This is a genomic window from Vannielia litorea (assembly GCF_019801175.1).
Taxonomy (GTDB): domain Bacteria; phylum Pseudomonadota; class Alphaproteobacteria; order Rhodobacterales; family Rhodobacteraceae; genus Vannielia; species Vannielia litorea_B.
In genome coordinates this window covers 51187-105154 of the sequence record NZ_JAHVJR010000003.1, presented here as the reverse complement: position 1 = coordinate 105154, position 53968 = coordinate 51187, and the positions used below count along the sequence as shown (strand labels likewise).

The window sequence follows — 53968 nt, the reverse complement described above, 5'->3', positions numbered from 1 at the left end:
GCCGAGAACATCTTCATCGGGCACGAACCCACCCGCGCAGGCTTTCACCTCGACACCAGCAGCGAACGCGCGCGCAGTGCCGCGTTACTCACGAGGCTGGAGCAGGTCATCGACCCTGACACGCCGCTTGGTTTCCTCAAGATCGGCCAGCAGCAGATCGTCGAGATCGCCAAGGCGCTGGCCGAAGATGCCCGCATCCTCATTCTCGATGAGCCCACATCGGCGCTCTCGGCTAAGGAGGTCGAGGTGCTGTTCAAGTTGATCGACGAGTTGACCGCGCAGGGCGTGGGCATCGTCTACATCTCGCACCGGCTCGAAGAGCTGATCCGCATCGGCGACTACATCACCGTGCTGCGCGATGGCGAGATCACCGGATCCCGCAGCATGGAAGGCGTCGATATCCGCTGGATCGTCGAGGCCATGATCGGCGGGGCGCAAAAGGACTTCGCCGCGCCGATCAGCCACGAGCTGGGGGCCGAGGTGTTTCGGGCCGAGGAGGTGGTGCTGCCCAAGATGGGCGGCGGTTACCACGTTGATCACGTCTCGCTCTCAGTGAAGGCGGGCGAGATCGTAGGCATCTACGGGCTGATGGGCGCGGGCCGGACCGAGTTGATGGAATGCATCATCGGTCGTCACCCCTCCAGCTCGCTCGGGCGCTACTTCGTGGAGGGCGCGCCGCTGAAGGCCCGCGCCGTGGCCGACCGCATCGCGCGGGGCATCGCTCTGGTGCCCGAAGACCGCAAGCACGACGGGCTGGTGCAGATCATGGCGATCCGCGAGAACCTCACTCTATCGTCGCTTGGCGAGGTGTCGCGCGGGTTTCACATCGACCTCAAGCGCGAGGCCGGGCGGGCGCTGGAGTTCATCAAGCGGCTCACCATCAAGGTCTCCATCGCCGAGAACCCGGTGTCGTCGCTCTCGGGCGGCAACCAGCAGAAGGTGGTGATCGGGAAGGCGCTGATGACCGGCCCGAAGATATTGCTGATGGACGAGCCCACGCGCGGCGTCGACGTGGGCGCAAAAGCCGAGATCTACACGGTCATGCGCCAACTCGCCGCCGAGGGGCTGGGCGTGCTGTTCTGCACCTCCGAGATCGAGGAATGCATGGCGCTGAGTGACCGCATTCTCGTCATGGCCGATGGCCGGATCACCGGCGAGTTCTCACATGATGCCGAGGCCGCCGATGTGCTCGCCGCGGCCACCCCCATGAGCACAGACAGGGAGAGCGCCGCATGAGCGTCACCGCCCAACCGCAACCCGCTGCGCAGGTGAACTGGCTCCTTCTGCTCTTGAAGGCCCGGACCTTCGTGGCGCTGATCCTCGTTTTCACCTACTTTGCCATCGCCGCGCCAAACTTTTTGAGCGTCGCCAACGCGGTGCTGATCTCCAAGCACGTGGCAATCAATGCCTTTCTGGCCATCGGTATGACCTACGTCATCATCACCGGCGGCATCGACCTGTCGGTCGGCTCGGTCGTGGGCCTGACCGCGATGATCGCGGGCTATCTACTCCTGAACGGAATCGACCTCGGCTTGGGCTGGTCGATCCAGTTCAACACGCTGGAGATCGTGGGGATGGTCTGCCTAGTGGGCGTTTTCGTCGGCTGGGTGAACGGGCTGCTGATCACCCGCCTCAACGTGGCGCCCTTCATCGCCACGCTGGGCATGCTCTACATCGCCCGCGGGGCGGCGCTGCTGATGTCGGGCGGGCGGACCTTTCCGAACCTCAACGGCAACCCGGACTACGGCTCCCACACCTTTCCCTTCATCGGCACCGGCAACCTGCTGGGCATTCCGGTGATGATCTGGATCCTGATCGCGGTGGCTCTGGTGGCGACTTACATCGCCCAGCGCACCCCGCTCGGGCGGCACATCTACGCCACCGGCGGCAACGAGCGCGGGGCCGAACTATCGGGCGTGCGGGTACGCCGGGTGAAGATGTTTGTCTACATGTTCTCGGGGCTGATGGCCGCCATCGTCGGCATCATCATCGCCTCCCAGCTCAAGGCCGCGCACCCGGCTACAGGAGAGTTCTTCGAGCTGAACGCCATCGCTGCGGCGGTGCTGGGCGGCACCTCGATGTCGGGCGGGCGCGGGCGGATCTGGGGCACGATTGTCGGAGCTTTTGTCATTGGTATCCTCTCGGACGGGCTGGTGATGATGGGCGTCTCGTCGTTCTGGCAGATGGTCATCAAGGGGCTGGTGATCGTCGCAGCCGTGGTGATCGATCAGGCCCAGAGCCGATTGCAGGCGCGGGTGGCGCTGGCGCAGGAGGCGGCGGGCTGATCTGGGTTCGCTGCGATCTTGCCCCCCGGCTTGGCGGGGCACACTTGTTAGCTGAGCGTAACGATCTGCCCGTTGGGGCTGGCGGCAGAGTTACCATCTCTGGAGGGCACGCTGCCTTCAGCCTTGGCCGAGGAGACGGAGCACGAATGGGATGGTCACAACGGCGGCGAGGGTTTGGGAGGTCACCAGACCTGCCATAAGCGTGCCGTCACCCCCGAGTTGGCGAGTCAGCACGTAGGCGGTTGGGGCCACGGGGATCGCTGAAAAGACCACCAGCACCAGCGCCTCCGTGCCGCTCAGCCCCGCTGCGCGGGCGATGAGAGCTGCGGCGAAAGGCATGGCAACGAGGCGCAGCGCCCCGATCACCGCGAGGGGAGCAAGGTCTTGCCGCAGTGCCGCCGGGCGCAGCGCCGCGCCGACGCAGAGCAGGCCGAGCGGCAGGCTGGCACGGCCCATCAGGTCGAGAAAGCGGTCGGTGCCCCAAGGCAGGCCGATGCCGGTGAGGGAAAGCGCGATACCCGCGAGGCAGGCGAGGATCAAAGGATTGGCGAGGATGCTGCGGGCCATGCGCGGCACGGCCGTGAGGCCGGTGGACTCCGAGAGCGCCATGATCGAGAGCACGTTGACGAAGGGCACCGCGATGGCGAGATACACCGCCGCCTGCCCCAGCCCTGCCGTTCCGGTAAGCCCGGCAGTGACGGCAAGGCCAACATAGGTGTTGAACCGGATCACCCCTTGCAGGGCCGGACCAAAGCGGGCCGGCCGCGCGGGCACCACGAAGCGCCGCACCGCCCACATCGCCAGCGCTGCAAGCGAGATCGTCACCAGCCCGGCCCCGCCCATCCGCAGGATCGCCGGGTCGCGCAACGGCGCGTCGGCGAGGCTTGAGACGAGAAGCGCTGGAAACAGGATGAAGTAGTTGAGCCGCTCTGCGGCGGGCCAGAAGGCGGCATCGGGCCAGTTCCGGCGCGAGAGCAGGTAGCCAAGGCAGATCAGCGCGAAAAGCGGCCAGATGGTGAGGACGAGCATAGTGGTTCCGGGCTTGCTTGGTCCCGGTTACGGTGCCGTCTCTCCGGGGGCAAGGGGGGTGGACATGCGGCGGTTGCGCAGAACCGTGGCAATGAAGGCCGCGATGAAGCAGAGGGTCATGGCCAGCACGATGGTTGGCGCAGGCGCCGAGTCGAGCCAGAAGCTGGCGTAGGTGCCGGCGAGGGCGCAGAAGAGCGCGATGGCCACCGAAGCGGCCAGCATGGCGTGGAAGCGCCGGGTCAGCAGGAATGCCGTGGCACCGGGCGCGATGAGGAGCGCGATGGCGAGGATGATCCCCACCGCCTTCAGTGCCGCAACGATGGTGAGGGAGAGGGCAACCAGCAGGCCGTAGTGCAGCCAGCCGACGGGGAGGCCGGAGGCCTTGGCCTGTGTCGGGTCGAAGGCATGCAGGAGCAGGTCTTTCCACTTGGCGAGGAGCGCGAGGGTGACTGCGCCGCCGATGATGCCTGCCTCCCAGAGATCGGCCGCGCCGATGCCGAGGATGTCGCCGAAGAGGATGTGGTCGAGGTGCACGTCGGAGGCGATGGCGGTGTAGATCACGAGGCCCAGCGCGAACATGCCTGAGAATACCACGCCCATCACCGTGTCCTGCTTGATACGGGAGTTCTCTTGCAGGTAGCCCGTGGCAAGCGCGCAGCCCATCCCGGCGAGGAAGGCGCCGATGCCCAGCGGGATGCCGACGATATAGGCCAGCACGACGCCGGGCAGGACGGCGTGGGAGACGGCATCGCCCATCAGCGACCAGCCCTTCAGCACGAGGTAGCACGACAGCAGCGCGGCGGGCACCGAGATGAGGGCGGCAACGGCCAGCGCGTTCTGCATGAAAGGCAGCTGGAACGGCAGCAGCAGTTCTTCGATCATTCCAGCGCCTCCCGGGCCCGGCGGCGGGCCGCGAGCAGCCCGTGGGTGGGGGCGAGGAAGAAGGCCGCGAGAAAGAGGGCGACTTGCAGCAGCACGATCACCCCGCCGGTCGCGCCGTTGAGGAAGTAGCTGATGTAGGCGCCGAAAAAGCCGGTGCCCGCACCGATCAGGACCGAAAGCCAGATCAGGCGGTGAAAGCGGTCGGTCAACAGGTAGGCAGTGGCGCCGGGCGTGACGACCATGGAGATCACGAGGAAAGCGCCGACGGTTTGCAACGCGGCCACGGTGGAGGCGGCGAGAAGGGTGAAGAAGAGGATGCGCAGGCCGTTGGTGTTGAGGCCTATGGAGCGGGCGTGGTTTTCATCGAAGAAGGTGACCATCAGATCGCGCCACTTGGCGGTGAGGATCGCCAGTGTGACCACGCCGATGATGACGAGCTGCAGCGTGTCGGCCGGTGTGATGGCAAGGATGTTGCCGAGCGTGATGGTCTGGATATCGACCGGGACGGGCGAGACCGAGACCATGAAGAGGCCGAGGCCAAAGAAGCTGGTGAAAATCAGGCCGATGATCGCGTCTTCCTTCAGGCCGGTGCGCTGGTTGAGGAAGAGCATCGCCGCGGCCGCCAGCCCGCCGGAAAGAAAGGCACCCAGCGCGAAGGGCAGGCCGAGCATGTAGGCCCCTGCGACTCCCGGCACGATGGCGTGGGAGAGCGCGTCGCCGATCAGCGACCAGCCCTTCAGCATCAGGAAGGCGGAGAGAAAGGCGCAGACGCAGCCGACCAGCGCCGACACCCACATGGCGTTGGTCATGTAGGCGTAGGAAAAGGGTTCGAGCAGGCTCATTCCCAATCCTCGTCGTCGCCCTCTTCCGACGGCTCCTTGTGCTCGTGATACATGACGAAGGGGCGCTCATCGTCGGTGATGACGGTCACGCGGCGCGGGTCTTCATCGTCATGCAGATCGGTCCCGCCGAGCACGAAGTGGCGAAGCACGCCGCCGAAGGCCTCTTCGAGGTTCTCGCGGGTGAAGGTCTCGGACGTGGGACCGAAGCCGAGCACGGTGCCTTTCACCAGCACGGTGCGGTCACAGAATTCCGGCACCGAGCCGAGGTTGTGGGTGGAGACGAGCATCACCCGGCCCTCGTCGCGCAACTCGCGCAGGAGCTTGATGATCTCCCCCTCGGTAGTCACATCGACGCCGGTGAACGGCTCGTCGAGCAGGATCACCTGGCCCTCCTGTGCCAGCGCCCGGGCGAGAAACACCCGCTTGCGCTGCCCGCCAGAGAGCTCGCCGATCTGGCGGTGGCGGAAGCCCTCCATGCCGACGCGGGCTAGCGCCTCTGTCACCGCCTTGCGATCGGCGGCGCGGGGGCGGCGCAAGAAGCCCATGTGGCCGTAGCGGCCCATCATCACCACATCTTCCACCAGCACCGGAAAGGCCCAATCGACCTCTTCGGCTTGGGGGACATAGGCGACGAGGTTGCGCTTCAGGGCCTCCCGCACCGGCAGGCCCAGCACGCGGATGTCGCCTGACGCGAGAGAGAGGAACCCCATGATCGCCTTGAAGAGAGTGGACTTGCCCGCCCCGTTCACGCCCACCAGTGCGGTGATCGTACCTTTGGGAATCTCGAAGCTGGCCGAACGCAGGGCGGTGTGGCCGTTGCGGTATGTGACCGTGATGTCGTCCACCCTGAGCCCGCCGCCCGCCTCTGGCGTGCCGGGCTCGAAAACCTCGTGCGGCTCGGTGGCAAGGCTCATTGCGGTGCCAGCCCGTCCAGAATGGTCTGCGAGGTCACGCGCAGAAGGTCCAGGTAGGTAGGCACCGGGCCGTCGGCCTCTGTGAGACTGTCGACGTAGAGCACCCCACCGTAACGCGCGCCGGTTTCTCGGGCGACCTGCTGGGCGGGTTTGTCGGAAATGGTGCTTTCCGAGAAGACCACGGTGATCTCGTTCTCACGGATCGCGTCGATCACAGCGCGCACCTGCTGCGGCGTGCCCTGCTGGTCGGCGTTGATCGGCCAGAGGTACAGTTCTTTCAGGCCGTAGTCGCGAGCAAGGTAGGAGAACGCACCTTCGGAGGTGACCAGCCAGCGTTCCTCTTCGGGCAGGGCGGCAATGGCTTCACGGATCGGGGCGATGGTGGCGGCAATCTCGTCCTTGTAGGCCTCGGCATTGGTGGCATAGGTCGCGGCATTGTCCGGGTCGTGCTCGGAGAGTGCGGCGGCGATGTTGTCGACGTAGATCAGCGCCGAGCTGAGCGCCATCCAGGCATGGGGGTTTGGCTTTCCGTCGTAGGGGCCGGAGGTGATGGAGATGGGCTCCACTCCTTCGCTTACCACAGCAGAGGGCACGCCGCCGAGGTTGCGGAAGAACTTCTCGAACCAGAGCTCGAGGTTGAGCCCGTTCCAGAGGATCAGGTCGGCATCGCGCGCATCAAGGATGTCGCGCGGTGAGGGCGCGTAGTTGTGGATCTCGGCGCCCGGGGGCGTGACGGAGACCACCTCGGCAGCATCCCCTGCCACGTTTCGTGCCATGTCTGCGATGACGGTGAAGGTGGTTGCGACCTTGAACTTCTCGGCCCAGCTGGCGGCAGGCCAGAGGGTGAGGGTCAAGAGGGTGACGGCGGCGATGCGGCGCATGGGGCGCTCCTGCGTTGCTGTTTGGGGGGAGGATATGCCGCGCTTGGGACGAGTCAATGCAAATGCGAATGAGTTGCAATTAAATGTGCAGGCGCAGCATCGCCCGTGCGGTCAGAAAAGCCTTCACATCCGTAATGGCCTGCTTCTAGGATGGCTGCGATCTGTGGCCACGCGGCGGAACTGAATTCCGCCAAGCGAACGAGCCGCTGACAACAGGGAGAGAGATATGCAGATGATGACGAAGGTGGCCGTGGCCGCCCTGATGACTGCCGGGATCGCCAGCGAAGCTGCGGCGACCGAGTGGAACGTATCGGTCTGGGGCAAACGCCGGGCATTTACCGAGCACGTCGAGAAGATGGCCGAGCTGGTGAGCGAAAAGACCGGCGGCGAGTTCACCATGAACATCAGCTACGGTGGCCTGTCGAAGAACACCGAAAACCTCGACGGCATCGAGATCGGCGCTTTCGAGATGGCGCAGATCTGCGCCGGCTACCACCCCGACAAGAACCCCTCGCTGACCGTGCTCGAGCTGCCGTTCCTTGGCGTTGACACGCTCGACAAGGAAGTTGAGGTGAGCTTTGCGCTCTACGAGCACCCGGCGGTGAAGGCAGACCTCGCCCGCTGGAACGCCACCCTGCTGATGCCCTCGCCGATGCCGCAGTATAACATTGCCGGTGTGGGCGATGCCCCGCAATCGCTCGAAGACTATGCCGGTCTGACCGTGCGCGCGACCGGCGGGATCGGCAAGGCGATGGAGACCGTCGGCGCCGTGCCGACCTCGGTGACCTCTTCGGAGGCCCGTCAGGCGCTGGACTCCGGCGTTGTGAAAGGAGTGGCTTTCGCGCCGCACGCCCACATGAGCTTTGGCACCATCGAGGGCGCCAACTGGTGGACGACCAACCTCAACCCCGGCACCGTGCAGTGCCCGATCGTGGTGAATACCGATGCGCTGAACGCGCTCACAGACGCCGAGCGTGAGGCGCTAATGGGGTCGGTAGACGAGGCGATTGCGCACTACGTCGACAACTACAACGGCGCGACCATGTCCAAGTGGGGGCCGCTGCTGGAGGAAAAGGGCATCGAGCAGGTGACCTACTCCGACGATGCGCTCGCCGCCTTCCGCGAGCAGGCCGCTGGCCCGATTGCAGCCGCCTGGGTGGAAGAGAACAATGCAAAGGGCCTTCCGGCGCAGGAGCTGCTGGACCTGGTGCAGGGTGTGATCGGCGGCGACAGCTGATCCGCAGCCACGCATGATACAGCGGCGGGCCGGGGCATCTCCCCGGCCCGCCGTTCTGCAAGAGGGGGCAAGCCATGGCAGGGGCATCCAACGTTATCGAAGACGGCAGCACGCTGAGCCGGATCGACAGGGCACTGTTCAGGGTGGAGACGCTGTTGGCGCTGATCGGCGGCATCGTGGTGTTTTCGCTGATGCTGCTGGCGGTGGCCTCGGTTGGTGGGCGCAAGCTCTTCAACCAACCGCTGCCGGGTTACGTGGACTGGATCCAGTTCCTGATGCCCTTCATCGCGATTCTGGGCGTGAGCTATTGCCACCGACTGGGCGGACACATTCGCATGGATATTCTGGTGGGTCGCCTGCGCGGCCGGGCGCTGTGGCTCTTCGAATTGCTCTCCACCCTGCTTGTCTTGGCGCTGATGGTGCTGCTGCTCTGGGGGGCATGGTCACACTTCGGGCGCTCGTTCGACTTTGGCCGCCCGCTCTGGAGCGCCGACAGTTCCATCGACATAGGCCTGCCGCTCTGGCCCGCCAAGCTGGTGGTTCCGGTGGCCTTTGCCGTGCTCTGCCTGCGGCTTTGCCTGCATGCCTTTGCCTACGGCAAGGCGTTGATCGAGGGGGCCGAGGCCCCGGTGGCCGTGCCGCTGATCGAAGACGCCGCGACACAAGCCGCCCATGAGGCGGAGACGGTCTCAGGCTTCGAGGAGGATGCGCGATGACTTCCATCGAGATCGGCCTCTGGGTCACCGCCGGGCTGCTGGTGATGGTGCTGATCGGCACCCGCGTTGCCTTTGCCGCCGCCATTGCCGGGCTGGTCGGCCTGCTTTGGATCTTCTGGTCGAAGAAGGGGTATGACCCCGAGCAATTCGGTTGGGCACTGGGCGTTGCAGTCAAAACCGCCGGGCAGGTGCCGCATTCCAAGGTGTCGAGCCATGCGCTCTCGTTGATCCCAACCTTCATCCTGATTGGCTACCTAGCCTATTACGCTGGGCTCACCAAGGCGCTCTTCACCGCCGCCAAACGCTGGGTGGGCTGGCTACCGGGCGGCCTTGGGGTTTCGACCGTATTTGCCACGGCGGGCTTTGCCGCCGTTTCGGGCGCCTCGGTCGCGACCTCTGCCGTTTTCGCCCGCATTGCCATCCCCGAAATGCTAGCCGTGGGCTATGACAAGCGCTTTGCTGCTGGCGTGGTGGCCGCGGCGGGCACGCTGGCCTCGTTGATCCCGCCCTCGGCAATCCTCGTGATCTACGCGATAATCGTAGAGCAAGACGTGGGCGCGCTGCTGCTCGCGGGCTTCATCCCCGGCGCCTTCTCGGCGCTGATCTACGGCGGCATGGTCGTGGGCATGGCGATGGCGTGGAAGAAGCTCGGACCGCCCGTCACCGGTTTCACATGGGGCGAGCGGTTTGCCGCCCTGCCCGGCGCGCTGCCGATCCTCTTCGTGGTGCTGATCATCATCTTCTTCATTTACAACCCCTTCGGCGGCGACGCTTGGGGCACGCCCACCGAGGGCGGGGCACTTGGAGCCTTCGTGGTCTTCCTGATCGCGCTTTACCGGGGCATGCGCTGGCCTGAGTTGAAGAACGCGCTGCTGGAGACCGCCAAGCTCTCGGTGATGATCTTCACCATCATCTGGGGCGTGCTGATCTACGTGCGTTTCCTCGGCTTTGCCGACCTTCCGGGCGCCTTTGCCGACTGGATCTCGTCGCTCGACCAGTCGCCGATGATCACCTTGTTGATGATCCTTGCGGCATATGCGGTGCTCGGCATGTTCATGGATGCCATCGGGATGCTGCTACTCACCCTGCCCATCGTCTATCCGGCGGTGATTGCCCTGAACGGCGGTGAAGCGGTGACGGCGGCAGACTCGGCCTTTGGGATGAACGCCACGGGCTGCGCGATCTGGTTTGGGATCATCGTGGTGAAAATGGCGGAGCTCTGCCTGATCACCCCGCCCATCGGGCTCAACTGCTTCGTGGTTGCGGGCGTGCGCCCGGAACTCTCGGTGCAGGACGTATTCCGGGGCGCGGCGCCCTTCTTCGTGGCCGATGCGCTGACCATCGCCGGGCTGGTCGCCTTTCCGGCAATTGTGCTCTACCTGCCAGGGCTCCTGTTGGGGCCCTGAGGTGACGCAGCGTCATCAAGGGCGGGTGTGAACAAACTGAAGATGCGGCATTGCATTTATGCAGTGCGGCGGCGCAGCGGAGCGCTGCTTAGCCCGAGTCGGTCCGGAGTATTAGCGGGCTCAAGCCTGAAAATGCGCAGTTTGCAGTTATTTTATTGCGCCCGCAGGTTGAGCAAATGCCCTGCCGTAAGGGTAAAGTAAAAAGGCGCGACCCGGGGAAACCGGGCCGCGCCTGTGGATAAAATGGTGGATTGTCAGGCGACGTCGTCCAGCCCACGGCCTTTCAACAGCGCGTCGACACCGGGCAGACGGCCCCGGAAGGCCGTGTAGAGCGCCTCCGGTTCTTCGCTGCCACCGGTTGACAGAATGTTGGCCTCGAGGCTCTTGGCCATCTCCGGATCAAATGGCCCGCCCGCCTCTTCAAAGGCGGCGAAGGCATCGGCATCCATCACCTCGGACCACATGTAGCTGTAGTAGGCCGAAGCGTAGCCGCCCGAGAAAATGTGCGCGAAATGCGGGGTGGCGTGGCGCATGCGGATGGCGCGGGGCATGCCGATGGATTCCAGCACCTCGGCCTGCTTTTGCATTGGGTCGGCGGGCGGCGGGCCGGCGTGAAACTCGAGATCCACCAGAGCGGAGCCGATGAACTCGCAGGTCGAAAAGCCCATGTCGTAAGTTGCCGCGTTCAGCACCCGCTCCAGAAGCTCCTCGGGCATCGCCTTGCCGGTCTCGGCGTGGGTGGCGAACTCCTGAAGTACCTCGGGCACCTCCATCCAGTGTTCATAAAGCTGGGAGGGCAGCTCGACGAAGTCGCGGCTCACCGAGGTGCCCGAGATCGAGCCGTAGGTGACGTTCGAGAGCATCTGGTGCAGCGCATGGCCGAACTCGTGGAAGAGCGTGCGAGAGTCGTCATAACTCAGCAGCGCGGGCTGGCCTGCGGGCGGCTTGGCGAAATTGCAGACGTTCATCACATGGGGTGCGGTCTCGCCACCGAGTTTCTTCTGCGAGCGCAGGGCGGAGCACCATGCACCAGAACGCTTGCCGGGGCGGGCGAAGTAATCGCCGATGAATACGGCAATGTGCTGGCCGTCGCGCGTGACCTCCCATGCGCGAGCGTCCGGGTGGTGAAGGGCCACGTCGAGCGGGGTGAACTCCAGCCCGAAGAGCCGGTTGGCGCAGGCAAAGACGGCCTCGATCATGCGGTCGAGCTGGAAATAGCTCTTCAGCTCGGCCTCATCCAGCGCGTGCTCTTCCTTGCGGCGAGCCTCGGAATAGTAGTGCCAATCCCACGGCTCGAGCGGGCCATCGAAGCCGTCGGCGTGGAGACGACGCTCCAGCACCTTGGCATCGGCCTCGGCTTTTGCGCGGGCGGGGGACCAGACGGCTTGCAGCAGTTTGCGCACATTGTCGGGCGTCTTCGCCATTTCGGTCTCGAGCCGATAGTCGGCGAAACTCTCGTAGCCCAGCAGCTTGGCCCGCTCGGCGCGGAGCGAGAGCATTTCGGCGGCGAGCGCCCGGTTGTCGGTGTCGCCGCCATTGGCGCCACGCGATGTCCACGCTTCGTAGGCCTTCTTGCGCGCCTCCCTGTCGGGGCAGAACTGGAGGAAGGGGACCACAAGCGATCGGGAGAGCGTAACGATCGGCTTGTCGCTGCCAGCCGCCTCGGCGGCGGATTTCATTGCATCGACAAGGAAAGACGGCAGGCCGGTGAGATCATCGACCTGCATCGACCACTCGCGCTCATCGGCGAGCAGGTTGAGGCCGAAGGCGGTGGATTTCTCGGAGAGGGCGGCGTTGATCTCGCGCAGACGGGCGCGGCCTGTGTCATCGAGGCCTGCTCCGGCGCGGCGGAAATAGCGGTGGTGGAGGTAGAGCACGCGGGCCTGCTCCTCGGTGAGGTCCAGACTGTCACGCTGCTGCCAGAGTGTATCGACCCGTTCGAACAGGGCCTCATCCAGCGCGATATCGCTGGAGAGCGCCGAGAGGCGGGGCGAGAAGGCACGTTGCAGCTTTTCGCGCGCGGGCGTCGACGAGACGGCGGCGAGCAGGAAGAAGGGGCCGAGCACATCGTTCAGCGGCTCGTCCGAAAGCTCCAGCGGCTCGATCGTGTTCTCGAACGTGGGGGCATCGGGGTTGGCGGTGATTTCGGCAATGGCGGCACGGGTCTCTGCCTCGGCGGCATCGAGCGCGGGGGTGAAGTGCTCATCGGTGATGGCGGCGAAGTCGGGCAGGTCGAATGGCTGCTCGGAAGGGGTGAGAAGCGGGTTGTTCATGGATCGCGGTCTCCTTTGGGAGGGAAGATAGGGGCCGCCGGAGAGATTGCGAAGGGGGGTGCGCTCATCCGCCCTGCGGCGCAACTCCGCCGCAGGTCGGACAGCCCTCGCGGCGCCTGAGGCGTATCTTGCGTGTCTCCGACCAGAGCGCATCGTAGATCTGCATTTCGCCGCGCAGTGGGCTGCCTGCACCGGTGATGAGCTTCACCGCTTCCGCCGCCATCATGGCCCCCACCACGCCCGGCAGCGGCCCCATCACGCCTGCCTCTGCGCAGGACGGTGCGAGACCGGGGGCGGGCTCTTCGGGGAAGATGCAGCGGTAGCAGGGGGCGCCGTGGGCCGGGTCGAAGACCGAGAGCTGGCCTTCCCATTGCGAGAGGGCGCCCGAAATGAGGGGGATGCCGGCGGCCACGGCGAGATCGTTGGCGAGGTAGCGCGTGGCGAAATTGTCGGTGCCGTCGAGGATCATATCGGCCCACGCAACCAGTTCCGGACCGTTCTCATCCGTCAGCCGGTGGGCGAGCGGGGTGACATGGATGTGGGGATTGAGCGCCAGCATCGCCTCGGCCGCGCTTTGCGCCTTGTTCCGGCCCTGCCCCTCGGTGCGGTGGATGACCTGTCGCTGGAGGTTGGAGGCGTCTACCTCGTCATCGTCAAGCACGGTGACATGGCCCACCCCTGAGGCGGCGAGATAGAGCAGCGCGGGCGAGCCAAGGCCCCCTGCCCCGATCACCAGCACGCGGGCGGCCTTGAGCTTCTTCTGCCCCGGCCCGCCGATCTCGCGCAGCACGATGTGGCGGGCGTAGCGGTTGATTTCATCGGTGGTGAGTTTGGAGGGGTCTTGGGGCGTGGCGGCGGGGGCAGGCTCAGCAGAAGCCCCTTCAGGCGGGGTGGCCTCTGCCTCCCGCGCCATGGCGATGGAGCGAAGCCAGCCCACCCCGGAGCCATAGAGCACGCCGATGGCGCCGAGGACGAAAACAATCAGCCAGAGCTGCGGATGGCGCCCGGTGATCTCGCGGATCGGGTGGCCGAAGGGCAGGATGAGGTTGAGGGCGAGCGCGAGGGCGATGACGCCGATTACGGCAGCCTGCCGCTCGACGGTACGCCAGCCCAACCACTCGCCGCCCCACCAGGCCAGCGCCATGAGCGCGAAGACGAGGAGCATCAGCCACGGCCCGTGGAGCCGAAGCCGCCGGCGCCACGATCTGTATCTGTCAGGGTCTCCGCAGCGGAGAAGGAGGCCTGTACCACGGGGGCTACGACCAACTGCGCGATGCGGTCGCCGTGGGTTATGGTGAAGGGCTCATGCCCGAGGTTTATCATCAGGATGCCGAGCGGGCCGCGATAATCGCTGTCGATGGTGCCAGGGGTGTTTACGAGGGTCACGCCGTGTTTTGCCGCGAGGCCGGAGCGAGGGCGCACCTGAATCTCAAAGCCCGCCGGGATCTCGACTCGCAGGCCGGAGGGCACGATGGCGCGGCTGCCGGGGGTGAGCACGATGCCTTCGGCGCGCAGATCTTCGGGGAGGTTCGCCCGCACGTCGGCCCCGGCTGCACCTGCGGTTTCATAGTTCGGCAGAGGAACCTCGGGGTCGGCTCCCTCATCGCGGATGCAGCGAATGTCGGGCGTCATGCGAGAGCCTCGGCGATGCGGGCGGCGAGCTGTTGGGCGACCTGATCCTTGGACATGCGCGGCAGGGCATCGGCCCCATTGGCGGTAAGGATCGTCACCGCGTTCTCGGTGCCGCCCATGATCCCGGTCTCGGGAGAGACATCGTTGGCGATGATCCAGTCGCAACCCTTGCGCTTCAGCTTGGCCTCGGCGTGGGCGATCAGGTCGTTGGTCTCGGCAGCAAAGCCGATGACGAGGCCGGGGCGGTTGGGGGTCTTGGAGACTTCGGCGAGAATGTCTGGGTTCTCGGCGAACTCCAGCGGAGCGATCTTGCCGGAGCCGTCCTTCTTGATCTTCTTTATGGAGGCGTCGACCACGCGCCAATCGGCAACCGCGGCGGCAAAGATGGCCGCATCGGCGGGGAGCGCGTGGAACACCGCTTCATGCATCTGTGCGGCGGTCTCGACGTTCACCACATTTGCCCCCTGCGGCGGAGGCACCGTGGCCGGGCCGGTAACGAAGGTAACGGAGGCACCGAGGCCCATCAGCGAGCGGGCGAGGGCGGTGCCTTGTGCGCCAGACGAGCGATTGGCGATGTAGCGCACAGGGTCGATCGGCTCATGCGTCGGGCCGGAGGTGATGAGGATGTGCTTGCCCTTCAGCGGCCCATCGGCCAGTGCCTCGCCCACGGCGGCGACGATCTCAGGCACCTCGGCCATGCGGCCCGGCCCGTATTCACCGCAGGCCATCTCGCCCTCGGCGGGGCCGGTGAAGCGGACGCCATCGGCGCGCAGCGTGGCCACGTTGCGCTGGTTGGCGGGGTGGAGCCACATCCGCACGTTCATCGCAGGGGCGCAAAGCACCGGCTTGTCGGTGGCCATCAGCAGGGTGGAGGCGAGGTCATTCGCGTGGCCGTTTGCCATTTTAGCCAGAAGATCGGCGGTGGCCGGGGCGACGACCACGAGGTCGGCGGCGCGGGAAAGCTCGATGTGGCCCATCTCGCGCTCGTCGGTCAGATCGAAGAGCTCGCGATAGACCTTCTCGGCGGCCAGCGCGGAAACGGAGAGCGGAGTGACGAACTCCTCGGCGGCCTTGGTCAGGACCGGGGTCACATGGGCGCCCTGCTCACGCAGGCGGCGGATCAGGTCGAGCGACTTGAAGGCCGCGATACCGCCCGCGATGACGAGTAGGATTTTCTTGCCTGCCAGCATGGGTTTGGCCCTCCGCTAGGCTCTGTTGTAGGGCGCGGCGGTACGGGCGGCAAGCATGGGAGCGAGGGGCCAGCCCCTCGCTCCCCGGAGATAATTGAAGCAAGAAAATGGAATCAAGGGGCTTTGGGATACCAAGTGCCGAAGCACCAGAGATTGCCATCCGGGTCGCGGGCGATGAACTCACGGGACGGATAGTCGCGGTCGGTGGGCGGCTCGACGATCTCGGTGCCGGAGGTAACGACCGCTGCATGGAGCGCGTCGGGGTCGTCGACGGCGATATAGGTAACGGAGCCTCCGGGGGGCGGGGATTTGGCGGCGAAGGCATCGTCGCGGGCTTGGCCGATCATGATGATGGAGGAGCCGAAGGCGAGTTCCGCGTGTTCGATGGTGCCAGTTTCAGGCGTGCGCATCAGCTCGGTGAAACCCAGAGTTTCAGTGAACCATCGGTGCATAGCGTCAGCGTCGGTGAAGCGGAACGTGGGGTAGATGCGGGGGGCTTCCATGGTGGGTCTCCTTTTGAGGGAGCCTGCCACGGGGCACGGGCCGGGTCTTGAAGGAATGGGACTCAGGCGAAGTTTTGCGGGCTCATGCCGGACAGGGCGCGAAATTCACGGGTGAGGTGAGCCTGGTCAGCATATCCAGCAACGGCGGCGATCTCGGCCCAACTCGCGGTGCCAGCGCGGGCGGAGGCGGCAGTGAAGCGGGCAACACGTGCAGCTGCTTTTGGCGAGAGGCCGAAGGGGCGGAACTGGCGAGACAACGTGCGCCGGGTCAAGCCGAGGTGATCTGCGATGCGGGCAATGGGCGCACGACCCTCGGTGCCCTCAATGATCCGCCAGGCGCGGGTGAGTGCGGGCGGGAGGGCGGTGGCGGCGAGGCGGTGGGCGAGGAAGCTCTCGGCCAGGGCGAGCCGGGTGGCCCAGCACTCGGCCTCGCCCATGCTGGTGTGCAGCTCGGAGATGTCACGGTCGCCGTAATCGGGCAGCGCATGCACACCTTCTGCGGCCTCGCCCAGGGCGGGGCCAAGGAGGCGCATGGCTCCCAGTGGCGTCAGGTCGATTTGCAAGACTTGGACTGCCTCCGGTGACGCGATGCGGGCGGGGGTGAGCGAAAGGCCCGCCATGAAACTGGCGATGCCGTCCGATGGCGCGGGATTGCGGCCCAAGCCGACCTCGAACCTACCCTCGAACACGAATATCAATGGTACGACGAGGGCGGCGGGCTCAACCATGAGGCCGGGAAGCGGGCCCTCGGAGCGGTAAAGTGTGATGCGGCGGACGAGGCCGCGGAAAGCGGGGCGGAGTGGCGCGCGCCAGAGCGAAAACGAAGGGCCGCGGATTACCGCGGCCCCATCTATTCCTGCAAAGGGTGCTTCCACCTCAGGAGATCAGTGCAAGCACTTCATCGGACTGTTGCTCAAGCGAGCGGCGCATCTTCTGGAAGGCCGCTGCCTCGAGCTGGCGCACGCGCTCCTTGGATAGGCCCAACTCTTCGCCAAGGCTCTCCAAAGTGCGCTTATCGCGGGCAAGTCGGCGCTCGCGGATGATGAACTGCTCGCGCTCGTTCAGCGCACCCATCGCCTCGGCCAGCCAGTCGCGAAGTTGTGCCTTGTCATGCTCCACCTCCACCTGCTCGGCGGCCTGCGGGCCTTCATCTTCCAGCGCATCAATCCACTGGCGGCCATCGTCTTCGACCGACTGGGTCACATTGAGCGAGAAGTCGGAGCCCGAGAGCCGGCCTTCCATCATTTCCACATCGGCCAATGGCACGCCGACCTCGGTGGCGATCTTCTGGCGCAGCTGCTGGCTGTCGAGCGTTTCGCCCGCCGCAGCCGCCTCGCGCTCCAACTGCGCCTGCACGCGGCGCATGTTGAAGAAGAGCGACTTCTGCGACGAGGTCGAGCCGGTGCGGACCATCGACCAGTTGCGCATCACGAATTCTTGCACGGAGGCCTTGATCCACCACATGGCATAGGTCGAAAACCGAACGCCGCGCTCGGGGTCGAACTTGTCGGCGGCCTTCATAAGACCAAGTGATGCCTCCTGAATGAGGTCGTTCATCGGTGCGCCGTAGCGCTTGTATTTGGCCGCCATCGAGATCGCGAGGCGCATGTAGGCCGAGATCAGGCGGTGCAGTGCCTGCTCATCCCGGTCATCGCGCCAAGCGCGGGCCAGTTGCTGTTCGGTTTCGGCGTCAAGCAGTTCGGCTTGGCGCGCGTGGCGGGACATGGAGGTATCGATATCGCCGTCCAAAGGCATGGGGGAACTCCTTCTCGCGGGCAAGACATGCCGAGCACCGGCAGGCCTTGTCTTATGCTAAACGAAGATTAGGACCGATCGGTTCAAAAGAAAGTGTGAAAAATGCATAGAAGGGTTTCCATCACAAATCTTGATGGACTTCTGCGCAATTATGCGTTGGTCGAGCGCCCATGTCTGTGCGTAGCGTCACAGGTATGACCAGTACACTCTACATAGGCGATCCCGCCTACTCTTCGTGGTCCCTTCGGGGCTGGCTCCTGTTCGAGAGATTCGGGTTGGAGCGGCGCACCGTCTGGGTCGATTTTGCCAATCGTGACGTGGCCGACCAACTGGCCGAGATCGCCCCTGCCAAGACGGTGCCAGCGGTTCTGTTCGAGGATGGTGCCATTCTGGGCGAGAGCCTTGCGATTGCCGAGGAGCTGGCCACGCGGTTCCCCTCGGCAGGGATCTGGCCGAATGACAGCCGCGCCCGCGCCACCGCACGCGCGCTGGCGAGCGAGATGCACGCGGGCTTCGGCGCGCTGCGCGAAGCCTGCCCGATGGCGCTGCGGGTGGCCTACGAGGGGTTCGAACCCTCAGATGGGGTGATGGCCGATCTGGCGCGGCTGGAGGTGATCTGGGATCACGCCAAGCGCACGGTGGGCGGTAACGGCCCTTGGCTCTGCGGTGCCTACTCGGCGGCGGACGCCTTCTTTGCCCCGGTGGCAGCACGGATCGCCACCTATGGGCTGCCGATCTCAGAGGCGGCGACCGACTATGTGGCCGCCCATCTGGCGGACCCGGCTTTCCGGCGCTGGCGCGGCATGGGGTTTGCGCGGGGAGAAGACCTGCCTTGGTATTCCAAGGATCTGCCCACGCGCGACTGGCCCGGCCCCACGCCGCTGGAGGCCCGGGCGGTAGAGGACGGCCCTTCGGTGAACGAGGCATGCCCCTACTCCGGCAAGCCGGTGACCCATTTCATGGAAGCGGGCGGCAAGGTCTGGGGCTTTTGCAATGCCTTCTGCCGCGACAAGACCGTGCCCGACCCGCTCGCATGGCCTGCCTTCGCGGCGCTCTACGAGGGGCGTTAACGTTTCACTAACCATCCCGGTCTAGCGTTAACCACGGTTTCACAGCCGGGGTTTGGCAGATGTTAGACGGGAGCGGAGGGATGTTGGCGGCGGCCTATACGGTCGCGTTCGATGGCATCGAGGCGCGGCCTGTGGAGGTGCAATGCGCCGTGTCAACCGGCATGCCGAACTTCGCCATCGTCGGCCTGCCCGACAAGGCGGTGAGCGAGGCGCGCGAGCGGGTGCGGGCGGCGCTCGGCGCGATGGCGATTGCGCTGCCGTCGAAAAAGATCACCGTCAATCTCTCCCCCGCCGACCTACCAAAGGAAGGCTCGCACTTCGACCTGCCTATCGCGCTGGCCTTGCTGGCGGCCATCGAGATCCTGCCGCGCGAGGAGGTGTCGCAGGTGGTCGCACTGGGCGAGCTATCGCTCGATGGCAAGCTGGTTGCGGTCAACGGCGCCCTGCCCGCCGCGATGGCTGCCGCCGAGCAAGAGCGGCGGTTGCTCTGCCCGCGCGCCTGCGGGGCGGAGGCCGCGTGGGTCGGTGCGGCAGAAGTGATTGCCGCCGCCAGCCTCGGCGCGGTGATCCGGCATTATACCGGGGAGGCACCGATAGAGCCCTCAACCCCCGGCGAGGTGCAGGGCCATGTCGGCGGCAAGGACTTGCGCGACGTGAAAGGGCAGGAGCGGGCCAAGCGGGCGTTGGAGGTGGCGGCGGCGGGGCGGCACCACTTGCTGATGGTCGGCCCGCCCGGCTCCGGCAAATCCATGCTCGCCGCCCGCCTCCCCGGCATTCTGCCGCCGCTCACCCCGCGCGAAGCCCTCGCAACATCGACTGTGCATTCGCTCGCCGGCCTGCTGAAGGAAGGCGGCATCAGCCGTGAGGCGCCGTATCGCGCGCCCCATCACACCGCCTCAATGGCCGCCGTGGTGGGCGGTGGGCGGCAGGCGAGGCCGGGGGAGGTGTCGCTGGCGCATAACGGCGTGCTGTTCATGGATGAGTTTCCGGAGTTTCCTCGCACCGTGCTGGAAACCCTGCGCCAGCCCATCGAGACCGGCGAAATCATGGTAAGCCGCGCCAATGCCCATGTCGCCTACCCCTGCAAGTTCATGCTGGTGGCCGCCGCAAACCCATGCAAATGCGGCCACCTGACCGATCCGGGCCGCGCCTGTTCCCGCGCGCCCAATTGCGGGGAGGATTATCTGGGCCGCATTTCAGGACCGCTGCTCGACCGGTTCGACATTCGGCTCGAAGTGCCGCCCGTTGCCTACACAGATCTCGATCTGCCCCCCGCAGAGGAAGGCTCGGCAGAGGTGGCAGCGCGGGTGGCGCAGGCGCGGGGCGTGCAGCGCGCGCGGTTCGAGGCGCTCGGCGCCGAGGCCACGACCAATGCGGACATCGAAGGCGAGTTACTCGATGAGGTCGCCCGGCCGGATGATGCAGGCATGGAGCTTCTGCAAAAGGTCGCCCAGCGCTTTGGCCTTTCGGCGCGTGGTTACCACCGGGTCATGCGCGTGGCCCGGACCATCGCCGACCTTGACGGCAGCGATGGCGTGACCAAGGCCCACGTGGCCGAGGCGGTAGGCTATCGTCTGATAAAAAGCGCTTAGGCTGCTGGGGCCGGGCGAGCTTCGACCTGAAGCGCGAATTCGGCCATCCGGCGGCGCAGGCCTTGAGTCAGGCTGGAGCGGCGCAGGCGGAGTGATTGCACCAGCACGCGAGAGGTGATGGTGCGCGGCATCAGCTCGATATCGAGGCTCATCCGGGTGCGCATCTTGGACAGTTCGATCAGGTCGATCTTAACCACTGCATCGAGGCCACCGATGTTGAGATCCAGCGCGACATGCTCGGGCTTGTCATAGGCGGAGACGGTGGCATTGAGATCGCGCATCTGGCCACGGATGGGGAACCGCATCTTCCAGCTCATGCCGACCCCGGATGCATCGAGTGCATCCGTCCGGGTGATCTCGTGTCCGCGCCGCAACACCTGCTTTTCGAAGGCCTCATGGTCGGTGACCGCTGCGAAGACCTCTTCGATCGGCTTTTCAATATCTTCCTTGCCGGTGAAGTTCATCCAGCCGCTGCCCTTTTACTATCCTCACCCCGACTTCGGTTTTACGCGTCAATCCAGCGTATCCGCAAGCCAGTTGGCGAGCAGGAACTGCGCGATTGCTCCGCGCCGGGCGGGCTTCATCGCCGGGTTCCGGCCTGCGAAGGTTTCGAGCATATCCTCGCGGCTGACCCAGCAGGCATCTTCCAGCTCGTTCCGGTCCAGCGTGATCTCGGTGCCCAGCGCCTCCCCGTGGCAGCCGATCATCAGTGAAGCCGGAAAGGGCCAGGGCTGAGACGACAGATAATGCACCGGGCCAACGCGCACGCCCGCCTCCTCGGCCACTTCGCGGCGCACGGCGGCCTCGATGGTTTCTCCCGGCTCCATGAACCCAGCGAGCAGAGAATACATGCCCTCAGGCCAGCCCGGCGAGCGGCCCATCAGGACGTTGTTGCCGTAGGTGATGAGCATGATCACCACCGGGTCGGTGCGCGGAAAGTGATGCACCCCGCAGGCCGGGCAGCGCCGTTCCCACCCGCCACAGGCAACCTCGCTCGCGGCACCGCATTTGGCGCAGAAGCCGTGCGTGCCGTGCCAGCCGGTGATTGCCCGTGCCGTGGCAGCAATTTCGGCATCAAGCGGGGTGATCCGGGCCATGGTCGCGCGAAGCTCGACAAAGCGCGCACCCTCCAGCCCCGGGTAGATCTGCTCGGACCGGTCGAGGAAACTGTCGGGCGCTTCGAGTATCTCGTTGGGCTCCCAGCCCGAGATATCGTGGGCAAACCATGCGGTCCCGTCCGGCGCCTGGCCCAGAAAGACCCGCAGCGCGGAATGGGCCAGCACCTCGGCCCCGGCGGGCTGCGGGGCCAGCACGGGAGCCTCTTCCTCCCCCTGCATCAGCGGCTTGCCGCGCCAGAGCGGCAGGTGCCGGGCGGCTTCACTTTCTGCCAGAGCATCGAGCGCGGCGGCATCGCTGCGCAGATCGGCGCGCCGGTCGAGCCCGCCACCGCCAAATGTGACCTGTTCCGCGTGGCGCATCGGCGCGCCCTCCCTGCCCTGCCTCTCACTGACCGATGTTCTGGCATGCGCGGCACCGGGGCGCAAACCCACGCAACGAGAGGTTGCGTATCTGTTTGACATTCACGCCGGAGGTGCGGCAGGTGGCGCCTTGTCGTATCTGCCCTGTATCGGGCCAAACCCAAACAGCTGAGCGCCACAGCTTCCGCCCGACCGCCTATGCCCGAACCCCACCACAATCGACCTTTGCAGGGCAACGAAGTGAAGCTGAGGCTTCTGGCGACATCCGATCTACACATGCATTTGCTGGCATACGACTACCACGCAGATGCCCCGAACAACGCTGTAGGACTGGCCCGGGTGGCCAGCCTGATCAAGACCGCTCGGGCTGAGGTGCCGGGGGCCGTGCTCTTCGACAATGGGGACTTTCTGCAAGGCAACCCGCTGGGCGACTTTGTCGCCGCCGAGCGGCCCGCCGGGGCGCCGCACCCGATGATCGCTGCGATGAACGTGCTGGGGTATGACGCTGTGGGTCTGGGCAATCACGAGTTCGACTACGGGCTGGAGGTGCTAGAGCATGCGCTCGCGGATGCGAGGTTCCCGGTGATTTCGGCAAACGCCCTGCGGCAGCGCGGGGCGCAGGTTTCTCAGGACGTTCCGCTTGTTCGCCCTTGGGTCATGCTGGAGCGAAAGCTGACTGACGCCGGCGGCAAGGCACATGACCTGCGCATCGGCGTCTTGAGCGTTTTGCCGCCGCAAACCACGCTTTGGGCGGGTGCGCAGCTCGAGAGCCGGCTGCAGACACGCTGCATGATCGAGACCGCCCGCAACCACGTGCCAGCCCTCCGCGCGGCGGGGGCAGATATTGTGGTGATGCTGGCGCATTGTGGCCCCAGTTCGCAGCCAGAGGAGGCTGGCATGGAGGATGCCCTGCTACCGCTCGCCCGGATTGACGGCGTTGACGCACTGATCGCGGGCCATATGCACCGCCTTCTGCCCGGCCCGGATTATGCCGGGCTAGAGGGGGTCGAGGCCGAAACGGGGAGGGTCTGCGGCAAGCCGGCTGTGATGCCAGGCATCGGCGGCAGCCACCTCGGGGTAGTTGACCTCACTCTGAGCCACGGCCCGGCGGGCTGGGAGGTGGTGGCGAGCCAGGCGGAGCTGCGCCCGATCGCGCGGCGCGGAGCGTCGGGACCAAAGGCTCTGGTGGCGGACCACGCGCCCGTGGTTGCTGCCGTGGCCGCCGATCACGCTGCGACGCTGGAGAGCATCCGCCGCCCCATAGGGGAGACCGCAATTGCGTTGCAAAGCTACACCAGCTTTCTCGGCCTGTGCCCGGTCACTCATGCGATCAATACCGCGCAGGTATGGTACGTAAGGCAGGCGCTGGGCGATGTGTCCGCGCCGGTGCTCTCGGCAGCGGCCCCTTTCAAGGCCGGCGGGCCAGCGGGCGCGGAGAACTACATTGACATTCCGCCCGGCCCGCTCAGCCTTCGCGATCTCTCGGCGATATACCCTTTCCCCAACGCCATTCGAGCCATCCGGATCACCGGCGCGGACCTGCGTTGCTGGCTCGAGCGGTCTGCGGCGGCGTTCAATATGCTCACGCGCGACACGCCAGACCAGGCTCTGCTGGACCCGGACTTCCCCGCCTATGATTTCGATGTGATCTCAGGCCTCGAGTGGGCGCTCGATCTCTCCCGCCATGCCCTCGCGCAAACCGGCGGTCGGGTCAAAGACCTCACGCACAACGGCGAACGAGTGGCGGACGACCAGCGGTTCATTGTCGCGACGAACAGCTACCGTCTGGGCGGCGCTGGCTTGCACGCTCCGCTCGCGGGGGCGGAGGTGGTGCTTTCGGAGCCGTTCGGCAGCCGAGAGGTGCTGGTCCGTTTTCTTGAGTCCGAAGGCCCGCTGGAAGGGCCGGTGCCGCGCGGCTGGCGTTTCGAAGGGATGGAGGGTTACGAAGCCCTGTTTGAGACCGGCCCCGGCGTCGCCAGCTATCTGGAGGCGCTGCGCGAGACCTGCGCTCTCCCGATATCTCCAGAGGGCCAATCGCCGGAAGGGTTCGCCAGACTGCGCGTGCGCTTCTGACCGCACCTTTCGAGCCTCTGGCCCCCACCCGCGACACGCGCTAGGGAGTGGGCGCAGGTAACGGGAGACCCCAAATGCGCAAGATCGTCTGGCTCATCGCTCTTCTGGCCATCGCGGCCCTTGCCGCAGCCTTCACCAAACCGAGCCAAGCCGCGGTTGAGGCCGAGCTGAAATCGCTTTTCCTGCAACGCCTTGCCAGCACAAACCCGAGCGCCCAGCAGAATGGCGGCGCCTTTGCCCTGACGATGATGTGCAAAGCCGATCACGACGCCTGCTACGAGATCGTCCGCGCCGGGCTGGATGTAAGCTACGACGACCGCACGCTGTATGCGGCGATCGACGTTTCGGGCTTTGGCGAGAGCATTCGCTGCTACGGGGCCTTCACCCGGTTCTTCTGCAACGGCGAGATCCCGGTTCAGAACGGCTGATCTTGCGAATCCCGCCTTGCCGCCCTACATAGCGCTCTGAGAGGTTGGCGCGGGCGAGCGCCTCGCCAACCCGGTCAGGTCCGGAAGGAAGCAGCCGTAACGAGCCCCGCTTGGGTCGTTGTCCAGCCTCTCACCTGAGTATATGCGAGAAACGCATATGCGAACCGCGGCAGGCGTATCGCGCAGCGATATGCCGAGAGTGCCGCAACGCATCCGCCAGCCCCGGTCTAAAGATTGTCCACCACCCTCTCCGGGTGCGCCTCGGCATAATCTGCCAGAACGCCCGCAATCTCTTCACTCCCAGTGAAAAGCAGATATCCACGATAAAGCGGCAGGCCCGCCTCCAGCGCCAGCCGAACGCAGCCCAAATGGTCGCGCACGGCGCGGTCGGGCGCATTGGCGGTACCGTGAAGCGTGGTGCCGAGCAGGTCACCGCCATATTGGTTTTTGTGCTCAAGGTCCGGGCCGAGGGAGAGCAGGAAGGCCATGATCTCGGATAGCCCCTCCCACCCTGCGATCTGCACCGGCGGAACGCCCATGTCATCGGAGCGGTCCCATTCCATCCCCGCGGCCACGAGCGCCTTCACCCGTGGGAGGGCGCCGGGCAGGTGGATGATGCCGCGCAGCAAGGTACGCGTCTCGGGTGAAAGCTCTTCGGGCACCAGCCGCCCGGTCGGCACCCGACCCTCGGCGGCTTCTGCGATGATCCCATCCGACCCGCTCAGCGGCGTCTCGCCGCCCGCCTCGGCGATGATCTGCGCCACCTCGGCATTGCCGAACACCCGTGCCGTCGCATAGGGGCTGCGCCCGTCCCACGGGGCGGTGAGAGATGCACCGGCTTCGATCAGCAGCCGCGCCACCGCGCCGGAGCGCATCCGCCGTGCCGCCTGGTGCAGGGCAGAGGCCTTCATCGGCGGCTCCCCGGATGGGTGTGCGGCAACACCTTCGTTCGGGTCCGCCCCCGCGGCGAGGAGCATACGCACCGGCTCGATATCCTCGAAATCCAGCGCCCGCAGCAGTGCGTTGGTGCCTTCGTTCTTCGCCCCGGCCTCCAGCAGCATCGTCAGCCCATCGGTGTGGCCCAGCTCTGTTGCGTGATAGAGCGACTCGCCGTCGTTCGGGTCGGCCCCGTGGTCCAGAAGCCAGCGACCGAGCGCCATGTTGTTGCCGTGGCCGATAGCCCCGTAGAGCGGTGACAGCATGTGGCCGGAGCCACCGGGCTCGGGCTTTCCGGCATTCACATCGGCCCCATGAGCCAGCAAAAGTTCGGCAAGGGCGCGCATATTCTCCACCGTGCCGTCGCCATGCACCCAGCGCGAGAACGCGAGATGGCATAGCGGCGGCGCGCCTTCGATCTCGCGGGTGGCCGCCTCCCGGTCTGCCGCCAAAGCCGCCTGCCAATAGGACAGATCGTAGAGCGCTGCGGCCACGCCCGGATCGGCTCGCGCCAGATCCGGCGCAACCGCAAGTACCTCACGCACCGCCCAGTGAAAGCCGTTCTCCAGCGCCTCCCGCAGCCGCCTCAACCGTTGCTCGGGCGTGGCGGCGTGGAGCTCAATCCGCAGCTTCAGCCGTGGCCAGCTTTCGGCGCCCTCCTCGCGAGCGATGACGTGGAGCGCATCCACGTGGCGGAGCGGGGCCAGCCGTTCGGGCGGAAGCACCGCAGCGGCACGGGCCAGCGCTTCGGCCTCGCCAGCGGCATGGGCCTTCTTCAGCCGTTTGGCGGCACGGCGACAGCGATCAATCTCAGAAGTCATGAATCAGGTTTCCCTTGTTCAGGGCCCGATGGTCCGCCCGGGCTGGGCCACAAGAAAAACCGGTATCGGTCTTGTCGCTTCAGGGGGCCTTACAGCTTTCCGCGGACCGGGGATGCCGCCCTGCGCGGCCCGGTCAGGCTAGCGGGTGTCGCGGGACATAGGCAAGCCCCGGGCGCCGCGCTAGATTGCCTCCATGCAGGATGGATGCCCGGAAAACCCCGATACGAAGACCGAATGGGCCGAGAACCGCACCGACTGGGCGGAAGATCGCACGCTGCAGGCCAACGAACGCACCTTTGCCGGGTGGATGCGTACCGGCCTCGGCTCGGTTGCAGTTGCGATCGGGCTCAAGGCGGTTTTCGGCGATTTTGACCCGACATGGGCCGCCAAGGCCGTGGCCAGCCTGTTCATCATCGCTGCGCTGGTGATCTTTTTCTTCGCCCAGCGCAATGCACGGCGCACCCACGCGCGGCTGGAGGACCATGCCGCCGAGCCGCTGACCCATACCCATTTTGCCACCATCGCCGCGATCTTTTCCGTGGCGACGCTCGCAGTCGGTTTCGTGCTCTGGTCGCTCTGAGGCATGGACCTTGCCGGGGCCAGCCCCTAGATTGAGCCCGGTCCACCGCAACGAGGCGACATGAGCGAAACTCCGAAATCCGGCTATCAGGTTCTGGCGCGCAAATACCGCCCGCAGACCTTTGCCGACCTTGTCGGGCAGGAGGCGATGGTGCGCACGCTGCGCAACGCTTTCGAGGCCGACCGGATTGCCCAGGCCTTCATCATGACCGGCATTCGCGGCACCGGGAAGACGACAACTGCCCGGATCATCGCCAAGGGGCTGAACTGCGAGCAGGGGCCAACCACCGACCCCTGCGGAGCGTGCGATGCCTGCGTGGCCATCGCCGAAGGGCGGCACGTAGACGTAATCGAGATGGACGCGGCCTCGAACACCGGGATCGACGACATTCGCGCCGAAGTGCTTGATACGGTTCACTATGCGCCGGCCAATGCGCGCTACAAGGTCTACATCATCGACGAGGTTCACATGCTGTCGAAGAGCGCGTTCAACGCGCTGCTGAAGACGCTGGAGGAGCCGCCCGCCCACGCCAAGTTCATTTTCGCGACGACCGAGATTCGCAAGGTGCCGGTGACGGTTCTGAGCCGTTGCCAGCGGTTCGATCTGCGACGGATCGAGCCGGAAGACATGATCGCCCTTATGCGCCGGATCTCCGAAGCCGAGGGCGGCAAGATCACCGATGACGCGCTGGCCCTGCTGGCACGGGCCTCGGAAGGCTCGGCGCGGGATGCGACCTCGCTGCTCGATCAGGCGCTTGGGCAAGGCGGTGAGGAGGCTTCGGCCGAAACCGTCCGCGCCATGCTGGGTCTGGCAGACCGGGGCCGGGTGCTGGACCTTTTCGAGATGGTGCTGCGCGGCGATGCCAGCGGGGCGCTGGGCGAGCTGGCGCAGCAATATGCCGAGGGCGCGGACCCGATGGCGGTGCTGCGGGACTTGGCAGAAGTTACCCATTGGGTCTCTGTCACGCAGATCACTCCCGATGCGGGCGATGACCCTACGATCTCGCCCGACGAGCGGGATCGCGGGCGGGCGCTAGCTGAGAGCATCTCGATGCGGGTGCTGTCGCGGATGTGGCAGATGCTGCTGAAATCACTGGAAGAAGTGAGCCAGGCACCGAATGCTATGATGGCCGCCGAGATGGCGATCATCCGGCTGACGCATGTGTCGGAACTGCCCACGCCCGACGAGCTCATTCGCAAACTGAAGGACATGCCCCCTCCCCCGCCTCCCGGCCCGGGCGGGGGTGGCGGCAATGGTGTGGCTGCGCCCTCGGCGCAGGCTCCCGCCGTCAGCCATAGCGCTGCGCCGCCCATCTCGGCCCCCGCCGGAACACCTCATGGCACCGCTACCGCGCTGGCGGTGGAGCCGGAGGTGGCATTGGCACGCTACGGGCGGTTCGAGGACGTGGTGGAACTGATCCGTTACCATCGCGATGTGAAGCTGCTTGTGGAGGTGGAAACCACTCTGCGGCTCGCCCGCTACCAGCCCGGCCGGATCGAGTTTGAGCCCACCGATGATGCCGCCCCCGACCTTGCCGCGCGGCTGGGCGGACGGCTGCAGACATGGACGGGCGTGCGCTGGGGCGTTTCTGTTGTGGGGTCCGGCGGTGGTGAGACCATTGCCGAGGTTCGTGATGCCGAGCGGATGGCGCTGGAGACGGAGGTGCGCGAGCACCCGCTGGTGCAATCGGTTCTGGCGGAGTTTCCGGGTGCGAAGATCCGCGAGATCCGCACTGTGAAAGAGATCGAGGCGGAGGCCGCCGCGGAGGCGCTTCCGGAAGTGGACGACGAATGGGACCCCTTCGAAGAGGACTGATCCCTTCTATACGCGAAAGGTTACGAGATGCTTAAAGGACTGGGCCAACTCGGCGATATGGCCAAGATGATGAAGGCCGCGCAGGAGATGCAGGGCAAGATGGCCAAGCTGCAGGAAGAACTGGCGGAAATGACTGTTGAGGGCGAAAGCGGCGCCGGGTTGGTCAAGGCCCGCTGCACCGCCAAAGGCGTGCTCAACGGGCTGGATATCGACCCCTCGATCTTCAACCCCGAAGAGAAGGAAGTGGTCGAAGACCTGATCCTCGCCGCGATCAAGGACGCTCAGGCCAAGGCCCAAGTGAAGGCGCGTCAGGAGATGGAGAAGATCACCCGCGAGATGGGCCTGCCCGAGGGCATGGACCTGCCGCTCTGAACTCTGCCAGCAAAGAGTTAACAGGCGGGTAACGGCATGGCCGGAGACCAGGAAGAGATCGAAGGGCTGATCGCCCTGATGGCCCGACTGCCCGGCCTTGGGCCGCGCTCGGCCCGGCGGGCGGTGCTTCAGCTCATCAAGAAGCGCGGCCAGTTGCTGGTTCCGCTGGCCGACTCCATGCGCCGGGTCGCCGAAACCGCACGGGAATGCCTGCGCTGCGGCAACGTGGGCACGGCCGACGTGTGCTCGATCTGCCTGAGCGAGAAGCGGGCGACCGGCGAGCTGTGCGTGGTCGAAGACGTGGCCGACCTCTGGGCGATGGAGCGGGCGGGCGTGTTCAAGGGGCGCTATCACGTACTGGGCGGCGTGCTGAGCGCGCTCGACGCCGTGGGGCCGGAAGAGCTGCGCATTCCGCGGCTTGCGGAGCGTGTACGCGAGGAGGGCATCAGCGAGGTGATCCTTGCGCTGAACGCCACGGTCGATGGCCAGACCACGGCCCACTACATCGCCGACCAGCTTGAGGATATGGGGCTGACGATCACTTCCCTCGCCCAAGGCGTGCCGGTGGGCGGCGAGTTGGACTACCTCGACGACGGCACCATAGGCGCGGCGCTTCGCGCGAGAAAAAGCCTTTAGAACTGAGTCTTGCCAGATTTTTGACTGAGCACGAATTTGCGCCGTTGACTTACCTGACTATTTTTGTCAGATACACGCCAACAGCGCGCCAGAGGCCACTCCAGCAAGACGCTAACGGAATTTAAGGGTTCCGGAGTGGCCTGTGGGTAGGATCGGGCAAGGATGCCGCGCTCCCGCCGCCACTTCGGAAACGAGGGCGCAGGCGATGGACAGGTTTTTTCGTGAACTCTTGACGATGGACCACGCTGCCAAACCGCATGGAGTGGGGCTGAACCCCGCCCTGCGACGCGCGCTCGAGCAGGCGGCGGGCGAAGGGCCCGCCGGGACGGAGGCCAATATCGTTTCCCTCGGCCTTCCTTCCCGATTTGCCGGGTCACAGCCTGCCGCGAGCGAGGCACGGCTGGCACAGGATGGCGATCTCCTTCGTTTTCCCAGGCAGGCAGCCGCTAAAGCTGCTTCGCCGAAGGAGATCGCCAGCTCCGGCAAGGCCTAGCCTGCAAGGCCATCGCACACCTCCGGCCCCCAGTCGATTACCGCCCAGCCCGCCTTGCGGAAGACGCCGTTATCGTAGACCTGAACGTAGTCCCAGACTTCACCCCCGGCCTGCTCACTCTCGTGCGAGAAGAGCACCACGTCATCCGGCTCCAATGTAAAAAGCGTTTCGGCAGAATGGCTTGTGCCGGTGCGCAGGCTGAACGGCCCACCCTTCCAGCCGATGCACCCGGACTCGCTCTCGGAGCGGATAGGCAGCACGGTGAGGCGGCGACGAATGGCAAGGTCGGGGATGTCGAGCGAGGTGCGGCTCAGTTCGACCACGCAGCCCTCTTCGGCGGCTTTCACACGGTCCAGCCGGGCTGTTTGGGCGGCCGTCAGATCGGGCGACTTGGTCGTGCAAGCTTCGTTGCCGAAGATGGCCTGCCCGAGCGGTGAGCCAAAGCAATAGCCCGCCTCGTGGAAGATAGCGTTGCGGGTAAACCAGAGTTCATCGCAGGTGCCATCGCCGGCAAAGGCGGGGGATGCAGAAAGGAAAACAAAGGCATAGAGGCGCATGGCAAAGAAAATCCCGGCAGAATGACTGCCGGGATGGTCGGCCTGTATGGCCTTCAATTCAAGGGTGTTTGGCCGGGTCAGGGCTGCTCGTCGTCGGAGCCACTCTCGTCGTCGGGGAGGTTGAAGAAGCTGTCGGCGTCGAGCACGGTCTCTTCCTTCTTGTCTTCCTCCTCGTCGTTTCCGGTGAGGGTGAAGGTCTCGAGGCCCGAGATCGCCGAGGGGATCTTGGGCTCCGGCTCGGCGGTCAGGCTCTGCTCGGTGGAGAGCAGCTTGCGGCGCTCATCGTCCGAGATCGCCTCGCCTTCGCGGGCTTTCTTGGCGGCGGCCTTCTGCACGGCGGCGTCCAGTTCGGTCTGCTTGCAGAGGCCGAGGGCGACCGGATCAATCGGTTGAATATTCTGGATATTCCAGTGGGTGCGCTCGCGGATCGCTTGAATGGTCGGCTTGGTCGTGCCGACCAGTTTGCCGATCTGGCCGTCGGTCAGCTCGGGGTGGAACTTGACCAGCCAGAGGATCGAGGCCGGACGGTCCTGCCGCTTGGAAAGCGGAGTGTAGCGCGGGCCGCGGCGCTTTTCTTCGCCCACGGCGGCCTGGTTGAACTTGAGCTTCAGCTTGTGGCGCGGGTCTTTTTCACCCGCGTCGATCTCGTCCTGGGTCAGCTGGTTGTTGGCGATCGGGTCAAAGCCCTTCACGCCCTGCGCCACGTCGCCATCGGCGATGCCCTGAACTTCCAGCTCATGCAGCCCGCAGAACTCGGCGATCTGGGTGAAGCTGAGTGTGGTGTTGTCCACCAGCCAGACGGCGGTGGCCTTTGCCATAAGGGGTTTGTTCATCGGTAGGGACTCCTTGAGCACGACTTTCCCGACGCCGGAAAGGCGACCCCGGGTTTTGGCGGGGTGAGTTCACGTTGTCGGGGAACTTGGGGGGCTGTATAGGGAAAACCGATCAGGAAAGGAAGGGCGAATGCGGGCTTGGATCGCGGCGATACTGCTTGGGCTGGCCGGGCCGGCATGGGCCGAGGGCGAGCGGGCCGGTGACTTTGACTACTACGTGATGAGCCTGTCGTGGTCGCCGAACTGGTGTGCGCTGGAGGGCCGGGCCAAGGGTTCGCCGCAGTGCGACCGGGGCCGCGGATATGGCTGGGTGCTGCACGGGCTCTGGCCGCAATACGAGCGGGGCTGGCCGAGTTTCTGCCGCACCGCCGAGCGGGACCCAAGCAGAAGCGATACCGCCCAGATGGCTGATATCATGGGAACTTCCGGCCTTGCCTGGTATCAGTGGAAGAAGCATGGGCGCTGTGCCGGCCTCTCTTCGGCTGCCTATTTCGCCGCCGCCCGAGAGGCCTATGGCAGCGTGACCCGGCCCGAGGTGTTCCGGAAGCTGAAAGACCCGATCACCCTGCCCGCCTCAGTGGTCGAAGAGGCGTGGTTGAAGGACAATCCCGACCTCGGCGCCGACATGCTGACGGTGACCTGCAAGGCGGGGCGGATTCAGGAAGTGCGGATCTGCCTCACCAAGGATCTGGAGCCGCGCGACTGCGGGCGTGACGTGGTGCGGGACTGCACGATGCGGGATGCCGGGTTCGAGCCGATCCGCTGATTTGGCGGCAGGGTTAACGGGCCCCATCGATTCGGCTTTTGGCCATACACAATTGATGCACAACTGATGCACATCCCATGCATACGCAAAACGCCTGTCTTGTGTTCGGGCGATCCGTAACAACAAGGCACGCCCGCTCAACGCGATACTAACCTCGCCATGCAGGCACCGTGTTCAGACCGGAAACGACTCACCCAATGGCGGGTCCGCGTCGGCCTCGGCGGAGGGGTCGGACTCTGACACCCAAGCCTCTGCCTCGCGACGGCGAGAGAGCGGGAAGCAGCGGAGCGGCGCCGGAATGAGCGGCGCGAAGAGGCGCACGGCGTGATTCACCCATTCGGCATCCGTCACCAGAGCAATACGGGAGAAATCGTGCAGGTGGCTCAGGCCGAGCCGGGCGTCGCTTATGGCAGCCCCGGTGGTGAAGCCTTCGAAGTCGTCCTCCAGCACGTAGAGCAGGCGGATGTGCGCGTGTCGGGCGAGCCGAGCCTCGAGTTCGGGGCGCAGAACCTCCTCATAGGCGGCTGCGTCAATCGTGCCGTGGCCGGATACGGCGAGCACCTCGGGCGGGGTATCGGGCAGGATGGTGAAACCGTCGGGCATGGGGCCTCCTTTCGGTGGGTCAACGCGCGTTGCTCGCAATCAGTTTGCCCCAATGCGAAAACCGGCGCGACCCCCCTTGCAATGGTCGGACGGGGCGGTTAGATGACGGCTCCACGCGCTGGTAGCTCAGTTGGATAGAGTACTTGACTACGAATCAAGGGGTCGGGGGTTCGAATCCTCCCCAGCGCGCCACTTCCCCCTGAAATCCGACTGAGTGTGTGCCGACCGGCGTGTGTGCCGGAGTGCCTTTCATGCGCTTGGGTTGGTCGGCTTCTTGCCCCCCTACCCCGCCCGCAGCATCATCTCTGCCGCTTTCTCTGCGATCATCGTCACCGGTGCATGTGTGTTGCCGGAGGGGATAGTGGGCATGATGGAGGCGTCGGCTATGCGCAGGCCGGTGAGGCCGTTGAGGCGCAGCTCGGGGTCGACCACGGCGCCCGGGTCGTTGCCCATGCGGGCGGTGCCGACCGGGTGGAAGATGGTGGTGCCAAGGTCGCCTGCAGCTTTCAGCATCTCTTCCTCACTCTGCACCTCCGGGCCGGGTTTGATTTCGCGCGGTTGAAGGTCTTGCAGCCCGGCGGTGGCCATCAGGCGGCGGGCGTGGCGCAGGCTGTCGACGGCGACGATCTGGTCGGCGCGGGCGGAGAGGTAATTGGGGCGGATCTCGGGGGCCGTGTCGGCGGTGGGCGCCGTGGCGTGGATGGTGCCGCGGCTCTCGGGGCGCAGGTTGCAGACCGAGATGGTCACGCCCGGGTCACGGTCCAGCGGCTGGCCGAAGGCCTCCAGCGTGAGCGGCTGGATGTGATATTCGATATTGGCGCGGTCGAACTCCGGCCCCGAGCGGGTGAAGATGCCGAGCTGGCTGGGGGCCATCGACATCGGGCCGGAGCGGCGCAGGGCGTATTCCAGCGCGATCTGCGCCTTGCCGAAGAGGCTGCGCATCCGGTCGTTCAGGGTGAGCGCGCCGGTGATGCGGTAGACGGTGCGGATTTGCAGGTGGTCCTGCAGGTTCTCGCCGACGCCGGGAGCCTCCAGCGCCACGGGGATGCCGAGCGATTGGAGCAGGTCGGGCTGGCCGATGCCGGAGAGTTCGAGCAGTTGGGGGGTGTTCACCGCCCCTGCCGCCAGCACGATCTCGCCCTTCGCGCGGGCTTGCATCAGGCGCCCGTTCTGGCGGTAGATCACGCCATCGGCGCGGCCTTCGGAGAGGGTCAGGCGCTGTGCGTGGGCGTGGGTTTCGATGCGGAGGTTAGGGCGGGTGCGGACCGGCTTGAGGAAGGCCTTGCGGGCGTTCCATCGCCAGCCGCCGCGCTGGTTGACCGGGAAGTACCCGACGCCCTCGTTGTCGCCATCGTTGAAATCGTGGCTCTCCGGGATGCCCATCTCCTGCGCCGCCTCGGCCACCGCATCGAGCACCGGCCAGTGCAGGCGCTGCTCGGTCACGTCCAGCTCGCCGCCGGTGCCGTGGGCCGGGCTGGCGCCGGCGAGGTGGTTCTCTGACTTGCGGAAGAGCGGCAGCACATCGTCCCAGCCCCAGCCGGTGCAGCCCGCTTGGCGCCACTGGTCGTAATCGGCTGCCTGCCCGCGCATGTAGATCATGCCGTTGATCGAGGAACAGCCGCCCAGCACCTTGCCGCGCGGATAGGCGAGCGAGCGGCCATTGAGGCCGGGCTCTTCGGCGGTGCGATAGCACCAGTCGAGCCGCGGGTTGCCCATGGCGTAGAGGTAGCCCACGGGAATGTGCACCCAGTGGTGATGATCTGACCCGCCGGCCTCGAGCAGCAGCACGCGGTTGGCCGGGTTGGCGGAGAGGCGGTTGGCCAGCACGCAGCCCGCAGAGCCCGCGCCCACGACGATGTAGTCGTATTCGCCTGCGTCGGTTGTCTCGGTCATCTGGCCTCCCCGGTATTCAAGGGCATTACGGCAGAACCGGGCGCGTTTGGCTAGTCGGGGTGGTGGGCTTAGTCCCGGCCAAGGGCGGCGAGGATGGCATCGAGCCCATCGGTCAGCGCGGCGGGGCCGGGCTGGAGGATGATGGGCGATTTGATCTCGTGGATGCGGGCGTTGGCGACGGCGGGGATGGTGTGCCAGCCGGGCCGGGCGGTGATGCGCTCAGGGCGGACCTTCTTGCCGCACCATGAGGCGAGGATCACGTCGGGGGCGGCCTTGATGACCTGCTCGGGCGTGATGATGCGGTTCTTGGCGGCCTGTTCGCGGGCGAGATGGGCGAAGCAGTCGGTCGCGCCGGTGGCCTCGATCAGCTCGGAGACCCAGCCGATGCCGGAGATCATCGGCTCGTCCCACTCCTCGAAATAGACCTTGAGACCTTGCGCGGGGGCCTCGGCGCGCAGGATATCGAGCCGGGCGCGGTAGCTGCGCGTCAAAGCCTGCGCCTTTTCCTCGCAGCGGGTTAGGGCGCCGAGGGTTTCGATCATGTCGAAAATGCCTGCGAGGCCGCGCTGGTTGAAACCATAGACGGCGACGCCTTCGCGCAGGAGGGCGGCGGCGATATCGGCCTGAAGGTCGGAGAAGGTCAGCACGAGGTCGGGGCGCAGGGCCATGACCTTGGGGATATCGGCAGAGGTGAAGGCGGAGACGCGGGGCTTTTGCTGGCGCACGCCGGGCGGGCGGACGGCGTAGCCGGAGACGCCGACGATGCGGTCCTGCTGGCCGAGGAGGTAGAGGGTTTCGACCGTTTCCTCGGTCAGGCAGACGATGCGCTCGGGCGGGAAGGGCATCAGGTGAGTCCCGTGGGAGTGAAGAGCGCACCGTGGTCGGTGAAGACGAAGCTGCCGGTGATGTGGAAGACCTCTGACAGCAGCTGCGGGGTGAGCACCTGCTCGGGCGGGCCGTCGGCGGCGATGCGGCCCTCGTGCAGCACCACGAGGCGGGTGCAGTGGCGGGCGGCGAGGGAGAGATCGTGCAGCGAGGCGAGCACGGCGCGACCCTCGGTGGCGAGCTGGGCGAAGAGCTGCATGGTGGCGATCTGGGCGGCCGGGTCGAGGCCGGCGATGGGCTCGTCGGCCAGCAGCAGCGGGGTTTCCTGCGCCAGCGCGCGGGCGATGAGGGCGCGGGCCTGTTCGCCGCCGGAGAGGCGAGTGGCGCGGCGCTGGGCGTGGGGCGTGAGGGCCATCTGGGTGATGGCCTTGGTGACGGCTGTGGCGTCGGCCTCGGAGGGGGCGTGGGGGGTGCGGCCGAGGGTGACGAGGGTTTCGACCGTCAGATCCCAGGCGATCTCGCGGGACTGTGGGAGAAAGGCGGCCGCGCGGGCGCGCTGGGTGGGCGTGAGGGCCGCGAGGGAGGAGGTGCCGGTGGCGGGCAGCAGGCCCTGGGCGGCGCGCAGGAGCGTGGTCTTGCCCGCGCCGTTGGGGCCGATCAGGCCGATGAACTCGCCGGGGGTGACGGTGAGGGAGACCTCGCGCAAGGTTTCGCGGCCGTTCTGGCGGGTGACGGAGAGGCTCTGGAGGGTCAGGGTCATAGCCGGCCTCGCAGGCGCCAGACGAGGTGGAAGAAGAAAGGCGCGCCGATGAGGGCGGTGACGACGCCGAGCTTGAGGTCGCGCTCGGGGAAGACGAGGCGGGTGGCGGTATCTGCCGCCAGCAGGAGGGCCGCGCCGCCGAGGGCGGAGCCGATGAGGAGGGTCGAGGGGCGGTGGCCAGTGAGCGGGCGCAGCAGGTGCGGCACGACGAGGCCGACGAAGCCGATGGCCCCGGCGACGGCGGTGCCCGCGCCGACGGAGGCCGCGACGCCGAGGACGAGGGCGAGGCGCAGGCGGTGCAGGCGGGTGCCCATGGAGGCGGCGGCGTCCTCGCCGAGGGTCAGGGCATCAAGGCCTCGCCCGAGGGGTAGGATCAGGGCCATGCCCGCGAGGATGAAGGGGGCGGCGAGGGCGACGTGGGTCATCGAGCGGTCGGCGACGGAGCCCATCATCCAGAAGACGATCTCTGCCGCTGCATAGGGCGAGGGGGAGAGGTTGAGGACGAGGCTGGTAAGGGCGGCGGCGAGGGCCGAGAGGGCGACGCCGGCAAGGATCAGGGTGAGCGCGGTGCCGCGCGGGCCCGCGAGGGCGAGGAGCGCGAGGGTGGCGATTGCCGCGCCGGAGAGGGCAGCGGCAGGGAGCGCGAAGGCGTAGGCGGCGGCGAGGCCGGTCTGGATGGCTATGACGGCGCCGAGGGCGGCGGTCGCGGAGACGCCGATGAGGCCGGGCTCGGCCAGCGGGTTGCGCAGGTAGCCCTGCATCGCGGCGCCGGAGAGACCGAGGGAGGCACCGATGAGCGCGGCGAGCAGAGCACGGGGCAGGCGGATTTCGCGCATGACCATGGTGGCCGGACCATCGGATTGGGTGACGAGCGCGGAGAGCGCTTCTGGGATGGGCAGGGAGGCCGGGCCGGTGGTGAGGGAGGCGAGGAAGAGGACAACGGTGAGGGCACCGAGGGCGGTGTAGAGGCGCGCGGGGGTCATGGGTGGGCCTCAGGGTCGAGCCATTGGTTGGTGGCCTGACACGCATGGCGGGCGCGCTTGGACGCAGTTCGCGAAGCGCGGGGGAGGCGGGACACATCCCGACCTATAGTCATTTCATCGTCTCCCGGATCGCGGCCAGCCGCTCGACGGTATCGAGCACGGAGGGGGTGCCGCAGGTCCAGTCGCTGTCGTGGAGGGTGTCGGTGGGGACCTGATCGCGCAGGGCGGCGACAACCGGGTGAGCGAGAATCTCTTCGGCGCGGCTCTTGGGTGCGCCGGGACGGGCGGCGATGAGCAAGTCGGGCGAGGAGGTGGCGAGGGTTTCGAGCGGCACGACGCCACCGTAGGGCAGGCCCATCTCCTCGGCCAGCAGCGCAAAGCCCGCCGCCTTGACCATCTGGCCCGGCAGGGTGGCATCGCCGGCGGAATAGCCGTTGGCGGCATAGAGAGCGGCGAGGGGCGCGGGGCCGGTGGGCGCGGGAATGGCGGCGAGGCGGGCGTCGAAAGCGGCGACTTCAGCCTGCGCCTCGGCCTCGCGGCCCAGCAGGGTGCCCATGCGGAGGATATTGGCGCGGATGTCGGAGAGAGTTTCGGCGGGGGTGAATACCTCGACCGTCAGGCCGAGGCGCTGGAGCATGCGAAGGGTATCGGGCGCGGTGAAGCTGCCTGCCAGCACCAGATCGGGCGCGAGCAGGTAGACCTCTTCGGCGCGGGCGGAATTGCCCGGCAGGGCGCGGGCGGCCTCGGCCATTGCCTCCTCATCGCGCTGGAGCATGCGGGTGACCGACACGAGTTGGCCCGGCGCGGCGAGGGCGAGGGCCAACTGGTCGGTGCAGAGGTTGATCGACACCACCCGCTCGGGCGGTGCGGCGAGGGCCATGACGGCCCCCGCCAGCCAGAGCGCGAGCGCACTGGCGAGGTGCTTAGAACTTGGCACGGAGGCCGAGGTAGAAGGCGCGGTCGGACTGGCCGTAACCGTTGACGGTTTGGTATTCGACATCGCCGATGTTCTCGATCCGGAAGTAGGCTTCGGCACTGTCGCTCACGTCGTAGGTGACCATCGCATTGACGACCGTGTAGTCATCGCCCTCGATGGTGGCGAAGGTCTGCGCGTCGACGTCGAGCGTGTCGGCAACGTGCTGGAGTTCACCGATGACGTTCCAGCGCGGTGCGATCTCGGCCTCGAGACCGAGGACGAGGTTGTGACGCGGCACGCGCAATTCGCGCAGGTCGTTCTCATCCACACTTTCGGTGTAGGTGTAGTTTCCGAAGAGCGACACCTTGTCGGACAGAGCCTTGCGGCCCGACAGCTCGATCCCCTTGCTCACAGAGGTGCCGGGCACCTGCGTGTAGACGAAGAATGCATCGGAGCCGATCATGTCATCGACCTCTGTGTAGAACAGCGTGGCCTTGACGAAATCGTCGCCGCCAAGCCGCTTTTCGATGCCCAGCTCGGCGCTGCGCGAGGTTTCGGGCGTCAGGGTGTCGTTACCGTAGATCGGTGCGTAGAGCTCATAAAGCGAGGGGGCGCGGAAGCCGGTTGCCAGTGCGGCCCGCACGATCAGATCCTCCTGCGGGCGCCAGGCCAGTGCCAGACGACCGGTGGTGTGCCCACCAAAGCGGTTGTGGGCATCGTGGCGCAGGGCGGCCGACACATCGAGCTCGCTGGATGCGGCCCAGTTGACCTCGGCAAAGACGCCTGTGGTGTTCTGCTTGCCGGTGGCGGTGATGAAGGTGGCGGAGGTGAAGTCTTCTTCCGTGTAGTCGGCACCGAAGTTCAGCTGGACCGAGGGCGACAGCGTGGCTTGGCCGAGGTAGCGCAGCCCGTGGCGCTCGCCTTCGTAGCGGTTGCCCGACACGGCATAGTCGCGCTCAATGTCGTAATAGGTGGCCTCGAACTGATGGGTGATGGCCCCGGCGTCGTAGCGGGCGAAGGCGCGCAAGCCGTTCGAGGTGCCATCTGTCTCTTCGGCGGTATCACCGAAGGGAAAGCCGCCGTCGATGGCGACGGTGCTCTTTTCGGTAAAGCCGGACAGCCCGATGGAGAGGGCGTCGGTCAGGGCGTATTCGCCGTTGAACGAGAGCCGGACCGACGAGAAACCATCGGCTTCAGTGTTGCCGTCCTCTTCATCGGCAGACGAGAACCCGCCGAACTCGAGGCGTTCAAGCGTGACGGCGAAGTTGTGCCGCTCGCCGAGGCTTGTGACGGTAGCGGCGAGGCCGAAGCTGTCGTAGCTGCCGATTTCACCGGACAGATAGACGTGGGTGCCCTCTTCGGTGGCGCGGCGGCTTTGGAGCGAGATCACCCCGGCCACGGCGGAGGAGCCGTATTGGGCCGATTGCGAGCCCTTCAGCACCTCGATGCGGCCGAGGCCGGAGACGCCCATCAGGCCGAAGTCGTAGGAGGGGGAGGGAGAGGACGGATCGAGCACATCGATGCCGTCGATCTGCACCTTCACGTATTTCTGGTGCAGGCCGCGCATCCGGATGTCTGCGAGGCTGCCCGGCCCGCCCGATGCGGCCAGCGAAAGGCCCGGCTGGCGGGAGAGGTAGGTGGCAAGGTCATCATCGCCTGCCGCTTCCAACTCCTCCCGCGTGCTCACCTCGACGGTGGCGCCGGTGCGGTCGGTTTCGGTGCCGTCGGAGAGGTCGGCGGTGACGGTGATGGTTTCGAGGTCGTAGCTCTCCTGCGCGGAGAGCGCGGAGGTGGAGAGCGCGAGGGCTGCGGTGGTGGCGAGGAGGCGGTTCATCTCCAAAGTCCTTCTGCGTCGGGCCGGAGCCCGCTGTGGCGTGGTGTCTTTGGAATGCGAGGCGTTCCGCGGACGGTGCTTTCGTCACCGCTACGGACTGACCGCTCACGCCGTGCGCCCCGCACGGGTTCAGGGTGATCGCCTCGGCAGGTCTCCTGACTTGCGGGTCATCGCGAGTTGGCCGGCCTTCCCGGGGGATGCTCCCCCAGTGGCGCACAGGCCTCGCTCTCCGCTTACAGTTGCGGGGGCAGTCGTGGCCTTGGGGCTTCTGCCCCGCACCACGTTCCCTTTTGCTCCGGGCTTGCGCCCGAACCGAAGCAGAGGCGGGTTAGCGCGGCTCGGGGGAGTCGCGCAAGGGATTTGTTAACGGTTTTGGGTGGCTGGGGCCGTGCTGCGCCACCGTGCGGGGCGGCGCGGCACGGCTTGAGCGCGGGTTACTCCGCCGCGGCCTCGGCCCGCTCTGCCGCGCCCGGCTGGTTCAGCGCTTCGACCTTTTCGCCGCTGCCGGCATTGGTTGCCGCGCGCAGGACGAGGAAGCCCACCACCGCCGAGACGGCAGAGCCCAGCAGCACGCCGAGGCGCACCTCGTTCATCAGGGCGGCATCCGAGAAGGATAGCGAGCCGATAAAGAGCGACATGGTGAAGCCGATCCCGGCGAGGCAGGCGAGGCCGTAGATGTGCATCCAGTTGACCCCGAAGGGCAGCTTGGCGAGCCCGGTCTTGACCATCAGCCATGTGGTGCCGAAGACGCCCACCTGCTTGCCGACGATCAGGCCGAGCGCAACGCCGAGCGGCACAGGGTCGAGCAGCGACGAGAGCGACATGCCCTGCAGCACCACGCCAGCATTTGCGAAGGCGAAGAGCGGCACGATGACGTAGAGGACGTAGGGCGCGAGGCCGTGCTCGATGGAGTGCAGGGGCGACTTGTTCCACTTGTCCTTCAGCGGGATGCAGAAGGCGGTGATCACCCCGGCGAGTGTGGCGTGCACGCCGGACTTGAGCACGAAGACCCACATCACCACGCCGAGCAACAGGATCGGGGCCACGCGGTGCGCCCCGCGCAGGTTGCGCCAGATCATCAGCGCCAGCGGGATGCAGGCGAGGAAGAGGTAATCAACCTGAAGGTTGGCGGTGTAGAACAGGGCGATGATGAGGATGGCGCCCATGTCATCGAGGATCGCCAGCGTCAGCAGGAAGATCTTGAGGGAGGAGGGCACGCGGGAGCCAAGCAGGGCCAGAACGCCCAGCGCAAAGGCGATGTCGGTGGCCGCCGGAATGGCCCAGCCGCCGATGGTGGCCGGGTTGCCCCAGTTGAAGAACACGTAGACTGCCGCAGGCACCACCATGCCGCCGACCGCTGCCATGCCGGGCAGCACCACGTCGGCGGGGTTCTTCAGCTTGCCTTCCATCAGCTCGCGCTTCAGCTCGAGACCGATGAGGAAGAAGAAAATGGCCATGAGGCCATCGTTGATCCACAGGAGCGCCGGTTTCTCGATGCCCTCGCCGTTCACCGTGACGCCGATGTAGGCGCCCAGAAATTCCTGGTATTCAGGGTTGAGCGAGGAGTTGGCCACCATGAGAGCGGCCACGGCGGAGAGCATCAGCACCACACCGCCGGCGGCATCGGAGCTGAAAAATTCATCGAGTGTTCTGCGGAGCATTCCCTGTCCCTGTTGCGCGTTTAGCTTCCCTACGTAACGAGATGGCAACCCTGCCGGATCAGATCAACCGTGTGAGGCGCGGTGTCGCAGTTTTTTTCTCATGTTTTCTGGAAGATCGCGCAGGCCAGCTCGGCGCGGATGGCGAAACCGAGGCTCTCGTAGAGTTTGATTGCCGCCGGATTGGCCGCGAAGGCGTGGAGGAAGGGCGTGTTGCCGGTCACCGCAATGGCATGTGCGACATGGGCCGAGAGCAGGCGGGCGAGGCCCTGCCCGCGCGCCGAGGGGTCGGTGCAGACGCCGGAGATTTCGGTGAAGCCGGGTGCGGCCATGCGGGTGCCGGCCATGGCAATGAGGCGGCCCTCGTGGCGGATGCCCCAGAACGGCCCCAGCTCCAGCGCGCGCAGGGTGAAGGGGCCGGGCTTGGTGGCCCCGGCGAGGGCCAGCATATCAGCAGCATCGGCCTGGCCGAGCGGGATGATGCGCGGGTCGTCCGGCGCGGGCGGCAGGGTTTGGCTGGTGAGCTGGACGGCATCGGCGCGCAGGGCTTCGGTGAAACCGGGGAGGGCGGCGACCGGGGCGGTTTGCAGGAAGACGGCCAGCTCGCCGGGGGCGGCGAGGGTGGTGAGGTCTTCGGGGTGGGCCGGGTCGATGGCGGCGAAGGGGATGAGGCCGGGATCGTAGCGCAGGGCGGTGCCGTGGCGCTGGGCGAGATGGGCGTGGGGGCCGGTAAGCGCGGCGCGGGCGGGGGTGTCGAGCGGGTGGTCGGGCATTCTGGAGCTTCCTGCGGGATTGTGGAGACCGTTTGAGCGGAGCACCCGCATGGAATCAAGCCGAAGGCGCCGTGCAGCGCCGACCCGCCCCCCGGGGCGGCGATGCACGGCTTGTGGTGGATCGGGGGGTGCGGTCGCATCCTGACCCCAAAAAACAACAAACCCCCGGGCGGAGCCGCGGGGGTCGTCGTAGGCGGGGGCCGGAGCCCTCGCCGTTCGTGTGCCGATGGGTGCTTAGAGCATCCCCTCGCGCTGGGCCTTTTTCCGAGCCAGCTTCCGCGCACGGCGGATCGCTTCGGCCTTTTCACGGGCTTTCTTCTCGGACGGCTTCTCGAAGTGTTGCTTGAGTTTCATCTCACGAAACACACCCTCGCGCTGAAGTTTCTTCTTCAGAGCACGAAGCGCCTGATCGACGTTGTTGTCACGAACGCTTACCTGCATGTGGTTGTCACCACCTTTCTGATTAGAGTTGCAAGAATTTGCAGGAGGGCGCCGTATAGCAAAGGGCCGGGCATCTGTCTACACTCCTTGAGAAATCGCCCTAAGTAGCCGTGACATGATGGATCACACGCAAGAAACCCCCGCAAAAGCAGCCATTCTCGATGCCGCCCTGCCCCATGTGGCCTTTGACGGATGGTCCGACGAGGCGCTGACCCGCGCGGCCGAGGAGGCCGGGGTGAGTCTGGCGGAGGCGCGGGCGCTGTTTCCGAAAGGGGCGGTCGATCTGGCGCTGGCGTTTCATGCGCGGGGCGATGCGAAAATGCAGGCCGCGCTGGCCGAGGCCGAGCTTGAGGAGATGCGCTATTCGGACCGGATCGCCCATGCGGTGCGGCTCAGGCTGGAAGCCATCGAGGGCGACCGGGAGGCTGTGCGCCGCGCGGCCTCGCTCTTTGCCCTGCCGCAGAATGCAGCCGCGGGCGCAGGCGCGGTTTGGGGCACCGCCGATGCAATCTGGCGGGCGATGGGCGACACCAGCGAAGACCTCAACTGGTATTCAAAGCGGGCGACGCTCTCGGCCGTATACTCCGCCACCCTGCTCTACTGGCTGGGCGACGAGAGCGCGGGCCATGAGGCGACATGGGCTTTTCTGGACCGGCGGATCGCCGATGTGATGCGGGTGGAGAAGCTGAAGGCAGGCCTGCGGAAGAACCCGCTGACCAAGGGGCTGATGGCCGGGCCGGAGTGGCTGGCCAGCCGGGTGCGCGCCCCGCGCAGCACCCCGCCCGCCGACATGCCCGGCCATGTGAGCAAACCCTAGGGCGGGGCTTGCCCTGCCAATCTGACAGACCACCAGAGGACACTTCATGACCCTTCCAGAGACGATGAACGCCGTGGAGATCAACAAGCCCGGCGCGCCGGAGGTGCTGCAACTGGCGCAGGTCCCGGTGCCTGCACCGGGCGCGGGGGAGATCGTGATCAAGGTGGCCTGGGCCGGGGTGAACCGGCCCGACGCGCTGCAACGCGCCGGGGCCTATGATCCGCCGCCCGATGCCTCCCCCCTGCCCGGCCTCGAGTGCTCGGGCGAGGTGGTGGCCGCAGGCGAGGGCGCGCGCTGGGCGGTGGGCGACAAGGTGTGCGCCCTGCTGCCGGGCGGGGGCTACGCGGAATACGTGAAATGCCCCGCCGCCCATGCGCTGCCGGTGCCCGAGGGCATGGGGATGAAGGAGGCGGCCTGCCTGCCGGAGACGTTCTATACGGTTTACTCCAACGTCTTCATGCGAGGCGGGCTGAAGGCGGGGGAGGTGTTTTTGATCCACGGCGGCTCGTCGGGGATTGGCACCACGGCGATTCAGCTAGCCACGGCCTTTGGCGCGCGGGTCTTTGCCACGGCGGGCTCGAAGGAAAAGTGCGACGCCTGTCTTGAGCTCGGCGCGGAGCGGGCAATCAATTACCGCGAAGAGGACTTCGTGGAGGTGCTGAAGGCCGAGGGCGGGGCGAACCTCGTGCTCGACATGGTGGGCGGCAGCTACATTCCGCGCAACGTGCAGGCCTTGGCGATGGACGGGCGGATGGTGCATATCGCCTTCCTTTCCGGGCCGAAGGCGGAGTTGAACTTTGCGCAGGTGATGGCGCGGCGGCTGACCATCACCGGCTCGACCCTGCGGCCACAGTCGGTGGCGGCGAAGGCGGAGATCGCGGCGGAGCTGGAAGCGAAGGTCTGGCCGTTGCTGGCCTCGGGCCGGGTCGCACCGGTGATGGATTCGACCTTTCCGCTGGCCGATGCCGCCAAGGCCCATGCGCGGATGGAAAGCTCGGAGCACATCGGCAAGATCGTTCTGGAGGTCGCTGGCGGGTGAGCCCATACCGCCCCGCTCCGCCTGACAGTCCACCGCAGACGCTCACCGCGCTGCGGGACTGGATGGTGGCGGAGGGGGCGAACTTTGGCAGCTATGCGCTGGACGGGCGGGCGATTGGCGAGGGCCATGCGGTGCGCCATGACGGGACGGAGTGGCTCTGGGGCTACGAGCAGCGCGGCGCGTGGCGAGAGCTTGCGCGGTTTGGCTCTGAGGCGGAGCTTGTTGCCCATGCCTATGCCCAGATTGCGGGCGATGCCTGGGCCTGGAAGCACCCGCTGATCATGACGCCGGACCGGGACGAGGCGCGGCGGGTGGAGTTGGCCTGCCGGGAGCGGGGCGAGCCGGTGTTTCGCGACAGCATTCCCTATGGCGGTCCGCAGGACTTGCGGCACCGGGTGTTCGTGTTCGGGCGCGCGATCGAGCGGTTGCAGGATTTGAAGTCGAAGGTGTGGTTTTGGCGCAGGGCGCGGGCGAGGCTTGATTAGAGGGTCGGTGCTTTCAACGGACCGATCGCCTGTTCGATGCAGACGCGCAGGGCAGCATAGGAGCCTTCAGTGCGTCCGTAGGCTGTGCACTCGCGGCGGAGGTCGGGTGGCAGAGTTGGCCACAGGCTGCGCAGAACGCCGAAGGAGAGCGCCTGACCCTGCATGCACATCTCGAAAGCCACCTCGGCATCTTCCAGCCCCTCGGCGCTGCGCTGGCACTGCGGGGCCACGTCGATCTGCGGAAAATCCTCGTCGGCGGAAAGGGGCGAGGCGGCGAGAAGGGCGATTGCGGTGACGCGGGCTGTGGCTCTCATCGCGGCTTCCCTCCCTCTCATCGCCAGCCCTACTCGGCGGCTTTTTGTGGCTCTGACGTTTGCAGCTCGGAGAACTCGCGGGGCAGGACCACGGCGAACTCGGTGCCTTCAGGGCCGGTGCTGAGCAGATCGAGCCGGCCGCCGTGGCCGCGGATCAGCTCGGCGGAGATGGCCAGCCCGAGGCCGGAGCCGCCTTTGCGGAAACCGCCTTGGAACGGCTGGAACAGGTGCTCCTGCGCCTTGGGCGGCAGGCCGGGGCCGGTGTCGGTGACGGTGATGGTCCAGCCGTCATCCTCCTCGCGGGCGGAGATGCAGATTTCACCGGGTTTGCCAGTGGCGACGATGGCCTGACGGGCGTTGCGGATGAGGTTGGTCAGCACCCGGAAGATCTGCTCGCTGTCGGCGCGGAGGGTCAGGCCGGCGGGGACATCCTCGGCGTAGGAAATGTCATGCTCGCCCGCCGCGAGGCGCTCGCTGTCGATCACGTCGTTCACCACTGGGGCGAGGGTGAAGCGGGACAGCTTGGGCGGTGCCTCTTCGGCGCGGCCGAAGGTGAGCGTGCTTTCGCAGAGGTTCACGGCACGGCTGATCGAGTTCACCAGCTTGGGCGCAGCGCGTGCGACGGCGGGATCCTTGGAGGTTTCCATCCGGTCGGCGAAGAGCTGGGCCGTCGTTAGAATGTTGCGCAGATCGTGGCTGATGCGGGCGACGGCCCCGCCGAGCTGGGCCAGACGCTCCTTTTGCTTCAGCGCCCCGGTGAGCTGGGTTTGCAGGGCGTTCAGCCCCTCCTCGGCCTCGCGCAGCTCCAGCGCCCCGGCGGAGGGTTCGATGATGCGGCGGGCATCCTCGGGGGCCTTGGCATAGCTCGCCATTGCGTCGACCACCCGGTGAATCGGGCCGACGATGAAGACCCGCACCGCCAGAAACAGCAGCAGCGCGGTGAGTGCGGAGATCACGGCGGAGAGCCAGAGGATGCGCACGCCATAGTCGATCATCGCCTCACGCAGATCGCCAGTGTCGAGCGTGACCTCGATCAGCAGCCCGGCCTCCTTGACCGGGTCGCCGATGACGCGGATCAGCTCGGGGTCGCGCTTCCACAGACGGGCGACGGCATCCATCATCAGGGTCCAGGGGCCGGGGTCGCGCAGGTCGTAGGTTTGGGTCACGGGGGCGATGATGGGCGAGGAGAGGATCAGCTCGCGCATCTCGTCGCGCCGGAGCACCACGTTCTTGACGCCCGCGTTCTGGAGCAGCTCGGCCTCGAGGTTGGCGTCGATCACCTCCTCCGTGGCCAGCAGGGCCAGCGAGGCGATTTGCGCCCGCTCCAGCCGCGACAGCAGAAAGTCTTCGCGGAAACGCGCGATGGAGGGCACGAAGATCAGCACTTCGGCCAGCATGACGAAGGCGATCGTCAGCATCAGGAAGCGGCCGGAGAGCGTATTCAGGAACATTTCTCGCGCGTTATACCATTTTCGCGCCGGGGCTGCGACTAGGGCAGAAAGCGTTGCACCAGTCCGACGACGCGTTTGACCATCGGGCTCTCGAAGAGCTTCGGAGAGAAATAGGCACCTGCGGCGCGTTTGTTAAGCTCTTGCAGCGTCGGGTAGGGCAGGACGGTGTTTGCCAGCGTGGTCAGCTTGTGGCCGTTGGCGATGGCGGTGGCCCATGCGGCAATGAGTTCGCCCGCCTGCGGCCCGGCGATGGAGGCGCCCACCGGCTTGCCGCCGGAGACCATCAGCTTGAGCTTGCCATCCAGCCGCATGGCGCGGGCGCGGTCGCTGTCATTGTAGGTGATGTTGATCACATCGAGATTGCCACCGAATTTTTCGCGGGCCTGCGCCTCGGTGAGGCCGACCTGCGCAAGCTCGGGATCGGTGTAGGTGACCCATGGGATATGGTCGGTTTTCGCCTTGGCGGGCAGGCCGAACATGGCGGAGCGGATCACCACACCGGCGTGGTAGCCGGCAACGTGGGTGAATTGCAGGCCGCCCGCCGCGTCGCCGATGGCGTAGACGCGCTTGTTGGAGGTGGAGCGGAGGCGGGCATCGACCTTTACCGCACGGTCGTGGTCGACGTTGGCGACGTTCAGGTTGAGCTTGTCGATGTTCACCTGCCGCCCTACGGCGACCAGAAGATGCGAGCCGGTGACGGGGCCTTTTGGCGTTTCGACGGTGACGCCGCCCTCTGCCGTGACCTTCTCGGCGGCGGTTTCTTCCATGATCTCGATGCCCTCGGCGCGGAGCTTTTCGAGCACGAAGGCGGCCATCTCCGGGTCATCCTTGCCCAGCGCCTTTTGCGCCTCGATCACGGTGACTTTGCAGCCGAGGCGGGCGTGGGCCTGGGCCATCTCAAGCCCGATGGGGCCGCCGCCGATGATGATGAGGTGCGAGGGGCGCTCGCGCAGGTCGAAGATGGTTTCGTTGGTGTGGTAGTCCACGCCGTCCAGCCCGTCGATGGGCGGGACGAAGGGGCGGGAGCCGGTGGCGATGACGAAGCGGCGGGCAGTGATAGTGTGATCGCCTGCGCGAAGTTCGGTGGGGGAGATGAAGCTGCCCCATTCGCGGATGACCTGCACGCCGAGGCCTTCGAATCGCTCCTGACTGTCATGCGGCTCGATGGCGGCGATGACTTCGGCCACGTGGTCCTTGGCCTTTGCATAGTCGATCTCGGGCGTGACGGGGGTGATTCCGAAAGGGGCGCCGGTGGTCAGCGCGTGGGCGTGGTGGGCCGCCGAAAGCAGCGCCTTGGAAGGCACGCAGCCGTAGTTGAGGCAATCGCCGCCCATCTTGTGGCCCTCGACCAGCACGGTCTTTGCCCCCATCTGGGCCGCGCCCGAGGCCACGGAGAGCCCGCCCGAGCCGGCGCCGATGATGCAGATGTCTGCCTTGATCGTGGACATGTCAGAGGCCTTTCTTGCCGCGCAGGGCTTTGAGGACGATAGGGAGGGCGGCGAGGGCGCAGAGGCCGAGGATGGGCAGCAGGATATGCGGCTCGAAGATTATGCCGAGGTTCGGGGTTTCGCCGCGGGCGAAGACCTCTCCCAGCCCGGCGCCGACGGAGGTGTAGACCACCGCGCCGGGGATGATGCCAAGGAAGGTGCTGATTGCGAAGCGGTGCAGCGGCACGCCGACGAAGGCAGGCACGAGGTTGGCGACGAAGAAGGGGACGGCGGGCACGAGGCGGATCAGAAAGAGCATCTCCCACTGGTTTGCGTCTATCCCGGCCTTGATCTTTTGCACCACGCCGCCGGAGCCTTCGAGCTTTTCGGAGAGCTTGTCGCCAAGGCCGAGGCGAGCGGCCTGAAAGATCAGGCAGGCCCCGATGGTGGCTGCGGTCACGTTGAAGAGCGCGCCGGGGAAGGTGGCGAAGAGAAAGCCGCCGGTCAGCGTAGCCACGGTGGCGCCGGGCAGGGAGAAGGCGACGATCACGACGTAGATCGCGATGAAGGCCAGCACGGTGAGCAGGTAGTTGGCATCCCGGAAGGCCAGCAGGGCCTCACGGTGCTCGGCCAGCGTTTCGAAGCTGAGGTAATCGCGCAGGAAGAAGGCCCCGGCGAGGGCCGCGGCGAGAATGGCGATGAGCGGAAGGCGCTTCAGCCATGGGTTTTTCGCCGGAGCGTCTGTCATCTCGGTCATCTGTCCCGTATCCCTCTGCATCGTTCATGACAGAAGATGTGCGGTGCGCCCAACGGCTGCCCGGCAGATCACGCCCGCTTGATGCGGGGTGAGCACAAGGGCGCCGGGTGGCGGGATCGGGCGGGGTTTTGTTACAGCGCCGCGGGCGGTACGCAGGAAATGTTGCAAGATTCCGGCGCAGATGAATTGACAGCCTGCCGGACGGTCCCTATTGAGCGGGCTTCGAACACCACAGCCACCTGCGATTCCGCGGGGCGGCGACCGACCGAGACGGAGAACGCGCGATGAAACGCACCTTCCAGCCTTCCAACCTCGTCCGCAAGCGGCGTCACGGGTTCCGTGCGCGCATGGCCACCAAGGCCGGCCGCAAGATCCTCAACGCCCGCCGCGCCCGCGGCCGGAAGAGCCTGAGCGCCTGAGGAGTAGCGGGGCAGCGATGCCCGGCGTAGAGGCAGAGGTTGATGAGACCGCCGGGGGCGAGAGCCCTGCGGCGGTTTTCGCTTGCCCGGAGGTTCTGAAGAAGCGCGCGGATTTTCTGGCCTGCGCGCGGGCGCGGCGTCAGCATACGCCGGGCTTTGTGGTGCAGGGACGGAAGCGCGGCGAGGGCGGCGAGGCCGTGCGGGTGGGCTACACCTGCTCCAAGAAAGTGGGCAATGCGGTGGCGCGGAACCGGGCCAAGCGGCGGCTGCGCGAGATCGCGCGGGCGGTGCTGCCGGAGGCGGGCCGCGCTGGTTGGGATTACGTGCTGATCGGACGGGCTGGAGAGACGGCGGCGCGCGACTTTGCCCTGATGCAGGAGGAACTGCGGGCGGCGCTGGACAAGCTGCATGGCTAGGCGGCGAGTGCATCGGATGGCGGGACAGCCCCTGCCCTGCATGGCGTGACGCCGCTTGCGCGCCTCTTCGCCCTGCCCGTCCGGGCCTACCGGCTGATCTTTTCGCCTTGGGTCGGGCACAACTGCCGCTATCATCCCACCTGCTCGGCCTACGCGCTGGAAGCGCTGGCAAAGCATGGCGGGTTGAAGGGCGGTTGGCTGGCCTTTCGCCGTATCCTGCGCTGCCAACCTTGGGGCGGGTCGGGCATTGACGAGGTGCCGAAGTGAGCGCCCAGATCCACGTGATCCCGGGCCTTGCGGCTGCAGGCCCATTGCGCGGGTATCTGAGGGAAGCGGGCGAGACGGGGCGGGTGATCGGGCTGTACGATTGCTTCGATGTGGGCGCCATTACGCGGCACGACGACCCGCTGGAGGTGGCCGTCCGCCGGGGGCGGGCGATGGTGACCCGGACGGGGGACGCGGAATTTGCCCAGCGCGCCGAGGACGACATGGCCGCGCTCACGCAGGCGCTGGAGGCGGCGGAGGGCATCACGCTCTGGGCGGGCGAGACGCTTCAGGAGCAGTTTGCGCTGGGGTTCGTGGTTGCGCTTGCGGTCGGGCGGGGCTGGGGCGGAAAGCTCGCGCTGCGGCAGCACCGGATGGACAGTATCGCGAAGTGCTTGGGGGCCTTGCGCACCGAGGAATTTACGGAGGTTCCCGGGCCGCGCCCGCTGAGCCGCGATGAGACGACGCTTTAAACCCTGCTTTGGGAGGGGTTTCAGGCCCCCACGCCCGAGCCGCTGATCACCCTGCGGCGATCCCCTGCCCTGCTTGTGCCGCTCCGCGCCGCGCTCGATGCGCATTTCGCCCGCTTTCCCCATGTGGCCACCGGTCTTGGCGTGCGGGAGGAGCGGGTGCTGGCGCAGCTTTCGGAGGAATGGCGGCCTGCGGCGCAGGTGATTGGATATGCGCTCGCATGGGGCGAGGAGGCGATTGTAGACGAGGTCGGCGACCTTGATTTGCTCGACCTGCTGCGCGGCTTCTCTCGCCGGCCAGAGGACCAGCCTGTGGTGGAAATCCGCGAGGGTAGCGGAGACCGCTTCGGCTTTTCGGCCCGGCTTACGCCCTATGGCGCGGCGCTGACGGGCGGTGCGGCGAGTCTTGTGGAGGACGGCGGGATCGACGCGCAGATCGGCGGGGTGCGGATGGTCTCCGGCGCGGGGCCGCTGTGGCTGCGGACCGGCGGGGCGGAGATTCTCTCGCGCCTCGATTGACCGGGGATGCCGGGTGGGGCGATGCTGGGGCCATTGCAACCCGGAGATTTCCCGATGACGCGCCGCCTGTTTCTTGCCTTCGCCCTCGCTGCCGCTGCCCTCTTGACCGTGCTTCCGCCTAGTGAGGCTGCGGCCCAGACGCTCTATGTGCAGGACACCGATGACGGCTATCTGAACATGCGGCGCGGGCCGGGCACGGGGCATGGGATATTGCTGCGGCTCACGGCGGGCACGGCGGTAGAGATCACCGGGGCGCAGGGCAACTGGCGGCAGGTGATCCTGCCCGACGGGATGCGGGGCTGGGTGCATGGGCGCTACATCGCGCAGCAGTATTTCGCCCAGCGGCCCTATGCCTTCATGGTGCAGGCCACCAGTGACGGTTACCTCAACCTGCGGCGCGGGCCGGGCACGGGGTTTGACATCAGCCGCCGCCTGCACGCGGGGCAGATGCTGCTCTGGACCGGCGCGCGGGAGGGCAGCTGGGCGCAGGTGCAACTGCCGGAGGGCACGACCGGCTGGGCCAGCGTGAAGTTTCTGATGGCAGTGAATTAGGGCCGAAGCTCCTGCTCGCCGCCCGCGCCGGGGCGGCGCGTGGGTGCGCCGGATACATCCTGCCCTGCCAGTACGCGGGCCAGATCCTCGTAGAAGCGGGCATCGTCGAAGTAGAAACTGTGGGACACATCCTTGCTGGCTTGCGGGAAGGTCGCCTCAAACCGGGCCTCGACTGAAACATCATGGTGGTTCGGGGCGGTGCGTGGAGGCATCCCATCGCGCCCGGCGCGCAGGGCGCCGCCGTTGAGCCCCTGTGCCAGCGCAAGAACCCTGTCCTTGTGGTGCCAGTAGTTGGTGAGCCTGCGCGTGCGCTTGGCCATGACGGAGCCGGCCCATGCGTTGCGATCGAGCCAGACCTTATCAACATCGGCAGCCACGAGGAGGGCTTCATCGAGCTTCCATCCTGCGGCCACCTCGCCGAAGCCGCGCAGGGTGACGAGGGCGCCCATCGAGTGGCCGAGCACGGCGAGGGGGCGGCCGGGGGCGTGACGGCGGAGAACCTCGAGCCCTTCTTCGATGAACGGGCGGGCGACGTGCTTCGCGGCCTCCTTGTCGGCCTTGTAAGCGGCGGGGCTGGGAGAGCCGCGGCTGGGCCAATCGAAGCTGAGGACGGCGCCGTTGAACTGCTTTGCCCGCAGGCCTGCCACGATCTTGGCCTGCCGGTCGAACATGCGTTTTTGCGTGGTGTTGTAGCCGTGGACGTAGATGAGCTGGCCGCCGGACACACCGGAGAGGGCATCGCGCGTCCAGGCCACGGGGCCGGCGTATCGGGTGATCCGATAGCTGTTGCCCGAGGGTTCCGCGCGGCCGTAGCGGGTGAGCGTGGCGAGATTATCGGTGAAGCGAGCCCGGCTTGCGCCTTTTGGCATGCCGAAGGCCCGGCGGGAAAAGAAGTAAAACATGGCGCAACAGGCTCCCGAAAACATGGAAGTTGACGTTAGGATACCCTGAAACGCGTCAAGCACCAAACCTGCGGGGTTTGCCGCCTTCGTTGCGGGGCCGTAGCCGGAAAACGCCCTGCAATGTCGCGGGGGTGCTGCCGGGGTGTCGCCTTGAGGCAAGCCGCAGTGCCCCTGCCCTCGCAGGCTGGGAGCAGCCAAGCGGAGGAGCGCCATGCCTGATGACCTTTCTGCCGTTCTGCGCCCGATCGGCGCCGCCAACGGGCTGCCCAATGCGCATTACACCGACCCGTCGACCCATGAGGCCGAGCGCGATGCGCTGCTCTGGGGCGGCTGGGCGGGCATTGGCGTGGGGGCCGATGTGCCGGATCCGGGGGATGCGAAACCGCTGGAGTTTCTGGGCTTGCCGCTGCTGATGTTGCGGGGGCGCGACGGCGTGCTGCGGGTGTTCCGCAACACCTGCCGCCACCGGGGGATGATCCTTGTCGATGCACCGCGCAAGATCGAGGGCGCGATCCGCTGTCCCTATCACTCGTGGTGCTATGCCCATGACGGCCGCCTAGTGGCCACGCCCCATGTGGGCGGGCCGGGGGTGAACCGCGCCGAGGGGATCGTGAATGACGATCTGGGGCTGGTCGAGGTGGCCAGTCATGTGTGGCGCGACGTGGTGTTTGTGGATGTTTCCGGCGAGGCGGGGCCGTTCGAGCAGGCGCATGCCGAGTTGCAGGCCCGCTGGAGCGCGGTTGATGCGCCGGTGTTTCACGGCGGGGCGGACAGCCGCTTTGTGCTGGAGGTCGCCTGCAACTGGAAGCTGGCGGTGGAGAACTACTGCGAGAGCTATCACTTGCCGTGGGTCCACCCCGGGCTGAACAGCTATTCGCGGCTGGAGGAGCATTACCACATCGAGGCCGAACGATTCGCAGGCCAAGGCAGCACGCTTTACCGGCGGATTACCGGTGAGGGCGGCGAGACCTTCCCCGATTTTCCGGGCTGGCCGGAGAGTTGGAAGGAAGGGGCGGAATACATCTCTGTCTTTCCCAATGTGCTGATGGGGGCGCAGCGCGACCATGCCTTTGTGATCGTGCTCGAGCCCACGGGGCTGGCGACGACGCGGGAGCATGTGCATCTCTACTATGCCGCGCCCGAGACAGATGGCGGGCTCAGGGCGAAGAACTGCGCCCAGTGGCGCGAGGTCTTCGAGGAGGATGTCTTTGTGGTCGAGGGCATGCAGAGGGGCCGGGTGGGGCCGGGGTTTGATGGTGGGCGGTTTTCGCCCGCGATGGACGGGCCGACGCATCGGTTTCATCAATGGGTTGCCGCGGGGCTGACGGAGCGGAAGGGCCGGTGAACCTTGGTGCGCGCCTGCTTGCCGCCCATGCGGCGGGCGATGGCACGGCGCTGGCGAGGCTTTACGCAGAGGCGGCGGAGCGCGGTGGGCCGGGTGCGGAATTTTACCTG

At 66.5% G+C, this 53968-nt stretch carries 58 protein-coding genes, 1 tRNA gene, 1 other RNA gene and 1 riboswitch (2 of these 61 running past the window's edge); of the genes, 28 read left to right on the top strand and 32 right to left on the bottom strand.

Translation table 11 applies throughout. The annotated features are described in order from the left end of the window. Both KUV38_RS18950 and KUV38_RS18945 read left to right on the top strand, forming a co-directional pair. A protein-coding gene (locus KUV38_RS18950) for a sugar ABC transporter ATP-binding protein (protein ID WP_222471790.1) crosses the window boundary here: on the top strand, positions 1-1236 show its 3' portion. It extends 306 nt beyond the left edge of the window; only the last 1236 of its 1542 coding nucleotides appear in the window; the start codon falls outside the window, past its left edge; its stop codon occupies positions 1234-1236. Continuing rightward, a complete protein-coding gene (locus tag KUV38_RS18945; protein WP_222471789.1) occupies positions 1233-2285 on the top strand; it encodes an ABC transporter permease in 1053 nt (350 codons plus the stop codon). Before KUV38_RS18950 ends, KUV38_RS18945 begins: the two co-directional genes overlap by 4 nt. 117 nt (positions 2286-2402) lie before the next feature. Here the strand turns inward: KUV38_RS18945 and KUV38_RS18940 are convergent, their stop codons facing one another. The 5 genes from KUV38_RS18940 to KUV38_RS18920 are packed head-to-tail and all read right to left on the bottom strand — an operon-like array spanning position 2403 to position 6833. Further along, positions 2403-3314, bottom strand: coding sequence for an AEC family transporter (locus KUV38_RS18940; RefSeq protein ID WP_222471788.1), 912 nt, complete (start codon positions 3312-3314; stop codon positions 2403-2405). 27 nt (positions 3315-3341) lie between these two features. Beyond that, positions 3342-4196: a metal ABC transporter permease gene (locus KUV38_RS18935; RefSeq protein WP_222471787.1), complete on the bottom strand. Its 855-nt coding sequence runs from the start codon at positions 4194-4196 to the stop codon at positions 3342-3344. After that, on the bottom strand, positions 4193-5038 hold the full coding sequence (locus tag KUV38_RS18930; RefSeq protein ID WP_222471786.1) for a metal ABC transporter permease: 846 nt from the start codon (positions 5036-5038) through the stop codon (positions 4193-4195). The genes KUV38_RS18935 and KUV38_RS18930 overlap by 4 nt, the downstream gene beginning before the upstream one ends. Then, positions 5035-5952, bottom strand: a complete 918-nt coding sequence (locus KUV38_RS18925) for a manganese/iron ABC transporter ATP-binding protein (RefSeq protein ID WP_222471785.1) — start codon at positions 5950-5952, stop codon at positions 5035-5037. The genes KUV38_RS18930 and KUV38_RS18925 overlap by 4 nt, the downstream gene beginning before the upstream one ends. Then, a complete protein-coding gene (locus KUV38_RS18920) occupies positions 5949-6833 on the bottom strand; it encodes a metal ABC transporter substrate-binding protein (protein ID WP_222471784.1) in 885 nt (294 codons plus the stop codon). Before KUV38_RS18920 ends, KUV38_RS18925 begins: the two co-directional genes overlap by 4 nt. Before the next feature lie 226 nt (positions 6834-7059). Between KUV38_RS18920 and KUV38_RS18915 the strand changes: the two genes are divergently transcribed. The 3 genes from KUV38_RS18915 to KUV38_RS18905 all read left to right on the top strand — a co-directional run bounded on the left by KUV38_RS18915 (position 7060) and on the right by KUV38_RS18905 (position 10192). Then, the gene (locus KUV38_RS18915) at positions 7060-8070 is read left to right on the top strand and encodes a C4-dicarboxylate TRAP transporter substrate-binding protein (RefSeq protein ID WP_222471783.1); all 1011 of its coding nucleotides are present in this window, start codon (positions 7060-7062) and stop codon (positions 8068-8070) included. Between the two features lie 74 nt (positions 8071-8144). After that, positions 8145-8786, top strand: coding sequence for a TRAP transporter small permease subunit (locus KUV38_RS18910; protein WP_222471782.1), 642 nt, complete (start codon positions 8145-8147; stop codon positions 8784-8786). Further along, positions 8783-10192 (top strand): TRAP transporter large permease, encoded by a 1410-nt coding sequence (locus tag KUV38_RS18905; protein ID WP_222471781.1) that lies wholly within the window; start codon positions 8783-8785, stop codon positions 10190-10192. Before KUV38_RS18910 ends, KUV38_RS18905 begins: the two co-directional genes overlap by 4 nt. Before the next feature lie 254 nt (positions 10193-10446). On the opposite strand, the gene KUV38_RS18900 is transcribed toward KUV38_RS18905, so the two are convergent. The 7 genes from KUV38_RS18900 to KUV38_RS18870 form a co-directional block, all read right to left on the bottom strand. Further along, entirely contained in the window at positions 10447-12465 is a 2019-nt protein-coding gene (locus KUV38_RS18900; RefSeq protein ID WP_222471780.1) for a M3 family metallopeptidase, read from the bottom strand. Between the two features lie 64 nt (positions 12466-12529). Next, on the bottom strand, positions 12530-13630 hold the full coding sequence (locus KUV38_RS18895) for a HesA/MoeB/ThiF family protein (protein WP_222471779.1): 1101 nt from the start codon (positions 13628-13630) through the stop codon (positions 12530-12532). After that, complete coding sequence (gene dut, locus KUV38_RS18890; RefSeq protein ID WP_222471778.1) at positions 13630-14097, bottom strand: dUTP diphosphatase; 468 nt, start codon at positions 14095-14097, stop codon at positions 13630-13632. The genes KUV38_RS18895 and dut overlap by 1 nt, the downstream gene beginning before the upstream one ends. Continuing rightward, the gene (gene coaBC, locus KUV38_RS18885; protein WP_222471777.1) at positions 14094-15287 is read right to left on the bottom strand and encodes a bifunctional phosphopantothenoylcysteine decarboxylase/phosphopantothenate--cysteine ligase CoaBC; all 1194 of its coding nucleotides are present in this window, start codon (positions 15285-15287) and stop codon (positions 14094-14096) included. The genes dut and coaBC overlap by 4 nt, the downstream gene beginning before the upstream one ends. Before the next feature lie 113 nt (positions 15288-15400). Then, complete coding sequence (locus KUV38_RS18880; RefSeq protein ID WP_222471776.1) at positions 15401-15790, bottom strand: VOC family protein; 390 nt, start codon at positions 15788-15790, stop codon at positions 15401-15403. A gap of 62 nt (positions 15791-15852) precedes the next feature. Beyond that, positions 15853-16518: a helix-turn-helix domain-containing protein gene (locus tag KUV38_RS18875; RefSeq protein ID WP_222471775.1), complete on the bottom strand. Its 666-nt coding sequence runs from the start codon at positions 16516-16518 to the stop codon at positions 15853-15855. 148 nt (positions 16519-16666) lie between these two features. Next, positions 16667-17545: an RNA polymerase factor sigma-32 gene (locus KUV38_RS18870; RefSeq protein ID WP_222471774.1), complete on the bottom strand. Its 879-nt coding sequence runs from the start codon at positions 17543-17545 to the stop codon at positions 16667-16669. A 194-nt stretch (positions 17546-17739) separates the two neighbouring features. On the opposite strand from KUV38_RS18870, the gene KUV38_RS18865 reads away from it, so the two are divergent. After that, positions 17740-18615 (top strand): glutathione S-transferase, encoded by an 876-nt coding sequence (locus KUV38_RS18865; protein WP_222471773.1) that lies wholly within the window; start codon positions 17740-17742, stop codon positions 18613-18615. Positions 18616-18695: 80 nt separating this feature from the next. Continuing rightward, positions 18696-20207 carry a YifB family Mg chelatase-like AAA ATPase gene (locus tag KUV38_RS18860; RefSeq protein WP_222471772.1) on the top strand — a complete coding sequence of 504 codons (1512 nt, stop codon included), beginning with the start codon at positions 18696-18698 and terminating at the stop codon, positions 20205-20207. On the opposite strand, the gene KUV38_RS18855 is transcribed toward KUV38_RS18860, so the two are convergent. Both KUV38_RS18855 and nudC read right to left on the bottom strand, forming a co-directional pair. Beyond that, positions 20204-20671: an SRPBCC family protein gene (locus KUV38_RS18855; protein WP_222471771.1), complete on the bottom strand. Its 468-nt coding sequence runs from the start codon at positions 20669-20671 to the stop codon at positions 20204-20206. The genes KUV38_RS18860 and KUV38_RS18855 overlap by 4 nt on opposite strands. 48 nt (positions 20672-20719) lie before the next feature. Continuing rightward, the gene (gene nudC / locus KUV38_RS18850) at positions 20720-21685 is read right to left on the bottom strand and encodes an NAD(+) diphosphatase (RefSeq protein ID WP_222471770.1); all 966 of its coding nucleotides are present in this window, start codon (positions 21683-21685) and stop codon (positions 20720-20722) included. A gap of 198 nt (positions 21686-21883) precedes the next feature. Between nudC and KUV38_RS18845 the strand changes: the two genes are divergently transcribed. The 3 genes from KUV38_RS18845 to ffs all read left to right on the top strand — a co-directional run bounded on the left by KUV38_RS18845 (position 21884) and on the right by ffs (position 24322). Then, complete coding sequence (locus KUV38_RS18845) at positions 21884-23758, top strand: bifunctional 2',3'-cyclic-nucleotide 2'-phosphodiesterase/3'-nucleotidase (protein ID WP_261385465.1); 1875 nt, start codon at positions 21884-21886, stop codon at positions 23756-23758. Positions 23759-23832: 74 nt separating this feature from the next. Further along, complete coding sequence (locus KUV38_RS18840) at positions 23833-24186, top strand: hypothetical protein (protein WP_222471768.1); 354 nt, start codon at positions 23833-23835, stop codon at positions 24184-24186. A gap of 37 nt (positions 24187-24223) precedes the next feature. Then, an RNA gene (gene ffs / locus KUV38_RS18835) (signal recognition particle sRNA small type) lies at positions 24224-24322 on the top strand. Positions 24323-24413: 91 nt separating this feature from the next. Here the strand turns inward: ffs and KUV38_RS18830 are convergent. Beyond that, positions 24414-25943 (bottom strand): ankyrin repeat domain-containing protein, encoded by a 1530-nt coding sequence (locus KUV38_RS18830; protein ID WP_222471767.1) that lies wholly within the window; start codon positions 25941-25943, stop codon positions 24414-24416. A gap of 193 nt (positions 25944-26136) precedes the next feature. On the opposite strand from KUV38_RS18830, the gene KUV38_RS18825 reads away from it, so the two are divergent. From KUV38_RS18825 to KUV38_RS18805, 5 genes are all read left to right on the top strand, one after another. Continuing rightward, a complete protein-coding gene (locus tag KUV38_RS18825) occupies positions 26137-26523 on the top strand; it encodes a YidH family protein (protein ID WP_222471766.1) in 387 nt (128 codons plus the stop codon). Between the two features lie 60 nt (positions 26524-26583). Further along, positions 26584-28338, top strand: a complete 1755-nt coding sequence (locus KUV38_RS18820) for a DNA polymerase III subunit gamma/tau (protein WP_222471765.1) — start codon at positions 26584-26586, stop codon at positions 28336-28338. A 27-nt stretch (positions 28339-28365) separates the two neighbouring features. Then, positions 28366-28710, top strand: coding sequence for a YbaB/EbfC family nucleoid-associated protein (locus KUV38_RS18815; RefSeq protein WP_222471764.1), 345 nt, complete (start codon positions 28366-28368; stop codon positions 28708-28710). A 36-nt stretch (positions 28711-28746) separates the two neighbouring features. Next, positions 28747-29346, top strand: coding sequence for a recombination mediator RecR (recR, locus tag KUV38_RS18810; protein WP_222471763.1), 600 nt, complete (start codon positions 28747-28749; stop codon positions 29344-29346). Positions 29347-29551: 205 nt separating this feature from the next. Then, on the top strand, positions 29552-29839 hold the full coding sequence (locus KUV38_RS18805) for a hypothetical protein (RefSeq protein ID WP_222471762.1): 288 nt from the start codon (positions 29552-29554) through the stop codon (positions 29837-29839). Here the strand turns inward: KUV38_RS18805 and KUV38_RS18800 are convergent. Both KUV38_RS18800 and KUV38_RS18795 read right to left on the bottom strand, forming a co-directional pair. Beyond that, positions 29836-30396, bottom strand: coding sequence for a DUF4453 domain-containing protein (locus KUV38_RS18800; RefSeq protein ID WP_222471761.1), 561 nt, complete (start codon positions 30394-30396; stop codon positions 29836-29838). The two genes, KUV38_RS18805 and KUV38_RS18800, sit on opposite strands and share 4 nt — an antisense overlap. Positions 30397-30473: 77 nt before the next feature. Further along, positions 30474-31229 carry a DUF1013 domain-containing protein gene (locus KUV38_RS18795; RefSeq protein WP_222471760.1) on the bottom strand — a complete coding sequence of 252 codons (756 nt, stop codon included), beginning with the start codon at positions 31227-31229 and terminating at the stop codon, positions 30474-30476. A gap of 130 nt (positions 31230-31359) precedes the next feature. Here KUV38_RS18795 and KUV38_RS18790 point away from each other — a divergent pair, with 130 nt between their 5' ends. After that, positions 31360-31995: a ribonuclease T2 family protein gene (locus tag KUV38_RS18790; protein ID WP_222471759.1), complete on the top strand. Its 636-nt coding sequence runs from the start codon at positions 31360-31362 to the stop codon at positions 31993-31995. A gap of 174 nt (positions 31996-32169) precedes the next feature. On the opposite strand, the gene KUV38_RS18785 is transcribed toward KUV38_RS18790, so the two are convergent. Continuing rightward, entirely contained in the window at positions 32170-32598 is a 429-nt protein-coding gene (locus KUV38_RS18785) for an STAS/SEC14 domain-containing protein (protein ID WP_222471758.1), read from the bottom strand. Positions 32599-32713: 115 nt separating this feature from the next. Between KUV38_RS18785 and KUV38_RS18780 the strand changes: the two genes are divergently transcribed. Then, a tRNA-Arg gene (locus KUV38_RS18780) sits at positions 32714-32790 on the top strand. Between the two features lie 90 nt (positions 32791-32880). Here KUV38_RS18780 and KUV38_RS18775 read toward each other — a convergent pair. The 9 genes from KUV38_RS18775 to rpsU form a co-directional block, all read right to left on the bottom strand. After that, positions 32881-34491: a GMC family oxidoreductase gene (locus KUV38_RS18775; RefSeq protein ID WP_222471757.1), complete on the bottom strand. Its 1611-nt coding sequence runs from the start codon at positions 34489-34491 to the stop codon at positions 32881-32883. A gap of 68 nt (positions 34492-34559) precedes the next feature. Next, the gene (locus KUV38_RS18770) at positions 34560-35336 is read right to left on the bottom strand and encodes a cobalamin-binding protein (protein WP_222471756.1); all 777 of its coding nucleotides are present in this window, start codon (positions 35334-35336) and stop codon (positions 34560-34562) included. Then, positions 35336-36076 (bottom strand): ABC transporter ATP-binding protein, encoded by a 741-nt coding sequence (locus KUV38_RS18765; RefSeq protein WP_222471755.1) that lies wholly within the window; start codon positions 36074-36076, stop codon positions 35336-35338. The genes KUV38_RS18770 and KUV38_RS18765 overlap by 1 nt, the downstream gene beginning before the upstream one ends. Next, a complete protein-coding gene (locus KUV38_RS18760) occupies positions 36073-37059 on the bottom strand; it encodes a FecCD family ABC transporter permease (RefSeq protein ID WP_222471754.1) in 987 nt (328 codons plus the stop codon). Before KUV38_RS18760 ends, KUV38_RS18765 begins: the two co-directional genes overlap by 4 nt. A gap of 109 nt (positions 37060-37168) precedes the next feature. Then, entirely contained in the window at positions 37169-37939 is a 771-nt protein-coding gene (locus KUV38_RS18755; RefSeq protein WP_222471753.1) for an ABC transporter substrate-binding protein, read from the bottom strand. Between the two features lie 43 nt (positions 37940-37982). Continuing rightward, entirely contained in the window at positions 37983-39809 is a 1827-nt protein-coding gene (locus KUV38_RS18750; protein WP_222471752.1) for a TonB-dependent receptor plug domain-containing protein, read from the bottom strand. A gap of 127 nt (positions 39810-39936) precedes the next feature. Then, positions 39937-40141, bottom strand: a riboswitch (cobalamin riboswitch). Positions 40142-40243: 102 nt separating this feature from the next. Beyond that, on the bottom strand, positions 40244-41470 hold the full coding sequence (gene nhaA, locus KUV38_RS18745) for a Na+/H+ antiporter NhaA (RefSeq protein ID WP_222471751.1): 1227 nt from the start codon (positions 41468-41470) through the stop codon (positions 40244-40246). 98 nt (positions 41471-41568) lie between these two features. Beyond that, the gene (locus KUV38_RS18740; RefSeq protein ID WP_222471750.1) at positions 41569-42240 is read right to left on the bottom strand and encodes a GNAT family N-acetyltransferase; all 672 of its coding nucleotides are present in this window, start codon (positions 42238-42240) and stop codon (positions 41569-41571) included. Positions 42241-42474: 234 nt separating this feature from the next. Then, entirely contained in the window at positions 42475-42681 is a 207-nt protein-coding gene (rpsU, locus tag KUV38_RS18735) for a 30S ribosomal protein S21 (RefSeq protein ID WP_008207378.1), read from the bottom strand. Between the two features lie 115 nt (positions 42682-42796). Here rpsU and KUV38_RS18730 point away from each other — a divergent pair, with 115 nt between their 5' ends. From KUV38_RS18730 to KUV38_RS18720, 3 genes are read left to right on the top strand one after another with little or no spacing between them, the layout of a single operon-like run. After that, complete coding sequence (locus KUV38_RS18730; RefSeq protein WP_410001052.1) at positions 42797-43498, top strand: COQ9 family protein; 702 nt, start codon at positions 42797-42799, stop codon at positions 43496-43498. 46 nt (positions 43499-43544) lie between these two features. Then, positions 43545-44537 carry an NAD(P)H-quinone oxidoreductase gene (locus KUV38_RS18725; RefSeq protein WP_222471749.1) on the top strand — a complete coding sequence of 331 codons (993 nt, stop codon included), beginning with the start codon at positions 43545-43547 and terminating at the stop codon, positions 44535-44537. Then, positions 44534-45022 (top strand): hypothetical protein, encoded by a 489-nt coding sequence (locus KUV38_RS18720; protein WP_222471748.1) that lies wholly within the window; start codon positions 44534-44536, stop codon positions 45020-45022. Before KUV38_RS18725 ends, KUV38_RS18720 begins: the two co-directional genes overlap by 4 nt. On the opposite strand, the gene KUV38_RS18715 is transcribed toward KUV38_RS18720, so the two are convergent. The 4 genes from KUV38_RS18715 to KUV38_RS18700 are packed head-to-tail and all read right to left on the bottom strand — an operon-like array spanning position 45019 to position 48971. Next, positions 45019-45336 (bottom strand): hypothetical protein, encoded by a 318-nt coding sequence (locus KUV38_RS18715; RefSeq protein ID WP_222471747.1) that lies wholly within the window; start codon positions 45334-45336, stop codon positions 45019-45021. The two genes, KUV38_RS18720 and KUV38_RS18715, sit on opposite strands and share 4 nt — an antisense overlap. Before the next feature lie 29 nt (positions 45337-45365). Next, positions 45366-46787, bottom strand: coding sequence for a sensor histidine kinase (locus KUV38_RS18710; RefSeq protein ID WP_222471746.1), 1422 nt, complete (start codon positions 46785-46787; stop codon positions 45366-45368). Between the two features lie 38 nt (positions 46788-46825). Further along, positions 46826-48235 (bottom strand): dihydrolipoyl dehydrogenase family protein, encoded by a 1410-nt coding sequence (locus KUV38_RS18705; protein WP_222471745.1) that lies wholly within the window; start codon positions 48233-48235, stop codon positions 46826-46828. Position 48236: 1 nt separating this feature from the next. Next, entirely contained in the window at positions 48237-48971 is a 735-nt protein-coding gene (locus tag KUV38_RS18700) for a TVP38/TMEM64 family protein (protein WP_222471744.1), read from the bottom strand. Between the two features lie 284 nt (positions 48972-49255). Here KUV38_RS18700 and rpmH point away from each other — a divergent pair, with 284 nt between their 5' ends. The 6 genes from rpmH to KUV38_RS18670 all read left to right on the top strand — a co-directional run bounded on the left by rpmH (position 49256) and on the right by KUV38_RS18670 (position 51611). Next, the gene (gene rpmH, locus KUV38_RS18695; RefSeq protein WP_012177012.1) at positions 49256-49390 is read left to right on the top strand and encodes a 50S ribosomal protein L34; all 135 of its coding nucleotides are present in this window, start codon (positions 49256-49258) and stop codon (positions 49388-49390) included. 17 nt (positions 49391-49407) lie between these two features. Next, entirely contained in the window at positions 49408-49806 is a 399-nt protein-coding gene (gene rnpA, locus KUV38_RS18690; protein WP_222471743.1) for a ribonuclease P protein component, read from the top strand. A 45-nt stretch (positions 49807-49851) separates the two neighbouring features. Continuing rightward, the gene (gene yidD, locus KUV38_RS18685; protein ID WP_222471742.1) at positions 49852-50073 is read left to right on the top strand and encodes a membrane protein insertion efficiency factor YidD; all 222 of its coding nucleotides are present in this window, start codon (positions 49852-49854) and stop codon (positions 50071-50073) included. Then, positions 50070-50543 carry a DUF1835 domain-containing protein gene (locus KUV38_RS18680; protein WP_222471741.1) on the top strand — a complete coding sequence of 158 codons (474 nt, stop codon included), beginning with the start codon at positions 50070-50072 and terminating at the stop codon, positions 50541-50543. Before yidD ends, KUV38_RS18680 begins: the two co-directional genes overlap by 4 nt. Positions 50544-50618: 75 nt before the next feature. Then, positions 50619-51059, top strand: coding sequence for a hypothetical protein (locus tag KUV38_RS18675; protein WP_222471740.1), 441 nt, complete (start codon positions 50619-50621; stop codon positions 51057-51059). Between the two features lie 54 nt (positions 51060-51113). Further along, positions 51114-51611, top strand: coding sequence for an SH3 domain-containing protein (locus tag KUV38_RS18670; RefSeq protein WP_222471739.1), 498 nt, complete (start codon positions 51114-51116; stop codon positions 51609-51611). Here the strand turns inward: KUV38_RS18670 and KUV38_RS18665 are convergent. Beyond that, a complete protein-coding gene (locus KUV38_RS18665; protein WP_222471738.1) occupies positions 51608-52513 on the bottom strand; it encodes an alpha/beta fold hydrolase in 906 nt (301 codons plus the stop codon). The genes KUV38_RS18670 and KUV38_RS18665 overlap by 4 nt on opposite strands. Before the next feature lie 211 nt (positions 52514-52724). Between KUV38_RS18665 and KUV38_RS18660 the strand changes: the two genes are divergently transcribed. Next, positions 52725-53858, top strand: coding sequence for an aromatic ring-hydroxylating oxygenase subunit alpha (locus tag KUV38_RS18660; protein WP_222471737.1), 1134 nt, complete (start codon positions 52725-52727; stop codon positions 53856-53858). Continuing rightward, positions 53855-53968, top strand: the 5' portion of a protein-coding gene (locus KUV38_RS18655) for a hypothetical protein (RefSeq protein ID WP_315898663.1). It continues 87 nt past the right edge of the window; the window shows 114 of its 201 coding nt (coding positions 1-114); the start codon lies at positions 53855-53857; the stop codon falls past the right edge of the window. Before KUV38_RS18660 ends, KUV38_RS18655 begins: the two co-directional genes overlap by 4 nt.

Coding starts and splice junctions, on each gene's coding strand:
- KUV38_RS18945 (WP_222471789.1), top strand. CDS start 1,233: ATGAGCGTCACCGCCCAACCGCAACCCGCTGCGCAGGTGAACTGGCTC.
- KUV38_RS18940 (WP_222471788.1), bottom strand. CDS start 3,314: ATGCTCGTCCTCACCATCTGGCCGCTTTTCGCGCTGATCTGCCTTGGC.
- KUV38_RS18935 (WP_222471787.1), bottom strand. CDS start 4,196: ATGATCGAAGAACTGCTGCTGCCGTTCCAGCTGCCTTTCATGCAGAAC.
- KUV38_RS18930 (WP_222471786.1), bottom strand. CDS start 5,038: ATGAGCCTGCTCGAACCCTTTTCCTACGCCTACATGACCAACGCCATG.
- KUV38_RS18925 (WP_222471785.1), bottom strand. CDS start 5,952: ATGAGCCTTGCCACCGAGCCGCACGAGGTTTTCGAGCCCGGCACGCCA.
- KUV38_RS18920 (WP_222471784.1), bottom strand. CDS start 6,833: ATGCGCCGCATCGCCGCCGTCACCCTCTTGACCCTCACCCTCTGGCCT.
- KUV38_RS18915 (WP_222471783.1), top strand. CDS start 7,060: ATGCAGATGATGACGAAGGTGGCCGTGGCCGCCCTGATGACTGCCGGG.
- KUV38_RS18910 (WP_222471782.1), top strand. CDS start 8,145: ATGGCAGGGGCATCCAACGTTATCGAAGACGGCAGCACGCTGAGCCGG.
- KUV38_RS18905 (WP_222471781.1), top strand. CDS start 8,783: ATGACTTCCATCGAGATCGGCCTCTGGGTCACCGCCGGGCTGCTGGTG.
- KUV38_RS18900 (WP_222471780.1), bottom strand. CDS start 12,465: ATGAACAACCCGCTTCTCACCCCTTCCGAGCAGCCATTCGACCTGCCC.
- KUV38_RS18895 (WP_222471779.1), bottom strand. CDS start 13,630: ATGCTCCTCGTCTTCGCGCTCATGGCGCTGGCCTGGTGGGGCGGCGAG.
- dut (WP_222471778.1), bottom strand. CDS start 14,097: ATGACGCCCGACATTCGCTGCATCCGCGATGAGGGAGCCGACCCCGAG.
- coaBC (WP_222471777.1), bottom strand. CDS start 15,287: ATGCTGGCAGGCAAGAAAATCCTACTCGTCATCGCGGGCGGTATCGCG.
- KUV38_RS18880 (WP_222471776.1), bottom strand. CDS start 15,790: ATGGAAGCCCCCCGCATCTACCCCACGTTCCGCTTCACCGACGCTGAC.
- KUV38_RS18875 (WP_222471775.1), bottom strand. CDS start 16,518: ATGGTTGAGCCCGCCGCCCTCGTCGTACCATTGATATTCGTGTTCGAG.
- KUV38_RS18870 (WP_222471774.1), bottom strand. CDS start 17,545: ATGCCTTTGGACGGCGATATCGATACCTCCATGTCCCGCCACGCGCGC.
- KUV38_RS18865 (WP_222471773.1), top strand. CDS start 17,740: ATGACCAGTACACTCTACATAGGCGATCCCGCCTACTCTTCGTGGTCC.
- KUV38_RS18860 (WP_222471772.1), top strand. CDS start 18,696: ATGTTGGCGGCGGCCTATACGGTCGCGTTCGATGGCATCGAGGCGCGG.
- KUV38_RS18855 (WP_222471771.1), bottom strand. CDS start 20,671: ATGAACTTCACCGGCAAGGAAGATATTGAAAAGCCGATCGAAGAGGTC.
- nudC (WP_222471770.1), bottom strand. CDS start 21,685: ATGCGCCACGCGGAACAGGTCACATTTGGCGGTGGCGGGCTCGACCGG.
- KUV38_RS18845 (WP_261385465.1), top strand. CDS start 21,884: ATGCCCGAACCCCACCACAATCGACCTTTGCAGGGCAACGAAGTGAAG.
- KUV38_RS18840 (WP_222471768.1), top strand. CDS start 23,833: ATGCGCAAGATCGTCTGGCTCATCGCTCTTCTGGCCATCGCGGCCCTT.
- KUV38_RS18830 (WP_222471767.1), bottom strand. CDS start 25,943: ATGACTTCTGAGATTGATCGCTGTCGCCGTGCCGCCAAACGGCTGAAG.
- KUV38_RS18825 (WP_222471766.1), top strand. CDS start 26,137: ATGCAGGATGGATGCCCGGAAAACCCCGATACGAAGACCGAATGGGCC.
- KUV38_RS18820 (WP_222471765.1), top strand. CDS start 26,584: ATGAGCGAAACTCCGAAATCCGGCTATCAGGTTCTGGCGCGCAAATAC.
- KUV38_RS18815 (WP_222471764.1), top strand. CDS start 28,366: ATGCTTAAAGGACTGGGCCAACTCGGCGATATGGCCAAGATGATGAAG.
- recR (WP_222471763.1), top strand. CDS start 28,747: ATGGCCGGAGACCAGGAAGAGATCGAAGGGCTGATCGCCCTGATGGCC.
- KUV38_RS18805 (WP_222471762.1), top strand. CDS start 29,552: ATGGACAGGTTTTTTCGTGAACTCTTGACGATGGACCACGCTGCCAAA.
- KUV38_RS18800 (WP_222471761.1), bottom strand. CDS start 30,396: ATGCGCCTCTATGCCTTTGTTTTCCTTTCTGCATCCCCCGCCTTTGCC.
- KUV38_RS18795 (WP_222471760.1), bottom strand. CDS start 31,229: ATGAACAAACCCCTTATGGCAAAGGCCACCGCCGTCTGGCTGGTGGAC.
- KUV38_RS18790 (WP_222471759.1), top strand. CDS start 31,360: ATGCGGGCTTGGATCGCGGCGATACTGCTTGGGCTGGCCGGGCCGGCA.
- KUV38_RS18785 (WP_222471758.1), bottom strand. CDS start 32,598: ATGCCCGACGGTTTCACCATCCTGCCCGATACCCCGCCCGAGGTGCTC.
- KUV38_RS18775 (WP_222471757.1), bottom strand. CDS start 34,491: ATGACCGAGACAACCGACGCAGGCGAATACGACTACATCGTCGTGGGC.
- KUV38_RS18770 (WP_222471756.1), bottom strand. CDS start 35,336: ATGCCCTTCCCGCCCGAGCGCATCGTCTGCCTGACCGAGGAAACGGTC.
- KUV38_RS18765 (WP_222471755.1), bottom strand. CDS start 36,076: ATGACCCTGACCCTCCAGAGCCTCTCCGTCACCCGCCAGAACGGCCGC.
- KUV38_RS18760 (WP_222471754.1), bottom strand. CDS start 37,059: ATGACCCCCGCGCGCCTCTACACCGCCCTCGGTGCCCTCACCGTTGTC.
- KUV38_RS18755 (WP_222471753.1), bottom strand. CDS start 37,939: ATGGCCCTCGCCGCACCGCCCGAGCGGGTGGTGTCGATCAACCTCTGC.
- KUV38_RS18750 (WP_222471752.1), bottom strand. CDS start 39,809: ATGAACCGCCTCCTCGCCACCACCGCAGCCCTCGCGCTCTCCACCTCC.
- nhaA (WP_222471751.1), bottom strand. CDS start 41,470: ATGCTCCGCAGAACACTCGATGAATTTTTCAGCTCCGATGCCGCCGGC.
- KUV38_RS18740 (WP_222471750.1), bottom strand. CDS start 42,240: ATGCCCGACCACCCGCTCGACACCCCCGCCCGCGCCGCGCTTACCGGC.
- rpsU (WP_008207378.1), bottom strand. CDS start 42,681: ATGCAGGTAAGCGTTCGTGACAACAACGTCGATCAGGCGCTTCGTGCT.
- KUV38_RS18730 (WP_410001052.1), top strand. CDS start 42,797: ATGATGGATCACACGCAAGAAACCCCCGCAAAAGCAGCCATTCTCGAT.
- KUV38_RS18725 (WP_222471749.1), top strand. CDS start 43,545: ATGACCCTTCCAGAGACGATGAACGCCGTGGAGATCAACAAGCCCGGC.
- KUV38_RS18715 (WP_222471747.1), bottom strand. CDS start 45,336: ATGAGAGCCACAGCCCGCGTCACCGCAATCGCCCTTCTCGCCGCCTCG.
- KUV38_RS18710 (WP_222471746.1), bottom strand. CDS start 46,787: ATGTTCCTGAATACGCTCTCCGGCCGCTTCCTGATGCTGACGATCGCC.
- KUV38_RS18705 (WP_222471745.1), bottom strand. CDS start 48,235: ATGTCCACGATCAAGGCAGACATCTGCATCATCGGCGCCGGCTCGGGC.
- KUV38_RS18700 (WP_222471744.1), bottom strand. CDS start 48,971: ATGACCGAGATGACAGACGCTCCGGCGAAAAACCCATGGCTGAAGCGC.
- rpmH (WP_012177012.1), top strand. CDS start 49,256: ATGAAACGCACCTTCCAGCCTTCCAACCTCGTCCGCAAGCGGCGTCAC.
- rnpA (WP_222471743.1), top strand. CDS start 49,408: ATGCCCGGCGTAGAGGCAGAGGTTGATGAGACCGCCGGGGGCGAGAGC.
- KUV38_RS18670 (WP_222471739.1), top strand. CDS start 51,114: ATGACGCGCCGCCTGTTTCTTGCCTTCGCCCTCGCTGCCGCTGCCCTC.
- KUV38_RS18665 (WP_222471738.1), bottom strand. CDS start 52,513: ATGTTTTACTTCTTTTCCCGCCGGGCCTTCGGCATGCCAAAAGGCGCA.
- KUV38_RS18660 (WP_222471737.1), top strand. CDS start 52,725: ATGCCTGATGACCTTTCTGCCGTTCTGCGCCCGATCGGCGCCGCCAAC.